This is a genomic window from Gimesia chilikensis (assembly GCF_007744075.1).
Taxonomy (GTDB): domain Bacteria; phylum Planctomycetota; class Planctomycetia; order Planctomycetales; family Planctomycetaceae; genus Gimesia; species Gimesia chilikensis_A.
Window position 1 is genome coordinate 1877742 of record NZ_CP036266.1, and the last position, 57671, is coordinate 1935412.

The 57671-nt window shown below is 55.1% G+C and carries 43 protein-coding genes (2 of these 43 cut by a window edge); 17 read left to right on the top strand and 26 right to left on the bottom strand.

All coding sequences use genetic code 11. The features are described from left to right. The 6 genes from HG66A1_RS07195 to HG66A1_RS07220 form a co-directional block, all read right to left on the bottom strand. A protein-coding gene (locus HG66A1_RS07195) for a PSD1 and planctomycete cytochrome C domain-containing protein (RefSeq protein ID WP_145181505.1) crosses the window boundary here: on the bottom strand, positions 1–352 show its 5' portion. It extends 2198 nt beyond the left edge of the window; 352 of the gene's 2550 nt are visible here — the first part of the coding sequence; it begins with the start codon at positions 350–352; its stop codon lies off the left edge, out of view. 35 nt (positions 353–387) lie between these two features. Then, on the bottom strand, positions 388–1326 hold the full coding sequence (locus tag HG66A1_RS07200) for a sugar phosphate isomerase/epimerase family protein (protein ID WP_145181506.1): 939 nt from the start codon (positions 1324–1326) through the stop codon (positions 388–390). 151 nt (positions 1327–1477) lie between these two features. Then, positions 1478–2548: a sialidase family protein gene (locus HG66A1_RS07205; RefSeq protein WP_145181507.1), complete on the bottom strand. Its 1071-nt coding sequence runs from the start codon at positions 2546–2548 to the stop codon at positions 1478–1480. Positions 2549–2579: 31 nt separating this feature from the next. Next, positions 2580–3002, bottom strand: coding sequence for a hypothetical protein (locus HG66A1_RS07210; RefSeq protein WP_145181508.1), 423 nt, complete (start codon positions 3000–3002; stop codon positions 2580–2582). Between the two features lie 88 nt (positions 3003–3090). After that, positions 3091–4002: a DUF1559 domain-containing protein gene (locus tag HG66A1_RS07215; RefSeq protein WP_145181509.1), complete on the bottom strand. Its 912-nt coding sequence runs from the start codon at positions 4000–4002 to the stop codon at positions 3091–3093. Positions 4003–4203: 201 nt separating this feature from the next. Next, entirely contained in the window at positions 4204–4944 is a 741-nt protein-coding gene (locus HG66A1_RS07220) for a FadR/GntR family transcriptional regulator (RefSeq protein ID WP_145181510.1), read from the bottom strand. Positions 4945–5265: 321 nt separating this feature from the next. Here HG66A1_RS07220 and HG66A1_RS07225 point away from each other — a divergent pair, with 321 nt between their 5' ends. Both HG66A1_RS07225 and HG66A1_RS07230 read left to right on the top strand, forming a co-directional pair. After that, the gene (locus tag HG66A1_RS07225) at positions 5266–6318 is read left to right on the top strand and encodes a pyridoxal-phosphate dependent enzyme (RefSeq protein WP_145181511.1); all 1053 of its coding nucleotides are present in this window, start codon (positions 5266–5268) and stop codon (positions 6316–6318) included. Between the two features lie 27 nt (positions 6319–6345). After that, positions 6346–7257: a dihydrodipicolinate synthase family protein gene (locus HG66A1_RS07230; RefSeq protein WP_145181512.1), complete on the top strand. Its 912-nt coding sequence runs from the start codon at positions 6346–6348 to the stop codon at positions 7255–7257. Between the two features lie 22 nt (positions 7258–7279). Here the strand turns inward: HG66A1_RS07230 and HG66A1_RS07235 are convergent, their stop codons facing one another. Further along, complete coding sequence (locus HG66A1_RS07235; RefSeq protein ID WP_145181513.1) at positions 7280–8677, bottom strand: neutral/alkaline non-lysosomal ceramidase N-terminal domain-containing protein; 1398 nt, start codon at positions 8675–8677, stop codon at positions 7280–7282. 186 nt (positions 8678–8863) lie between these two features. After that, the gene (locus HG66A1_RS07240) at positions 8864–10276 is read right to left on the bottom strand and encodes a response regulator (RefSeq protein ID WP_145181514.1); all 1413 of its coding nucleotides are present in this window, start codon (positions 10274–10276) and stop codon (positions 8864–8866) included. 757 nt (positions 10277–11033) lie between these two features. Here HG66A1_RS07240 and HG66A1_RS07245 point away from each other — a divergent pair. Both HG66A1_RS07245 and HG66A1_RS07250 read left to right on the top strand, forming a co-directional pair. Further along, positions 11034–12002, top strand: coding sequence for a DUF1559 domain-containing protein (locus HG66A1_RS07245; protein WP_145181515.1), 969 nt, complete (start codon positions 11034–11036; stop codon positions 12000–12002). A 92-nt stretch (positions 12003–12094) separates the two neighbouring features. Further along, on the top strand, positions 12095–12484 hold the full coding sequence (locus HG66A1_RS07250) for a hypothetical protein (protein WP_145181516.1): 390 nt from the start codon (positions 12095–12097) through the stop codon (positions 12482–12484). 82 nt (positions 12485–12566) lie between these two features. On the opposite strand, the gene HG66A1_RS07255 is transcribed toward HG66A1_RS07250, so the two are convergent. After that, the gene (locus HG66A1_RS07255) at positions 12567–13670 is read right to left on the bottom strand and encodes a hypothetical protein (RefSeq protein ID WP_145181517.1); all 1104 of its coding nucleotides are present in this window, start codon (positions 13668–13670) and stop codon (positions 12567–12569) included. A 308-nt stretch (positions 13671–13978) separates the two neighbouring features. Here HG66A1_RS07255 and HG66A1_RS07260 point away from each other — a divergent pair, with 308 nt between their 5' ends. Continuing rightward, positions 13979–15145, top strand: coding sequence for a hypothetical protein (locus HG66A1_RS07260; protein WP_145181518.1), 1167 nt, complete (start codon positions 13979–13981; stop codon positions 15143–15145). Positions 15146–15168: 23 nt separating this feature from the next. On the opposite strand, the gene HG66A1_RS07265 is transcribed toward HG66A1_RS07260, so the two are convergent. The 8 genes from HG66A1_RS07265 to HG66A1_RS07300 all read right to left on the bottom strand — a co-directional run bounded on the left by HG66A1_RS07265 (position 15169) and on the right by HG66A1_RS07300 (position 24974). Beyond that, positions 15169–18183: a PQQ-binding-like beta-propeller repeat protein gene (locus HG66A1_RS07265; protein ID WP_197997021.1), complete on the bottom strand. Its 3015-nt coding sequence runs from the start codon at positions 18181–18183 to the stop codon at positions 15169–15171. A 134-nt stretch (positions 18184–18317) separates the two neighbouring features. Next, positions 18318–19442 (bottom strand): sialidase family protein, encoded by a 1125-nt coding sequence (locus HG66A1_RS07270; protein WP_145181523.1) that lies wholly within the window; start codon positions 19440–19442, stop codon positions 18318–18320. A gap of 12 nt (positions 19443–19454) precedes the next feature. Further along, on the bottom strand, positions 19455–19868 hold the full coding sequence (locus HG66A1_RS07275; protein ID WP_145181525.1) for a hypothetical protein: 414 nt from the start codon (positions 19866–19868) through the stop codon (positions 19455–19457). 82 nt (positions 19869–19950) lie between these two features. After that, positions 19951–20856, bottom strand: coding sequence for a DUF1559 domain-containing protein (locus HG66A1_RS07280; protein ID WP_145181527.1), 906 nt, complete (start codon positions 20854–20856; stop codon positions 19951–19953). Between the two features lie 222 nt (positions 20857–21078). Beyond that, positions 21079–22239, bottom strand: coding sequence for a sialidase family protein (locus HG66A1_RS07285; protein WP_145181529.1), 1161 nt, complete (start codon positions 22237–22239; stop codon positions 21079–21081). Then, positions 22229–22948: a GntR family transcriptional regulator gene (locus HG66A1_RS07290; protein WP_145181531.1), complete on the bottom strand. Its 720-nt coding sequence runs from the start codon at positions 22946–22948 to the stop codon at positions 22229–22231. Before HG66A1_RS07290 ends, HG66A1_RS07285 begins: the two co-directional genes overlap by 11 nt. A gap of 215 nt (positions 22949–23163) precedes the next feature. Beyond that, complete coding sequence (locus tag HG66A1_RS07295) at positions 23164–24234, bottom strand: hypothetical protein (RefSeq protein ID WP_145181533.1); 1071 nt, start codon at positions 24232–24234, stop codon at positions 23164–23166. A 26-nt stretch (positions 24235–24260) separates the two neighbouring features. Beyond that, on the bottom strand, positions 24261–24974 hold the full coding sequence (locus tag HG66A1_RS07300) for a FadR/GntR family transcriptional regulator (protein ID WP_145181535.1): 714 nt from the start codon (positions 24972–24974) through the stop codon (positions 24261–24263). Between the two features lie 100 nt (positions 24975–25074). On the opposite strand from HG66A1_RS07300, the gene HG66A1_RS07305 reads away from it, so the two are divergent. After that, positions 25075–26955, top strand: a complete 1881-nt coding sequence (locus HG66A1_RS07305; protein ID WP_145181537.1) for an FAD-dependent oxidoreductase — start codon at positions 25075–25077, stop codon at positions 26953–26955. Between the two features lie 308 nt (positions 26956–27263). Here the strand turns inward: HG66A1_RS07305 and HG66A1_RS07310 are convergent, their stop codons facing one another. Continuing rightward, positions 27264–27926, bottom strand: a complete 663-nt coding sequence (locus HG66A1_RS07310; protein WP_145181539.1) for a hypothetical protein — start codon at positions 27924–27926, stop codon at positions 27264–27266. A 144-nt stretch (positions 27927–28070) separates the two neighbouring features. Here HG66A1_RS07310 and HG66A1_RS07315 point away from each other — a divergent pair, with 144 nt between their 5' ends. From HG66A1_RS07315 to HG66A1_RS07335, 5 genes are all read left to right on the top strand, one after another. Next, the gene (locus tag HG66A1_RS07315; RefSeq protein ID WP_145181541.1) at positions 28071–30380 is read left to right on the top strand and encodes an SGNH/GDSL hydrolase family protein; all 2310 of its coding nucleotides are present in this window, start codon (positions 28071–28073) and stop codon (positions 30378–30380) included. 658 nt (positions 30381–31038) lie between these two features. Beyond that, positions 31039–31569, top strand: coding sequence for a sigma-70 family RNA polymerase sigma factor (locus HG66A1_RS07320; protein WP_145181543.1), 531 nt, complete (start codon positions 31039–31041; stop codon positions 31567–31569). Then, complete coding sequence (locus HG66A1_RS07325; RefSeq protein WP_145181544.1) at positions 31566–33320, top strand: FecR domain-containing protein; 1755 nt, start codon at positions 31566–31568, stop codon at positions 33318–33320. The genes HG66A1_RS07320 and HG66A1_RS07325 overlap by 4 nt, the downstream gene beginning before the upstream one ends. Before the next feature lie 34 nt (positions 33321–33354). After that, the gene (locus HG66A1_RS07330) at positions 33355–36432 is read left to right on the top strand and encodes a PSD1 and planctomycete cytochrome C domain-containing protein (protein WP_145181547.1); all 3078 of its coding nucleotides are present in this window, start codon (positions 33355–33357) and stop codon (positions 36430–36432) included. Positions 36433–36446: 14 nt separating this feature from the next. Continuing rightward, positions 36447–37901, top strand: a complete 1455-nt coding sequence (locus HG66A1_RS07335) for a DUF1501 domain-containing protein (RefSeq protein ID WP_145181549.1) — start codon at positions 36447–36449, stop codon at positions 37899–37901. A gap of 340 nt (positions 37902–38241) precedes the next feature. Here the strand turns inward: HG66A1_RS07335 and HG66A1_RS07340 are convergent, their stop codons facing one another. The 3 genes from HG66A1_RS07340 to HG66A1_RS07350 all read right to left on the bottom strand — a co-directional run bounded on the left by HG66A1_RS07340 (position 38242) and on the right by HG66A1_RS07350 (position 41913). Further along, positions 38242–38739: a hypothetical protein gene (locus HG66A1_RS07340; protein WP_145181551.1), complete on the bottom strand. Its 498-nt coding sequence runs from the start codon at positions 38737–38739 to the stop codon at positions 38242–38244. A 503-nt stretch (positions 38740–39242) separates the two neighbouring features. Beyond that, positions 39243–40781 carry an aldehyde dehydrogenase family protein gene (locus HG66A1_RS07345; RefSeq protein WP_145181553.1) on the bottom strand — a complete coding sequence of 513 codons (1539 nt, stop codon included), beginning with the start codon at positions 40779–40781 and terminating at the stop codon, positions 39243–39245. A gap of 25 nt (positions 40782–40806) precedes the next feature. Then, a complete protein-coding gene (locus HG66A1_RS07350; RefSeq protein ID WP_145181555.1) occupies positions 40807–41913 on the bottom strand; it encodes a saccharopine dehydrogenase family protein in 1107 nt (368 codons plus the stop codon). A 187-nt stretch (positions 41914–42100) separates the two neighbouring features. On the opposite strand from HG66A1_RS07350, the gene HG66A1_RS07355 reads away from it, so the two are divergent. The 5 genes from HG66A1_RS07355 to HG66A1_RS07375 all read left to right on the top strand — a co-directional run bounded on the left by HG66A1_RS07355 (position 42101) and on the right by HG66A1_RS07375 (position 47189). Next, positions 42101–43465, top strand: a complete 1365-nt coding sequence (locus tag HG66A1_RS07355) for a hypothetical protein (RefSeq protein ID WP_145181557.1) — start codon at positions 42101–42103, stop codon at positions 43463–43465. A gap of 359 nt (positions 43466–43824) precedes the next feature. Further along, entirely contained in the window at positions 43825–44142 is a 318-nt protein-coding gene (locus tag HG66A1_RS07360; protein ID WP_197997022.1) for a DUF2089 family protein, read from the top strand. An 18-nt stretch (positions 44143–44160) separates the two neighbouring features. Beyond that, positions 44161–44520 carry a hypothetical protein gene (locus HG66A1_RS07365; RefSeq protein WP_145181562.1) on the top strand — a complete coding sequence of 120 codons (360 nt, stop codon included), beginning with the start codon at positions 44161–44163 and terminating at the stop codon, positions 44518–44520. Positions 44521–44537: 17 nt separating this feature from the next. Then, positions 44538–46088: a C25 family cysteine peptidase gene (locus HG66A1_RS07370; protein ID WP_145181564.1), complete on the top strand. Its 1551-nt coding sequence runs from the start codon at positions 44538–44540 to the stop codon at positions 46086–46088. 255 nt (positions 46089–46343) lie between these two features. Further along, a complete protein-coding gene (locus HG66A1_RS07375) occupies positions 46344–47189 on the top strand; it encodes a tetratricopeptide repeat protein (protein WP_145181566.1) in 846 nt (281 codons plus the stop codon). 125 nt (positions 47190–47314) lie between these two features. On the opposite strand, the gene HG66A1_RS07380 is transcribed toward HG66A1_RS07375, so the two are convergent. The 5 genes from HG66A1_RS07380 to HG66A1_RS07400 form a co-directional block, all read right to left on the bottom strand. Further along, entirely contained in the window at positions 47315–48163 is an 849-nt protein-coding gene (locus HG66A1_RS07380) for a hypothetical protein (protein WP_145181568.1), read from the bottom strand. Positions 48164–48306: 143 nt separating this feature from the next. Then, on the bottom strand, positions 48307–50022 hold the full coding sequence (locus HG66A1_RS07385) for a hypothetical protein (RefSeq protein WP_145181571.1): 1716 nt from the start codon (positions 50020–50022) through the stop codon (positions 48307–48309). Positions 50023–50625: 603 nt separating this feature from the next. Further along, the gene (locus HG66A1_RS07390; RefSeq protein ID WP_145181573.1) at positions 50626–51936 is read right to left on the bottom strand and encodes a Gfo/Idh/MocA family protein; all 1311 of its coding nucleotides are present in this window, start codon (positions 51934–51936) and stop codon (positions 50626–50628) included. 271 nt (positions 51937–52207) lie between these two features. Further along, complete coding sequence (locus HG66A1_RS07395) at positions 52208–52510, bottom strand: hypothetical protein (protein ID WP_145181576.1); 303 nt, start codon at positions 52508–52510, stop codon at positions 52208–52210. 933 nt (positions 52511–53443) lie between these two features. Further along, positions 53444–53590, bottom strand: coding sequence for a DUF3309 family protein (locus HG66A1_RS07400; RefSeq protein ID WP_145038113.1), 147 nt, complete (start codon positions 53588–53590; stop codon positions 53444–53446). Between the two features lie 1495 nt (positions 53591–55085). Between HG66A1_RS07400 and HG66A1_RS07405 the strand changes: the two genes are divergently transcribed. Further along, a protein-coding gene (locus HG66A1_RS07405) for a DUF1553 domain-containing protein (protein WP_197997023.1) crosses the window boundary here: on the top strand, positions 55086–57671 show its 5' portion. The gene runs 396 nt beyond the window's last position; 2586 of the gene's 2982 nt are visible here — the first part of the coding sequence; its start codon is at positions 55086–55088; its stop codon lies off the right edge, out of view.

Here is a 57671-nt window from a genome sequence, read left to right on the forward strand (position 1 = left end):
CATTGAGCCGCTCTTCCGCATCGGGAGGCATTTTCAGTTCTTTGTGGGTCCGCTGAATGGATTGAAAGAGCAGGCTGGCCTGTGGGTTACCGGGGACGATGGCGGGGCCGAAGTCGCCCCCTTTGAGTAGATCGCCGCGGGATTGCAGGGCGAGCGGGCTTTCCGCGTCTGCGCCGCCTGTATGGCAGTCGGCACATTTTTCGATCAGGACCGGGCGGATATGCAGTTCGAAGAATTCAAGCTGCTGGTCGCGGGAGGGGGCCGGTTCCGCTGCGGAGAGTGAGCTGCACAGCAGAAGTAAGGCTGCTATGGTCACGATCCTGGCAGTTTGAAGTCGATTCTGTTTCGTCATCGTCGAACCCTTCAAGGGATGGATTCAATATCTGATCAGCCGCGCTGGATGCCGGCTTTCTGGAAGGCAGGGGCGATATTCTGATAGCAGGTCTTCGCAGCCGCGACGGGATCGTAGCCGGGCTGTTTGAAGACCATGCCGCTGACTTCGCAGCAGATGTCTCCGCGGTAACCTCCCTCGACAGCGAGTTTGAGCAGGCGGACGTAATCGATGTCGCCGCTTTCGCCGGGGAGCACAAAGCGAGCTTTGTTGTCTTTGAGAACGGTGTCTTTAATCTGGATGAAGCTGGTGTAGGGGAGCATGGTTTTCAGCGAATCTTCGAGGGAAATGTCGCGGTGTGTGAAATGGCTAAAATCATAGTTGAGGCGAATCCAGGGGCTGTTGATCTGTTCGACGAGCCAGACGCCCTGTTCGGGGCGATCAACGACTCCGCCCCGGTGTGGCTTGACGGCGATGACGGTTTGTGTGCTCTCTGCGACCTGGGCCCAGCCTTGGAGGTTGTCGCGCATTTCCTCTTTGCGGTCTTCCCACTTGCCGCTGCCCGCGGTGGTTTCGATGAGCGGGGGCTGATCGGGTTTGAGGTCGTGCCCCAGCTGGGCGGCCCGTTTGAGACGTTCGAGGACCGGTTTCTGACTGGCAGGGGAGCCGGTGAGGTCACAGTGTTCCATCAAGGATGCGAGCTTGAGGCCGGTGTCGTCGAGCTTACTGGCGATTGCCTTTCTGCGCTGCGGATTGAGTTTGAGCGGTGTGGCGTCCCAGGCATCCATCAGACAGAGTTCGGTGGAGTCGTAGCCAATGTCTGCGACGGTCTGCAGGGCCTGTTCGGTCTGCATCTTTGGCATGCCGTAGAGGCTGAAGCCGAGGGTGAGCGTCGGCGGTGCGGTTTTACCGGCGAAGAGTGGCGACAGGCCCGGTAGTGCCAGGCAGGCGGCACTGGCGGAGGAGAGAAACTGACGACGGGACATAGACTGCATGCAAGCTGCTCCTGAGGCGGGGAGTGAGTTCTGACTGAGATCCGTAGTAGGTTTACATATAGGCGGATCTTTATCATAGCAGCAGACAGCTGGCTAAACCATCACTATTCCGCTTTCACACCAGACATTTTCAGGAAGCATATCGTCGCATTCAGGGGCTGAGGAAATCGGCCTCTTTGAATTTGAGACGGACGGGCCCCTGCATGGTGGTGACCCACAGATCGCCGGGATGGGCTTCGAAAACGTAGGGGTAGGAGACACGGTTTTCGCGTTTCTGTCCCGGGGGAGTCAGATCACGGGCGATGACAGTCGGCTTGCTCCAGGATTGACAATCATCGTCGGAGAAAGCGAGCGACAGTTCTTCGCGGCGACCTGTGCGTTTCTGGGGATCGCGGAAGCGGTTCCAGAGCATGACGATGCGTCCGCTCTCGAGTCGCTGCAGAATCGCGGGGGATGAACTGGCGGGAATTTCCGAGGGGCGAATGGTGCGCCAGGAAGCCCCTTCATCTTCAGAGAAGGCTTCCCAGAAGCGGCCGAATTTGGTGCGGATCAGCTGGTAGATGCGTCCGTCTTTGAGTTCGACGATGGTCCCCTCCATGGCGCCGTCGTGATCGCCGGAACCGCCGAGGTCGATCATATTGCTGTGTTTCCAGGTCTCGCCTTCATCGTCAGAGTAATAGGTATGCGAGACGTGCCTGCCGGGATTGGCGATGGACTGGGAGACGACGACGATGATGCGGCCCGACTTGGTCTGGATCATGCTGCGTACGGCACCGCACCAGCCGTGGTCCTGGAGGATCTGAGGTGTGAGCCATGTTTTTCCGTTATCGGTACTGCGGATGACATAGACGGGGAGGTAGCAGTCGGATTGCGGGCCTCCCAGTTTGTCGTTCCAGTTGAATTTGCGTTCGGCCAGATTCATGCAGACGAGGAGGATCGTCCCTTTGCGGGTCTGGATCAGTGCGCGTTCGTTGCTGGTGTGGAACTTTTCCGGTTCGGCATAGAGGGGCGTGGCCTGCCAGGTCTTCCCTTCATCCTCGCTGATCAGCGACTGTTTGGTGTCGGGAGCAAGGATGTTGCCATCCGTCAGACGGATGAAGGGACCGAGATGCTTGTGGGGGAGTTTGCTGGTCTGAGGGTGATTCCATTCCTCGGCTTTCGCTGATGAAAGGGAGAGCAGGAGCCCGGTGAGGAGCAGCGGGATGGTTGGTCTAAGTTGCATGTCTGATACCTGACTTATGAGGGAGCCTGTTTCAGTTTTTCAGATCAAAGTCGAGAACCAGGGGGTCGCCGCCCGCTTCAATGTCGGCTTCGAGTTCCGAATTTTTGTGGTACTTGTCGGGAACCGGGATGGCGGGTTTCGTGGCGGCGTCGATTTCTCCCAGTGACATACCGGCGGTATCGGCGGGGAGGATGGGCGCGCCTTTGATTTCGACACGCTGTTTACCAATGGGGACGCCCCCTTTGTTGGTAACTTCGTACTTGCCGTCCCGAATTTTTCCGGCAGCGATAGGTCCTTCGGGCAGCGGGCGAAAGCGGATCACGCCTCCTTCAAGGGGGGCGCCATCCAGGGTGACGGTACCAGTGACAACGCGGCGGTCGGGGGCATCGCTGATCCCCCCGCAGCCAACCAGCAGTAAGAGAGCCGGTAAGAGCAATAACCCTTTTGCGGGCATGGTAAACTCCTTGAAACAGTGCAGGCTGACGCGAAAGCCTGCACGAACATTATGAATGCACAATCATTGAATGAATCAGCGTCGAGAATTAATACTCGCCAACAACTTCACCACCGGCCCGGGTCGTGAGTGCTGTGAGCGTTCCCTGGTCAATGTTTTCGGAGAGGAAATGTACCGAACCATCGCCGAAGACAAAGTGACAGCCACCTACGTGATAGCTGGAGAAGCCCTGTGGCCGGAAAGCGAAGGTACCGCCGCCGGGAACGGTGTCAATACTGTTGATACCATTGCTGGTATCGAAGACATCGTAGCCGGTGTAGGAGTTTCCGTTGAGGCCACTCGAAGCGAGCGAACCTGTGATTTCACCCACCATGAGCGTGTTGCTGGAGCCATCGATGATGTCGCGCATTCTGACTTTCGAGATGGCGTAGAGGACCCCGTTACCGACCGAAGTGGGTCGCACGCCGGAGCCGCTGTTACATTTCCAGCTGACGGAGTCGGCAACGCCGCCCATGTCGGTGCGGGGCATGCCGTTTGGGAGTGCGCCTGCGAAAGCACCGTTTTTGTTGACGATGGTGTCAGGCTGTGGATTGCTGGGACAGAGGAACGGCACTACCGGGTTGAGGCAGGTCGTATTAGAGAAATTCGCGGGGACAAAGGGAGTCGGCCCGGAGAAGTTCAGGTTGTTGTAAATATTGGCCTGATCGAGGTAGGGCAGGATACGGGTGCCCCAGGAAAACATGTGCGCGCCTGAGTAGCCACTGCAGCCTCCACTGATGCCGGCCCCGATGGGAAAGACAGTGTAGGTGTCGTGATAGTTCTGCAGAGCGAGTCCAACCTGTTTGAAGTTGTTTTTGCAGGACGATCTGCGGGCCGCCTCACGAGCCTGCTGAACCGCGGGCAGGAGTAAAGCGATCAGGATGGCAATAATGGCAATCACGACCAGAAGTTCAATCAGCGTAAATCCACGAGCTCTCACCTTGGAATGGAAACGGAACATGGAAGCATCTCCCAACATAAACGCAAAAAAATAAATGCTATGATCACCCTGGCACACAGGTGCATAGATAACAGATTCAGGGATATAAATAAAAAACTGCTGCAGTCCCAGGGCTGACCGGAAAATGCCGGATCAGAACTGGTTCTGCTGCCAAATCGATTGTTCGAAATTCAAGTCATTTATGTTGTTCGCCTGAGGCGTTTAATTTGTCGTCGAATCTTTACTGGGCGCCTTTAACTGCGGCTTCAAGTGTTCTGTCAGGTATTTCGTAGCCAGGTCAACATTGCGGTCGGCGATGGCATTGGCAATCTGTTCGTGCTCACGCAGCCCGCTTTCCCGGGGCGGACATCCGTAGACATCGCCCGCGTGGAAGTAGTCGAGCAGGACGCCATGGAACTGTTGCACAAAGTTTCCATGCGAGGCACCCAGAATCGTTTCGTGGAACAGGCAGTCCAGTTCCTTGTAGGCTTTGCTGGTTCCCTGAGGATCTTCGTCCAGGTTCCGCATGACCCGTTTCATTTCTGCCACGATGGTCTGCAGGCGGATGATTTCTTCGGTGGAGATCAATTCAACGGCCAGGGCGATGGAGCCGATTTCAATCACGGCCCGCAACTGTTGCAATTCGCGCCAGCCGTCCGCACTGGCGACCTGGGGAACCAGGGCATTGCGGAGTACGGTGGAGAAGTTATCTGCTTCGCCGACACAGAGCCCGAGCCCCTGTCTGCCGACGACTACTCCCAGACCGCGGAGTGAGCCAACCGCCTCCCGGACGACGGTTCGTGAAACGCCGAATTCACTGGCCAGATCAGCTTCGGTTCCCAGACGGGTTCCGGGAGCCAGTCGATCATTGCGAATCCTGGCGCACAGCTGTTCTGCGAGCTCAGCACTTAAGGTTCGGGAGTCAGAACCGATGACCGGAGAATCACTCTGCAGTGTGTTCATGCAACGAATATCCTGTGAGCGCGACAATGAATGTCAGAAATGATGGCGTTTCAATGCGTGGCTCGAGCGGCCGTACACGAAGAACATCACAGATTTCCGTATGTCTGTCATGGCATCTGCCATAGACTAATGTAATATAAATATTTAGATTGTATGACAATCTGGTTTATTATCATATAACTCGATATTTACCCGTCAAGACAATTCTGATCTTTTGCTCAAGAATGCTCATGTTTACCAAGTGCCTCTGGTAAGGTACGCCTTTGTTACTGGGACTGTTATTTCAAGTGGAATCGAGACTGACTTACCAGGGAAATCGAAATGGATGTTGAGCGGTTTACGTTGGGCGAGGGGGAGACCCCGCTGGTGCGATCGCGGCGGATCGGACCAGCCGTGGGGCTGGAGCATTTATATTTCAAACTGGAGACGGTGAATCCGACCGGTTCTTATAAAGATCGTTTTGCGGCAGCCGCGATCAACGAGATGCTGTCACAGGGGAAGCGGCGGGTGGTGACCTGTTCGAGCGGCAATGCAGGTTCGGCCCTGGCAGCTTACAGTGCCGCTGCGGGACTGGAATGTGAGGTCGCGGTCTTCATAGGGGCTCCCGAGAATAAACTGAAACAGATGCTGGCCTACGGTGCTCGTGTCTGGAGGATTGAAGGCTTTGGTGCTGATCCGGAAATCAGCCGCGCCACGTTCAAATGTCTCAAACAGATCGGGGCTGCCGCTGATGCGGCGCTGCAGGTGAGCAGTTATCAGTTCAACCCGGTGGGCATGGCGGGAGTCGAAGTGATTGGACACGAACTGGTCACACAGACGGCTGCTTTCAATCGATCGATCGATCATGTTGTCTGCTGTGCAGGTGGTGGAGGTCTGCTGCTGGCGGTCTATCGTGGTTTAAAGACGGCGCTGGAAGGGAAGGAACAAGTCGATTTCCCGGCCATCCACTGCGTTCAGCCTGCGGGGAATAATACGATTGCCGGCCCGTTGCGAGAGGGAAGCAGTCTGGCCCGATCCTGTGAAAGCACGACCGCGGTAGGAGGTCTGCAGGTGGCGAATGTGCTGGATGGGCACGAAGTGATTCGCGTCTGCAGAGAGACCGGAGGCAACGGTTACCTGGTTGCCGATGATTACATATTTGAGGTACAGGCCCGCCTGGCGCGCGAGGAGGGCATTTTCTGTGAACCGGCGGCAGCCGTTTCGCTGGCAGGAGTATTACGAGCCGTGGCGCAGGGAGAAATCGCTGCGGATGAAACGGTGGTCTGTCTGATTACCGGTACCGGTTTCAAGGACCAGTGTGCCATTGATCGGATGCTGGCTGATACGAACTGTCCCGTGATCAGCCTGTCGGAATTCCAGAAGCAAAGTTTGTAAATTCTTAACAAGGGAAGCAGTTTCAATATGACCAGTTCGATCAAAATGATTACCGCTCTGGGGACTCCGTTGACTCCGGAAGAAGACCTGCACGTCGAAGGGCTGGAAGCCCATCTGCAGGATCAGCTGGACCACGGTATTAACGGTTTCCTGGTTGCAGGTACGATGGGGCTGATGCAGCTCTTGAAGGAGCGCACCTATCGCGATCTGGTTGCCCGGAGTGTGACATGTAACGCCGGACGTGCGGAACTGCTGGTGGGCGTCGGCGATACGAGCTATGTGCGGACGCTGGAGCGGATTCGGATGGTGGAAGAGTATGACATCGACGGCGTCGTGGCATTGGCTCCCTTTTTCATCAAGTACAGTCAATCTGACCTGATTGATTATTACCAGTCGCTGGCAGATGCGAGTTCCCGCCCCATGTTTCTGTATGACTTGCCTCAGACGACGGGAACCAAACTGGAAGTGGCGACCGTGCTGCAACTGGCCCAGCATCCGAACATCCACGGCATTAAGTGTTCCGATCACTTTGTGACAATCCGGCCGGTGCTGGATGCGATTGGTGATGAATTTCGCGTGATCGTCGCCCAGCCAACTCTGATGGATGTGCTGCTGCGTGCGGGTGTTCGCGAGCATCTGGACGGGATCTATGGCGTTGTGCCGGAGTGGATCGCGGCGATGGTGACCGCGACAGAAGCGGAAGACTGGGAGACCCTGGCGACAGTGCAGCAGGATCTTTCTGCCTTACTCACACTGCTGCAGACGTTTTCTGCGCCGCTGTTTTCCACGGTGACCGCATTACTGAACCGACGGGGAATTCCCGGTAATTTTGCGCCGCGGCCTATGCGTCCCATCACGGAGGTAGAAGAGGCAGCCCTGTTTGAACTGCCCCTGGTGAAAAAGATGTTTGCCGGTAAAACGGTCACCGCAGCGGAGTGAAAGCACGTCTGAGGAAGACAGGTCACTCGACCTGTTTGACGAGCTTGTGTACGGTTTCTGAAATGAGATCTTCCGTCTGTTCGGACCAGCGGTAAGCGGGACGGCCGTATTCATAGAGATTCGAGCCCCCCTCGTAACCTCCTTCGAGCCAGACCCGTTTGGATGGGATGTAGGAGATCATGTCGTCAGCATATCCGCAGACCCAGGTGCCCGGGCCGAACTCGCGTTTGAAACGGAGTGAATAATCGACGACGGTTTCGGCGCCCATGCCGATCATAAGGGTTTCCTTGCCCAGCCGCCAAGCGTGAATGGGATAGGGATAGGCGGAGGGGAAGGTCTCTCCCTGATCCAGTTTTTTCAGGAGCCGTTTGGCCCACCTTTGTTTGATGGCACTTCCGCTTTTGGTATCCGCTTCGAGGTCGGCGCGGGTGACGACTTTGAGGTAAGGAAGATCAACATAAGTGAAAGCGGTTTTTAAACCGGGGGAAACGTTCTGCAACGGCTGCTTTAAGGCTTCTTCGACGGCGACAGCCAGCATGTGTCCGTATTTTTCACAGAGTTCGACTTTCCGGCGGGGGAGCGGGTTCTGATCACCGCCGCAGGTGTTGACGAACATGGCCAGGGTGCCCGGATGATTTTTTTCGATCTCCAGTTGTGCGAAGCCGGGATAGTCGCCACAGATTTTTGTGAAGCTGAGTGTCGTGGGATGACAGGCATAGCCAAACAGGACAGCCGCCAGCTGGCCATCGGGGCGGGTGACGGTCAGGATGGGGACGTCGTGATCGACGGGGCCCACGAGTGCCTTCCCCGCTTTGAGCAGATTGGGAATGTCGGCTTCACGGTTGTTACGGCGATTGACGGCGAACGTGGTATGACCGTTGCCCTGCTTGAGTGTCGCGGGGGCGAGATTATCAAGTGCTTCGCCGATCATGGCGACGGTTTTTTCGACCATACGGTCCGTGTACTCGGCGACGGTTTTATCCTGCTCCGGCGTGGTGGGATAGTAATCGTAAAGGTCGTCTCCGAGCCGGGGCCCACAGTGATTATGCGAGAAGGTAAACATGATCTGGCGGCGTTCCAGATCATACTTCGTTTTGATTTTTTTGAAGACGCGATCGCTCATGCTTTTGGGGACGCCCTGGAAATCGCTGGTGATCAGGACAGCGCGTTCGCCACCTGGTGCTTCAAGTGCGAGGGCTTTCATCCAGATGTCATGCAGCTTGCCATCGGGGGCACGTTTGGATCCATAGCCAGCCAGCCAGACACCGGTTTCGGGAGTGATTTTGGCCTTGGCTAAACCGGCGTGCCACTGTTCTGCAGCCGCGAGACTTGTCGTGCCCAGGAGCAGAACACTGAAGGCGAGCAGAAACGAACGTCGGGGGAGGCGGAGTGTGTGGGAGAGCAAGGTGAGGCCGGGCATGTTGCTGCTTTCTGTGTGCGGGAAACAGGAGCTCTGAGTGAATCGGTTAAATTCTAATGTATGTTTATAAAATGGAAATCGCAAGGGGATTCGAAGGATCAGAGCGAATGAGGTCGCCAGAAGCATCTGTAAAGAAAATAATGCTGGGACTGGGAGGACGCGCGTTGAGAGGCGTGTGAGAGAACGTCAGCGCGTGACGGAGGTCGACTTGCGGGCGAGTCGCGCGGCGATCTGAGGAATCAGAACGTTGCGGTCGATGGGCTTGGTCAGGCAGTCATCAAAGCCGACGCTCAGGCAGCGTTCGAGTTCGCCCGTGAGTGCATGCGCGGTGAGTGCAACGATGGGACCTGTGTAACCTGCGGCGCGGAGGGCAATGGTTGCCTGGTAGCCGTCGAGGACGGGCATCTGCAGATCCATCAGGATCAGGTCGAAAGGGGATTCCGACTGCAGGGCCATATCGACACCCTGCTGTCCATTCGCGGCAATCATGATCTCGGCACCAGCGCGGTTGAGCAGGAAGCGGATCAACCGCTGATTGTCGAGATTGTCTTCCACTACCAGGATGCGCCCCTGCAGGCGACTGTTGGCGGAGAATGATCGGGGATCGGGTAGATCGAGTTCTCCAGCCTCTTGTGATGACAGCATGCGGACCTGATCCAAGGGGCCGGTCGCGATTGCAAAAGTGAATTCGCTGTGCTCTGAGGCGTCCTGTTCGAGGCGGATTTCGCCCTGCAGGAGTTCTGCAATGCGGCTGATGATCGTAAATCCTGAGCCGGCTTTTCCTCGCTTGTCTGTCGTCGTTGCGGCTGCCTGGCGAAAAGGTTGAAAGACGTGCTGACGCTGATCGGTGGGAATGCCCATGCCGGTATCGCTGACACGGAAGCAGAAGGCCTGCTGTGACGGCTCGCAGCTGAGTGTGAGTCGGATGTGTCCCTCGGTGGTCAGTTTGAGTGCATTGGTCAACAGGTTGACCAGCGCCTGTTTCAGGAGTGTGGGATCGGTTTGGATTGTTTCCGGAACGGTGCCTTCGATTTCCAGATGAATCGTATTATTCAACGCGCGGGCCTGTTCGGATAACTGGTCGACGACTTCGCGTCCGATCTGGATGGGATGGACCTGCAACTTTTCGATTTCGAGAAGTCCCGATTCCAGTCGGGAGAGTTCCAGGATTTCATTGATGACATCCAGCAGGTAGTTACTGTTACGCCGGATGGTTTTGACGGCTCGATTCTGATCTTCATCCGAAAGGGTTTTATTCTGCAACAGTTCCGTGAAACCCAGGATGGCGGTCATCGGTGTGCGGATTTCATGACTCATGTAAGCCAGGAATTCGCAGCGGGCGCGTGTTGCAGCAGCGGCGACGGCCTGTGCCTGCTTGAGTTCTTCGCGCGTTGCCTGCAGTTCCCGACGCAACCGGGCTGTCTCTGTTTCCTCGGTAGTGGATGTGTCCTGGTGAGGCTGTTGAGGGACGACTGGCAGACTGGAGGGCACGGGGTTGTTTTGAGGAGAGAACGCTTCGCGGAATGTCTCCCGCACCGACTCTTCGAGTCTGTTGAGAATCTGCGAAACTTGTGTGTGTGATAAATCGGGTCTGGGCATTCCCGCGTGACTCCACTGGTTAAGCGAGCGGGCCAGTACCGCTGCCGCATCACGTCTTCTGAAGTATGAGAACCTGATGCATGTCTTCTTAAAACGGCTTTCTATCTCAGGATTTCTTCGTTATCGGTCGCCGTTCGTCAGGCGCGAACCTGATTTTGTGGAGTCTGGGAGACACACGCGGATTTAAGGGAAACACCTGTTTCTTCAGTGAGTGGTTTCCAGCAGCCTGATCGCCGTGGCTGCCCTGACCGATTCTGGCTGCTTTTGATTGAAGGTGACTGAAAGTAGTGTCCGCATGGGGCGTTTTGGGCATCTTTAGAATGCAGATTCAGGGGATGTTTTCTGACTTTGATTTTCTGAATCGAATCGAAATCAACGTAATAAGTCTGCAGGAAATAGTCAGCGTGAGCAGGGAGGAGATTCAATTCAAACTGATTTCTGATTAGTAAAGGAAGTTGTTAATTGTCTGTAAGTGGTGAATGTGTGGTGAACATCGACTGTTTTTTATGAATTCCGGTTCGAATTAAAGGATGTATAGATTGCCCACGCGTCAAGTTTACATAAAATTCACATGGCTTTAACGAAGAATACGTTCTTCGAGATCTTCTGAGTGCGTCGGTTTTCCAACGATACCCGCCTCTTTCCGATCACGGTTCCTCCCCGGGTGAAGCGCTCATATCGAACCATTATTATTCTATCATTCCGTACTGCCCGGTACGGATTCATCACAATCTTAACAGTGTAAGGGGTCCAAACTATGCACTCAAAGATGAATGCAAAACGAGGTTTTACTTTGATTGAATTGCTGGTGGTCATTGCGATCATCGCGATTCTGATCGCACTCTTACTGCCCGCGGTGCAACAGGCACGCGAGGCTGCTCGCCGCAGTACCTGCAAGAATAATCTGAAGCAGCTCGGACTGGCGATGCACAACTATCACGATACGCACCGCACATTTCCTCCGGGAGCTGTCTGGTATGGTATCGGTTCCGCTCCGGAAGATGGACGTCACGCTGACTGGGGTACGACCTGGGTCGTACAGGTTCTGCCCTTTATGGATCAGGCCAACCTGTACAACAATTACAACATGTCTCTGAAGGCCCGCAGTGCGAATGCAAGCACTACTAACAGCGTGTTGCAGGCGAAGATTCCCAGCCTGATCTGTCCTTCTCAGCCCGGCGTTGATCGCAGTCTGCTGACACAGGATTTCACCGGGTTTTCCAGAATCACCTATGCGGCATCGGTAGGCGCTGGTTCAACCATGACACGTACTGACTTCAACAATCCGAACCGACGTGGTTTCTTCAGTGCGGTAGCTCAGAATGGCGCGAAAATCCGTGACGTCACTGATGGATCGTCCAACTCGATCATGCTGAGTGAAATCGTTGTCGGTCAGGTCACCTCTGATGACAAGGGGGCCTGGGGCTGGTGTACCGGGGCTCTGTTCGCAGGACGGAATAACAACGGGATTCTGACACCGAACGCGAAAGTTTATGACGCGACTCCCTATGCATCCAATAATACCACCGATAACAACTTTAACCGTCGGAATAACCCCGACCGAACCGGGACTCTTTCCGGCCAGGCGGCACGCAGTTTCCATGTTGGTGGCGTACATGCTACCATGGGTGACGGTGCTGTGCGTTTCCTTTCAGAAAACATTGATCAGAATACTTATCTGAATCTGCTGTCAATTTCTGATGGTAACGTAATTGGTGAATTCTAAACGATTCGCGATCACGAATTCGTAAACACAAACAGCTCCAATGAATTTAATTGGAGCTGTTTTTTTAATTCAGAAGACAAAGGCTTAGACAAATGAAAATCAGTATTGGTATCGGCAGACAACTGCTCTGCTGCCTGGCATTGTTTCTCTTCACTGTATCGCTCGCAGGCTGTGGTGGTCCGCCCTCTACGCCTCCTCCCAGCGATACGGAAAAAAGCGAAATGGTGCAGAAATCCATTGATGAATTCATTGCCTCTGCCAAAAAACAGCCCAAAGCGGCGGCACAGAAACTGTCGATTCTGATGGAATCACTGGAATCGTATGCTACCGAATTCGAAGGCCCTTATATCGAATTGCGGGATGAAGCAAAGAAACTGCAGGAGCTGTATCAGAGTTCTGCAGCGAAAGATAAGATCGAAGCCCAGTTGGAGGTGCTCAAGCAGAAGGCGAGCTCCCTCTCTGGTGGGGCAGCCGCTGAGTAGTCGGCATTCGATGTGAAATCAAACAGACAGATCCGCTGATCGCATTCTGGAGACAGAGATGTGATCAGCGGATTTTTTACGTCTATTTGATGGTCAGTGATTTAAGGCTGCCGTTCTGTGAAAAATCCGGTCCGAACTGGAGAGCTGCGGTAATCTGCAGATCGGGATAACCGGCGACGGTAATCCGTGGCGGCGTTGTATAGCCGGAGCCGGCGCGCGTGATTTTGAAACCAGTCACCTTACCATCTTTGATGACGGCGGTCGCTGAAGCGGGCGTTCGTTTCCAGACTTCTCCGTTGTGGGGCTGATAGCGGTAGTAGTTGGAGACTTCGTCCAGTCGTTCATTGGTGATGCCGTATTTGCCGAGGGCCGCCAGCAGGACTTCTTTGTTGGCGCGGGCCCGGGCTTCCGTGGGGGCACCGTTGCGGGCCGGCCGGACGTTGCTGAATGCATCTCGAAAGACCTGGGGCTCGACACCCAGGGCAGCAGCGATCAGGTTCACAGGGCGACCATGATCGCGGGGATCGGTTTCGTAGCCTCCCTCGATGATTACGGTGCCTGCGGGGACGTTCTCGGAAACAGCAGGGGGAAGTGGCGCGTCAATGTGATCACGATCGGGACGGGGCGGTCGCGGAGAATACTCGCGTGGGAAATTTTTTCGTGGGGAATTTTCTCTGGGCGGACCGTGGTGAGGGCGGCCTTCGTGATGGTTGCGATCGGAGGACGGACCCGGGCGACCTTGCTCGCGACGGTCACGTTCATGTCGATCGTGCCCGTGGCGCGGGCGTTCATGATGGGCGTCTGGTCGTTCGCCCCGCTGCGGGGGGCCATGATGTCCGGGACGTTCTGCATGTTGATGTCTGCCGCGCTCCATGGGGGGCGGTCCGTGACGATCATCGCGTCGATGTCCCTGATCTTCTAGAGGGCGGGGAGGACGGGGAAGTTCTTCCCGGGTCAGGCTGCCATTCTGATCACGGTCGAGATTCTTGAGGGCGACTGCGGACTGATCCATTTCGTTTGTGGAGATACGGCCATCCTGATCGGTATCGAACAGGACCATGAACGGATCGGGTGGCGGACCTCCCGGGCAATGACAGTCACGATCTCCTCTGCCACGTGGCTGTTGAGATGAGACGCCCGTCGTAATTAATCCCGCGACAGCAACAAACGCAATGAGGTATTTCATCAGCATGGCTCTCCCGTTATGAGTGAAGGGACTCAATTCAGCACGATTTCAGCAATCACTGCAACGGAATTGCATAGAAAACGGCCCGATGCAGGAATTAACGGAGCGGTGGGAAGATGACAACCGATTTTTTCGAAGGAAATGAAATTAATCGTTGGAGCGTGAACTTCCTGGCAGGTGGAGCCCTCTTGAAAGAGTGATTCAACTGACTGAGTTGATGATGTTACTGGAATGAAAGATACTGATCGCAGCACAGCAGTCCTGACTGAGATTTAAGTCGATCAAAATTTGAGTAGAAGCGTCCTGATATGGAAAAAGAACGTCTGAAATGGTTGAAACACGTCGAGGACTGGCTGTTGACGGAGGAAGCCGAATGTGGACAGGATGCGGTGGTCGAAAGAGAGAGATTGATTGTGGCGTTGAAAACCCTCAATTACGAGTGGGATTACCTGCTCGATGCTTACGGATCTGCAAGTGAAGTACCAGTCGTATTATTGAAGTTAACCAGTGATAATCCCGAGGTACGTGAGAGAGCCATTTTAACGCTCTATACGACCGTCTTTCATCAAGGGATGAGGACCCTGTCGGCAGTTTATGTTGTGTCTTTTCTGTTTCATTTATTGCTATCAGAGAAGGTTCACTCGAAAGAGGAGATCATTGATTATCTGGTCCACCTGGCGATTGGTTACCCGGAAGAGTCGCTGCCTGAGGGGGTGGAACCGGCTGCTATGCGGCAGGCTGCAGATGATGCTGAACAGGGTATGACTCGCGAGCAGCGTGGTGCCTATCTATATGAATATTACAGCCTACGGGTTGAAGTCCTATGTTATCAGGAGGTATTCAGGCAACTGGATATCCTGATGCCACTTACACACGATTCTGATCCCAAAATCAGGAAGAGCGCCATTTTTGCGCTGGCCTGGTTTCCGGAACAGGCTGAGCAGTCTCTCATCCATATTCTGGATCAACTGGAATCGGAAACGGAAGATGCTGCGGTTGCCAATGCAATTCTGGCTGCCGGGTTACTGATCTATCAGGCAGGGCTCAGCCCTGAGTTGTTGAAACTGGAGAAGTATCGAGGCGAAGCATTCGGTCCACTGGTGCGGATGGCCGTTGCCATTGTTCATGGGCGATTCTCTCTGAACAGGGAGTCTATCGATCTCCTCTTAGCTTCACTATGCGAAGCAGATCAGCTTAATCAATTTCATCGGGAAGACATCCAGTTTTATGATGGCTGGTTTGTAAGCTACGTCATCGAGATCCTGACCTGTGGTTCTGTTGAATCTCAGAAAGAGGTCGTCCTGTCGCTGTGTAATCGAATCGGTACATACCAGAAGATTGAATCAAGTTCAGTTCGGTATGCCATCCTCGATTTGTTGAATCAAGTACAGGATGACGTCTATTCTGAAAATATAAATCTCCTGGTGGCATGTGGCTTTCCCGAACAGAAAGCAGATCTGTTTAAATTAAACTGAACTGGTAGTAGTCCGGGCAAAATTCATTCACTGCCTTCCAGGGCGAACCAGGCCTGCATCTGGTAAGAACAGTTACACTGGGACGAGCCGTCGGGAACGAGGACCAGGCCGCCGGCCGGGATGGCGTTGATGTAACAGCCCAGGCGGATCCCGCCGAAGTTTTCGACGCCGGCTTTGCGGGTCAGGTCGACGTACCCGAGTGTGGCCGAGCGGAAGACCATCATGTGTTTGCTGGCAGAGATCTGGCCGCAGCCATAGGAGCGCTCGAAGGTGAAGGGGATTGGTTTCCCGGACTTCAGTTCCCAGGCGCCCCCCTGCGCAAAGATTTTGTCACCGTTGATGACCGGGTGCGATTGGTACTCGGCTGCGATATCCCAGATCCGTTTTCCTGTTTTGGCATCGACGGCGGCGAGTCGCCCGCCGACTTCAGAAGGGAGCCGGAAGAATTTGTGCCGGATGCCCTGATAGAACATCAGCAGGATGTTGTGGTCTGCGGAAAGTGCCAGTTGGGTGCCGAAGATTTCATGATTGTCTTCCCAGAGGTCAGCCCCGGTTTTGGCCTGGAAGGCTTTCAGCTTGCCTTTGCGGTGTGCGTCTTCCGGAGAGGGAGGGTTGGGGCGACCATTGCGGCGGGCCTGTTTGATGTGGTCGGCTTTGGCGATTTCCCGATCGACGAGAAAGACGCTGTTGTTGCCAATGGTGATTGCGTTGTTACGGATCGAGTACTCGGGCTGGTAGGTCCAGAGAATGTTCCCGGTTTTGGCGTCGGCGGCGAAAAACAGAACCGATTCATTGCGGAGGCTGATGCCTTGATAGCGGGGACTGGTGTGATGCGCGTCGTTACTGACGGTGCCATAGATCACGCCGTCATGGTACGCGAGATAGCCCCAGTTCTGGTTCGGATCGTCGCGACTGACGGGGGTGGAGATCTTGCGGACCAGCTTCCCGGTCTTCAGTTCGATCTGATGACAGAAGGTGTCTTTGCAGACGAAGGCATAGTCGCCCCCGAGACAGAAGTTGCTGCCGACCTCGGCCGTGCTCACATCGTGATGAATGCCGTTCATGTCGGTCAGGTTATTCCTGAGCTGATATTTCCAGAGCGTATGCCCGTTGTAGGCGTCGAGTCCACACAGACCGTGCAGTCCGCCGACAACCATGACGCCCCGATTCACGAGCGGGGCCGGACCCTGTCCGTGCCGGTTGGGAATCTGGAAGTCGACATCGCGATACCAGTACATGCGCAGCGGACCTTTGACGATTTCATCTTTGGAATTCACCGTATTCGTGGAATCAGAGTACTGGTGTGTCCAACTGCCGGCCCCTTTGAGATCGTCTTTGGTTTCCAGCTGCAGGTTATCGAGCGATCCCCAGCAGAACTGGCCGCCGAAGGGACGTTGAATCCGGCGGGCTTCTTTCAGGATTCCCGGAGAGACATCCTGATTCAGCGCAGCCGAGCAGATCACGAGGTTCGCAAAGTTCTTAGAATAAGGGACCTGTTTGGGATCAGCCAGATGCACGGCGACCCGCGAACCATAGAGGCCTGCTGTCGCGAGGCGTTCGCGTGCCTGCTGGGCTTGGTCGGGGTCCGCCATGACGACATAGATCTGAAAGTCGGACTGGCGGGCCAGTTCGAGGGCGAGGTCCGCGTTGGTGGCGCCCAGGTCGACACAAATCCCGGTGGAGACGTCGGTCTTCTCACAGATGGCTTTTGCAGCCTGCTGGTAGAGCGGGCTCGTGGAAACGGGCGATTGTGGCTGTGCCTCGACGGTTTCCGGTGGATGTGCGTTGGCGAAACAGCAGATGACTCCCTGGTCGGTGCTGGCAATGAGGCATTCATCAGAGGCTGCCAGGCCACGGACGGTGCCTTCGATTTCATGCGACCACCAGGTATTGGCCTGGCCTTTGAAGTCGACGCCGGTGACCTTGTTGTGCGAACCACAATAGGCGTCATTGCCGGCGATGATGACATCGGTGATCGTATAATCCAGGGGGATGAGCCGTTTTTCTTTGAGGCTTCTGATCGAGATCGGCTTGCCCTTGCGGTCATTGGTTTTCGTGTCGGTCCACGTGCTGTAAACCAGTGACTGCCCGCTGCCGCGGAGAATGCCCTGGGGAGTCGCCGCGATGGGGCCGGTTCCGGTCTGTTGTGACAGGTCGCCTGTCAGCTGGTCGAACAGGCAGCCCGCGTTCGCGAAGAACTGGTCGGCCAGCATAACTTCCGAGCCGCCGCGCTGCTGATTTTTCTGCAGATGGTAATAGCGAAATTCACCGGTCGTCCGATTAAAGGCGGCGGGGACGGCGCGGCCGGTGGGCATGAAGATCTGGTCCTGGCTGGCAGCGAGGTAGCCTTGTGAGGAGACACCGCTTTTGGCACTCGCACCGCCATGCGGCTGATTCATGAGGCGTTGTCCGGAGTTCTGATTGCTCCAGGCGACGTCTCCGGTTTCCGCGTCGAGGGCATACAGGTAAACGCCATCGGAAGGCCAGACCCCGGCTGCAAAGTAGACCTGATCACCGAGGACGACCGGGCCTCCTCGTGCGGGCCAGTGTGAGATCAGACGATCATTGCCCATGATGAATTTGCGTTCGGGGCCGCCCCGTTTTTTCCAGAGCAGCGCGCCGTCTGCGACATTCAATGCATACAGGCAGCCGTCATCGCTGGCGACAAAGATGCGATCTTTCCAGGCAACGGGAGCAAAACGGATCGGTCCTTCGGTAAAGAATTTCCATTTGAGCTGACCGGTCTTCAGATCGAGGGCGTACAGCTGGTCGTCTGTGGAACTGCCGAAGAGGACCGTCTGATTCACCACGATGGGCTGAAAGACTTCGTCAAAAGTAATGCGGGTATGCGTGGGCCAGGCAGGCGTCGGTTTATTCGGAGTCCGAAACGTCCATTGCAGCTCCATGCGATTGGGGAGCGGTTCCTCTGTCGATCCGCTGCGGGCGGCATCGCTGCGAAACTGGGGCCAGTCGGCGAGAATGAACTCAGGACTGCATGCAAAAATAAACAGAAACAGGAAAACCGGCGGGAATTTCATGAAGCGCCTCTGAGCGACTGGTTGGCGTGAATATCGGCGTGGGTTGATGTGTTTATGGTAAACCATCAAAGAGCCATTGTCACCGAAACGGTCACTCATTTGTCTGATTTCTCAGAAGGCGTAGCAGGTTACCCTCACTCCTGTGTGGCGGATTTCTGTTTTAGATCATGGTTTAAGATCTGCTGGAGTGGGATCGTTCGATAACGCAGTCCTCCCGGTCCATAATAGACCAGATGCAGGGTGTCATCACGGAAGTCCATGCTGGCATAACAGTAGGAGCCTTTGGAATTGTCTTCAATGTTGATCAGTTTTCCCCAGGTGGTGCCATCATCGTAGGACAGCCCGAGTGTGAGAGGCGTGCGCGGTCCCTGGTGGTCTGCTCCGGGGACGACCGCATTATTCCAGATCAGAATCAATGGTGCCTTTTCACCAGGAATCCGTTGTAACAGCATGGGGGCTTCGGGATGCACGATGTCGGTCTTCTCTGCCGGACTCCAGGTCTGTCCGCCATCCTGGCTGAATGAGCGGTACATGCGTGTGGTTTGAGTGCGAATCAGCATCAGAATCCGTCCGTCAGAGAGTTGTTCGATTTCCGGTTCCATTGCACCCCGGAGCGGACAGTCGACCTGGTTGTCAGAGCGATGCCAGGTCTGCCCTTCGTCATCAGAATAGTAACTGAAAGAAACAAAGTGCTCGTCTTTCTGCCAGGCACTGGGAGAACCATAGGCGGCCAGCAGGATGCGTCCTGATTTCAGCCGGATTGCGGCAGAATTCACCGCGAAGATCAGCCCCTGTTTACCATGCGAGAGTTGCTTCGGTTCGCTCCACGATGCTCCCAGGTCTGTCGATTCTTTGTACCAGAGATTGGCAAACCGATTGCTGTCGATACGGATATAGAGCAGCAGGATTTTGCCACTCGTCGTTTTGACAAGGCTGGCTGACATCACATTCATTTTGCCGATATTTTCCTGCACGGTTTGCGGGGGGGACCAGGTTTTGCCGCCGTCATCCGAATGAATCTCGACGAGGCGGGCAGGATCGTGGTCGTTGCCGGTCCCGTGATACCACTGCGTGTAAACCAGCAGCAGACGCCCGTTGTCGAGCGTCAGCAGACTGCCTTCCCCGTGTCGCGGGAGTTCTTTCGTCGCTTTGACAAGCAGTCGTGATTCGGCGCGGCTGAGGCTGCTGAACTGAATCTCTCCGCCGAGAATAAAGGCCAGGATCAGACAGAGTCCGTGAAGGGAAGTAGAACGAGGCATGAATCGCTTCTTTCAGTTAAAGTGATAATCCTGTTGAATTTCGCCATTGCCGGTTTGCACCTGCAGCACTTCGATTTCAGACTGCGTGTTGAATTGTTCCGGCAGAATCTGTTCCCGTTCCGGGGAGTCTGCGGTTTTATCTCCCGGCAGGCTGGAGCCACCACGATAAGCATAGATTTCCACCTGGTATGTCCCGGACTTGACTGCGTTACGTTCGGTGAACTGATAGCGTCCCGATTTAATTTGCGTGGTGCGGGCCGGTGCCTGGGTTCCAGTCGCAGGTGAGAGACGAATTACTCCGTCCAGAATCGGCTGTCCCTTGTAGGTGACTTCTCCGGCAACAGAAGTAAAATCCTGCCCGCCTGTCTTGCTTCCACAACTCGACAGCAGCAGGCAACAGACGCTTAAGATAAAAAAGTTCTGCATGGTCAGGCATCAAATCAATAACGAGAGGGTTAACAACGGATGGCGATGAATACGAGAAACGACCTGTGTTGAGCCGGGAAGATCAGAATTCTCCCACGACCTCACTTCCGGCCCGTGTGGTCAGGCTTTGTAACGTTCCCAGGTCAATATTTTCTGAAAGGAAGCGGACCGCGCCATCAGCCAGTAAAAAATGACAGCCTCCGGTGTGGTAACTCGCCGGGCCGGTGAAGTCATCGCCGTTCCAGTTCCAGCCGGAGAGCAGGGGAAAGTTGGCATTGATCCCGCTACGGACTCCGATGCCGCCTCCACCGTAGGCACCCCAGGTGAAAAGTTCGTGGGAACCGGGAGTATCGCCCACGGTTTCCGAGAACGCGAGGGTATTGCTGGATCCGTCGAGAATATCGCGGAACCTGGTTTTCGAGTTGCGGTAGAACATGCCGTCCTTATTGAAACCGACTGCATCCTGTCCATCCCGCGCGGGGTTCCCGTCTTTACCACTGTGTGCGACCGGTTGATAATGGCTGCCCCAGGAGTCGTTGGGGCCTCCGGCGCCGGTCCAGTTCTGTCCTTCATCCTGCGGGTTACTGGGACAGATGAAGACGTTGATTTTCTGCTGGGTAACAGGCGCATTTGCGGCTGAGTTGAAGGCAGACAGAAAATTAAACTGGTTGTAAACATTGGTCTGATCGAGGAAGGGAAGCAGCATGGTGGCACACATGTGCGAACCGAAGTTCTGGGGCGCCGAGTTGGAATTATCAGCAAAGCTGCGGCCGAAGGGGAACATGCTGTGCGAATCGTGGTAGTTATGCAGCGCCAGTCCGATCTGCTTCAGATTGTTTTTGCAGGTACTGCGGCGCGCCGATTCCCGGGCCTGCTGAACCGCAGGCAGGAGCAGGGCGATCAGAATGGCGATGATGGCTATTACCACCAGGAGTTCGATCAGCGTGAATCCGTCGCGTCGTATAGGGGAGTTTTTACTTGTTGACATCGGAAAATCTCCAGAAACAGATCAACAGGGACAGGAATGAGACGCTCTTGAGAATATACCCGGCAATAGAAGGTGGATATATTGTGATATATCATTGTGATGGTTCGATATATTTTCAATATCAAAATGAAAAAATGAGTCCGATTTCGGAAAATTGCTTCTCGAACGAGGCGCAGCAGGTTCCGGGAAAAGAGCATGGGGAAGTGAAACTTCCGAGGAGAATCAGCAGTGGGCAGTCGTCTGCTGTTCTCGCGGTATTTCTTGTGGAGACACCGAAAACCGGAACCAGCGAATGACGCTCACGCACTGTTCATAACACCAGAAGGTGACGAAGAGGTCTCCGTCGGGCAGCCGGCTGATGTGTGGCGCGCCGAACTTGAGAGCAGCAAACGTTTCCGACATATTTACGCTCGTGTGCGTCATGCCTTCCAGCAGATTGTGTCCCCAGAGCGGCTGCTGATCGAGATTGGTCCAGTGCCCCTGTTCGTCAATCCGGGACAGGCAGGCCCACAGGCCGGGGTGATCCATGCGGCGGTAAATATTCAGCAGACTGCCGTCCTCCAGCAGACAGGGGGTCAGTGTCTGGCCTGTCAGTTGCGTCGAAGCAGGAGACGACCAGGTCGCCCCCCCGTCATCACTGAGCGCGTACTGGTTAGGGAGATCCTGGCCGCTGGCTTCATCATAGCACCAGGCCACCGAGAGCAGTCTGTCGTCGGGGATTTCAATCACCTTCGATTCCCAGAAGATGAGGTTGTTCTGCGGACTGTGCATGATATCCAGGTAGTCACTCCAGTTTTCTCCCTGATCGTTGGAAACGAAGGCCAACTGTCGATTGCCGTTGGGTAGTTGTCCCTCCCAGTCGCGCCAGGTGGAGGTAGACCAGATCCAGCGGCCATCTCTGAGTTCTGTAATGGGGCTGCACATTTCAAATTCCGGACCCGCAAGCGGTGTAGAGACCGGCTCCGGATTGTTCCAGGTCTGCCCCTGATCGATGGAACGCATCAGGAGTAGCTCTGAGGGAACCATACCCAGGGTTTCGGGGTTGCAGAGACCTTCCTCAGTCCGTCCGGTCCGGTCAAACCGGACCAGGTTTGCGATGATTTCCCCGCTTTTTGTGATCGAAAGACGTCCGAATGTGGAAGTTTCATGCCCGGGGACGGCGGTCTCCAGTGGTCCCAGTTGTTCCCAGGTCGCGCCCTGATCCTGTGAGCGGGAGAGGTACGGCTGCAGGTTGACGGCTTCAAAGGCTTCCCCCAGCATGTACATGGCGAGCAGGGAACCGTCGGGCAGGACAACAACCGAGGGAAAATATGCGTGTACGCTGTGGACGTGCGGTTTGGGGTTTTTAAACAGCAGTCCGGTTTCGAGATGTTCAAGTTGCATGTTTTCCCCGTTCCTGTTTCCGCATGAATGCCAGTACGTCACGCCGACCGGCCTGAATCTGTTCGCTCATGATCTGCCGGGCCTGTTCCGGATTTCGCTTTTTTAACGCATCCAGAAGCTGTTCTTTTCCAAGACACGTCTCCTCGGCGCTGGCAGGTGTGATGATCTTGTGCTTCAACTGTCTCAGTGCATAAAAGACGTCGGTGATCGTCCGCTGGTCCTGGATGACTTTTTTCAGCAACCGATTGCGGGAGGCTTCGATCAGAATCTCATGGAATTCGGTCTCCAGATCGACCCAGCGGTTGAACTGGGCCGGTGTGGTATGTCTGGCCTGACGTTCCTGGAGGTCGGCGGTGATCTCGCGCAGATCATCGATGATGAACTGCAGGTCTTCCAGTTGCGACTGGGAGATGAACTGTGCTGCTTCGCCGGCAGCGAAGCTTTCCAGCAGGTCGCGGAGGACATAGAGTTCGTCGAGGTCTTCGCGGCTGATCTCTCGCACAAATGCCCCGGAGCCCTGAATGTGTTCGACGAGTCCTTCTGAAGCCAGACGGCAGATCGCTTCCCGCACTGGAATGGCACTCACGCCCAGTTCCTCCGCCAGTTTGCGGTTCACCAGACGGGTTCCGGGAGCGAGGACGTTCTGTTCCATCTGCTGCCTGATATACTGATAAGATTGTTCGGTCAGATTTTTAGAGACGTCTTCCATCGGGCGTTGGTATCTGCAGCTGTTGAGATCGGAAAAATGTAAAACGGGATGCTTTTAATATATCGTGATATATCGAAGGCGTCAAGTTTTGGTTTTTCCCCGGAAGCTGGGAGTCCCTGATCGACTTCAGGCAGGATGCGGACAGGGAAAGCGCGGACCGGCCGACACTTTCCCTGTTGTGCATTGTAACGCAGATAGATCTGGAGCATCAATAATTATTTCTTCAGCCACAGATCGGCCATGTAGATGGCGGTGATCGTTTTGCCGTTCTTGTCTTTTTCGTGGCTGGAGTACCAGGAAATCACGGCGTGATCCGGCGAGAGGACGAGTATACCCGGGTACGAGTTGTCGCCGCCACTGGGGAGCGTGGCGAATTCGTGCAGCTGATTGTCTTTGAACCAGTAGAGCGAAGTGACGTACTTGCCGTCCTTGCGCTGACGTCCGCCGACGACGTAGCGGTCGCCCCATTTGGCGAGCAGGGGGCCGCCGATATAGCGGTCGAGCTGTTTACGGTCCCAGTGGTCGAAGGGAGGTCGGGAACGCATGACCCAGGCGGGGTTGGATCCGCTGCGACCGATGGCCAGCAGGTCGCCGTTCTTTTCGAACAGGAAGGCGGTTTCGTCTCCCTGGCGTTCGTTGAACAGGCTGGCGGTTTTCCAGACGAGGCCGTCGTCACTTTCCAGGATGGCGGTTTCGATCAGTTCGCGTCCCTGGTCGTCTTTGGCGAAGTGACGGATGCGGCGCCCGCAGAGATAGGCTTTGCCGTCATAGGCGGCAGCACGCCAGATGTAATGGCCGTAGGTGCCTTCCAGCATGATCGGTTTCGACCACTCTTTACCGTCGGCCGACCAGACGGCGAAGCCCAGATGCTCGTTGATGGTGCGGGTTTTGGGAGCGGAGTCGCCGCAGTACCAGGTGCCGGTATAGACGAAGAGTTTGTCTTTGAAGATCAGGAAATGTGGATCGCGGACATCGCGTTTGGGGACCGAGAATTCATCGACCTGTTTCCAGGTTTTGGTATCGTCGCTCTGCATGATCAGAATGCGGGAGGTGGGAAACAGCATATGGCCGCCCGGGCAGGTGCGGAAGGTGAGGTAGTACTTGCCTTTGAATTCGATCATGTCGGTGAAGGCATTGTGTTCGCCGTTATCGAAGACCTGGCGGACATTGGTGACATCGACTGCGGGCAGATCATTATCACTGCCTGCAATCAATAATGCAGGAGAAGTCAGAAGACTGCCGAGCAGGGCCAGGACGGTCAGTAGGGAGGGGGCGAGTTGCTGCATGTTATCGAACCTCGTCAGAAAAAGTTTCAGGTGGTTTGCGGTGGTGTGAGTAACAGGTATTTCAGATGCGAACGCAGTACGGAGCGGGCCCGTTCGACGTCGCGGTCTTTGATGGCGTCGACCAGTTCAAAGTGCTGCCAGATGATGCGCTGGTTGGTTTCCTCGGCCAGGACAGGTGTTTCCCGGGCGGGGTAGGAATTTTCAAACAGGGTCGCCAGCAGTTTCTGCATGTCGGCAATGATCGGAGAGCCGGACATTTCCAGGATCAGGCCGTGGAACTGTCGCTCAACCTCGATGCGTCGGGGGCGGTCTTCAGGAGTGCCGGCGGTCTGCTGGAATTCTTCCGCGAGTGCCGCCAGTTGTGTGATCTGTTCCTCGCTGGCATTTTTGATGGCCAGTTCAATGGCACCCACTTCCAGGGCATAACGGAAGTGAGCGAGGTCGGCGAGTTTTTCCGGTGACCGCGCCAGCGAGGGGAGGCAGTTGGCCCAGACTTCGACCGGGTCGGGGTGGCGGACAATCAGCCCTTTGCGCTTGCGGCCTTCGAGCAGACCCAGGGCACAAAGCCGATTGACGGCTTCGCGGGCAATCCGCCGGGAGACGTTGTATTCTTCGGCCAGTTCGGCTTCCGTGAGAAAGAAATCGCCGTCGGTAAACTCGGCGGACTGGATGCGGTGCCGAATGCGTTCGGAGAGATCCAGGGCCAGCGAGTTGGGCGATTCTTTGTTGATAAGTGTCATTACAGCGTCTTGTTTTGGTGGAAAAATCTTGAATAATGACAATTCGCGATTATTATATGACATTTAATGGGTGTGTCAAATTCAAAGGATGAAATATTCGATGTCGATGCTGGAAGACCATTTCTTAGAGACTGAGATCCTTGTGGCCGGGGGCGGCATGGCGGGTTGCTGCTGTGCGATTGCCGCAGCGCGGTGCGGGGCGCGCGTGATTCTCTGCCAGGATCGCGGGGTGCTGGGCGGGAATGCTTCGAGTGAAGTGCGGATGCATATCGTCGGGGCGAACGGCACGGGGCACTTCGATCGGGGAGCGGAACTGGAGACCGAAGCCCGCGAAGGAGGAATCATCGAAGAGTTGCGGCTGGAGAACTGCGTGCGGAATCCGCAGCGGTCGCCCTCGATGTTTGACCTGATCCTGTATGAAAAGTGCCGGGCCGAACCGAATCTGACGTTGCTGCTGAATACCTGTGTGACCGGTGTGCGGCTGGAGGGGGAACGCATCACGCAGGCGATTGCCGAACGGCAGAGTACGGAAGACCGCTTTACAATTGAGGCGTCGGTTTTCATCGATTGTACCGGCGATGGTCGCCTGGCAGCGGAAGCCGGGGCGCTGTTCATGGAGGGCCGCGAAGGCCAGAACGATTACCGGGAAACGCTGGCTCCCGCCAGGGCGGACAACGAGCGGCTGGGATCGACCATTCTGATGCAGGCCCGCCGTCATGCGCGGCCGATGCCGTTTGTGGCTCCCGACTGGGCACGCCGATTCACCAAAGACGAACTCAAGCTGCGGCTTTACGCAACACCTGGTGAAGAGGAGCCGACGCACGAGTACGGATACTGGTGGGCCGAGTGGGGCGGCACGCTGGATACGATCAAGGAGAATGAAACGATCCGCGACGAACTGCTGGCGATTGTGCTGGGGATCTGGGATCACGTGAAGAACGGACCGCCGGGCACACCGGCGGGGGACGATCCTTTCGAGGCGGCTCACTGGGCGCTGGACTGGTTCGGTTTTCTACCGGGCAAGCGGGAGAGTCGGCGGTTCATCGGACAGCATGTGTTGACGGAGCAGGACCTGCTTGCGTTTCGTGACTTTCCGGATGCGATTGCCTATGGCGGCTGGTCACTGGATCTGCATCCTCCTGCGGGAATCGATGCGGCGGAGGAAGAGCCGTGCCGACAGCATCCGGTGCCGCATCTCTATAATGTGCCGCTGTCGGCCTGTGTTTCGGGGAACCGGAGTAACCTGATGTTTGCGGGTCGGAATCTTTCGGCGACGCACGTGGCGTTTTCGTCGACCCGCGTGATGGCGACCTGCGCGGTGATCGGGCAGGGAGTGGGGACCGCGGCGGCGTGCGCGGTGCAGCGGCGGTTGAGTCCCGCAGAGTTGAGTTCTCATATTGAGGTGATGGCGGAGATTCAGCAGCGGCTGTTACGCGATGATGCGTACCTGGTGGGGATTTGCAGTGCAGATGAGAATGACCTCGCACGGACGGCCCGGATTTCTGCCAGCAGTGAGCAGACGGGATTCGGGGCAACGGAAGTGGTTTCGGGGCAGACACGGAGCGTACAGGGGGAACGGGGCGCACCACCCGAGCGGGCTGTACCGGGCGGTCATCGCTGGATGTCGGATCCGGCTGCGGGACTTCCGGCGACGCTGCTGCTGGAGTGGGAGACGCCGATCGCGGTGCATGAAGTTCAGCTGATTTTTGATACGGGCCTGCATCGGCATCTGACGCTGAGTCAGCACGACGGGTATACGTCGCGGATGTTGTGGGGACAGGCGCAGCCGGAAACGGTGCGGGACTATGCGATTGAGGTGTTTGACGGGCATGGCTGGCAGACTGTGGTGACGGTGGAAGGGAACTGGCAGCGCCGCCGGGTGCATCAGGTGGAGGTGGCAGGAGTGTCTCAACTGCGGCTGTTGATAACGGGGACGAACGGTGTGGAGCAGGCACGGGTTTGTGAGATCAGGGTGTATTGAATTGGGAATTCGAGATACGATTTTTTTACTACCACGAAAGACACGAAAAGCACGAAATGGATCTTGTGTAAGTGCTGGCGAGATAAAGCAGGTACGAATTTAAGAAAATCGAACCGTGGGTGGTATCGAATGTAATCCGATATTGCCGCAGGCAACAGGAGGTCGCAGTGAATGCGATCTGTAGAGTGCGTGTTCCTCAAGCTCTTTTGATCAGTCAAGTGGTTACTCTGTTGTGAATTGATCTCGTGAGCTGGGACCTCCTGCTCGCTGCGCTCGGCCCGAATTATATTCGGGCCTACCCGTCATGTTTAAAAATCATCATCATCCCGTCTCAGGTTCCGGTTACGGTACCAGAGTCCGATAGCGAAGATTGCTATCACGATCACAAAGAAAAATTTGAGGAGGTTAGTGAAAAGCTTGTAGGGCTTTTTTCTGGTTTCGGGGATGGGCGGTTTATACGAAGACTCTGGCGTTTGTGATTCTCCAATGAATTCGAACGCGTCAAAGATCAGGTTGCGATTTTCTTTGTCGTCTAACTGATCACCGGGAAGGTTCAGGAACAGTGTGTAGATCTTTTGATGGGCGGCAAAAGTACGCGCAACAGTAAAGGAGTCCTCAGCCTTGATTTTTAGTAAATATTGATAACAGGGGACATCTTTAAAGACGATGAGTTTTCCACTCATCAATTTGACGGGATCTTCTTCCCGATAGGAATTGCGGATCTGAGCGATTGTGGAATCGTCGAGTTTTGCATCGTCCGGAGCATCCCGCGCTAAAAGCACCAGACTGATACCGGTGCCGTTCCTGCACTCAGCCAGAAAATTCGGAGGCAGTTCCTTCTCAGACCAGGTGAAAAAAGGATCTGGCAGCCTCAGACGACAGGAATAAGCGGGGAATTCTTTAACCCCAGACGTTGTGTCCGGCTCTAACTGAAGAAAAAAACAGGAGATTGCGGCGAGTGTATAGAGCATGATCTGCTTTCAGAGTTTTTTTTCTGATCCTACATAACTGGTTTTGAGTTCGAAACAGAAATCAGTGTAAGATAAGAGAAGTTTAATTGATTGAGTCATTCAAATTCAGTTCCAACCTTGTATCCCCTGCCTGTGAGTCCTGCCGTGAAAAAGACTGCTGTTTTATTTGCCATTGTGTTGCTCTGTCTCCCTCCTGTGCTGGCGGTGGCCGATAACGTTTTGCCGATGATTAATCTGTTGCAGAATCCCCAGTTTGGATTGCGGAATACTGCTGGCTCTGAACCGGGACGCTCGATTCTCTGCTGGAATACGGATCGCTGGGGGGATGTGATCGGCGGAAGCGGAGAGGGTAAATTCAATCTCAACACATCAGCGAAAGCGGTGGAGATTCTGCCGGGCAAACGGATCTGGCAGTTTGCGACGCTGCCGGAACTGGAGCTTAAGTCGGGCGATACTGTGAGTCTGTCGGTCAAGGGAGTACAGGAACAGAGCGGGGCACTCAAGGCGCGGCTTTGTCTGATGCTGATTGAAAGTGCCGACGGCGAGTGGTCGCCGGCGGACTTCGGAATGCCCGACAAGCGGACGTTTGCAAAACACGGACGGGGGGAACTCGTACGCTCGCCGCAGCAGGAGACTTCATCCCAGGTAACCGGGAAGGAATTTTCATTGCAGCTCAACGGGCTCAAGATCGACCCCCGGTTTAAAGAACAGCGTGAGTCGGATGCTGACTTTCGCAATGTGGTGGGCGTGCTGGTGGAATTCGTGAACGATTCTGACCAGCGGGTCTGGGTGAACTCGCCCGCACTGGTCAAAGGGGAAACTGCCGCGAAGACAGCACCGACCACGTCCCGCGCACTCCCCGAACTGTATCAGAAGATTCCCCGCACGATGGATAAGCTGACAACGGGACAGCCGATTTCGATTCTGACTCTGGGTTCGAGCATCGATCGGGGGAGTGCGAATCCGCGGCTCTACTTTTATGACGAAGATCCCGCCAGCCCACATTATAAGGAACCGCTGATCGAGGCCCGGCCGGGTAATCCCGAGGCGATGAAACGTCTGATCGCAGAACGTATGGGGCGGCCCGATCTGCAAGATTATGTGGGCTGGTCGCAGCACTATTTCATGTATACGGGACGGATGCGACGGGAGTTGCTGCGGAAGTTTCATTATCCGGTTGAGAAGATGCTGCTCAACGTGATGGCCTGCGATGGTTCTTCGATTGGCGAGTCACACAGCGGCTTCAAAGCTTATGCGGAACTGGAGCTGCCACCCAACCCGAATGAGAACGGCCACCCGACCGGGAAGTCCTGGCAGGAACTGTATCCCGCGCTGTTTGAGAACGGAAACAAGCCGGGGCCGGACCTGGTGATTTTCGGGCACGGGCATAACGAGCATATCGACCGGCCGGATGAAATCGCCGCCTATGAAGGGGCGATTCGCTGGTTTCAACGTCATTATCCCGGCGTCGAGTTTGTGTCGTGCATGTGGATTCGGGATAAGGGACAGCCGAATTCGATGACGGAGCCGATGCAGGAGCTGTGCGACTACTACGAAATACCATTCGCGGACATGGGGCAGCTGATCATCGATCTGAAAAAGACCAGCAATTATTTTGCGATGGCCCCCGATGGTGGGCATCCCGCCGCCGGCAGTCATTACCTGTGGTTCAAACAGCTGGAGCAGGTGTTCGAGATGCCGGCGGAAGCCACACTGCAGGGAGTGCCGCAAAAACAGTTGCCGCCGCGGATGAATGGGTATGCGCGGAACTGGGAAGGGACCATGGTCCGGTTTCAAAAAGACAGCCCGCGGCTTGTAGACGGGCGGATGATGATCCTGGAAGACGCCGCGTTCAATCTCTGGGCGGATAACAAACGGGAGATGATGCAACTGCTGATCGATGGTCAGCCGGCAGAGCATGCGGGGCATGGTCGCCACAGTTTCTCAGTTCCCAATCCGCGGAATTCGACGTTCGTGCATGGACGGCTGGCGCGCGGGGATCGGCATATCATCGAGATTCCGAATCCGAGTGCGCGGCTGAGTGCCGTGGATTGCAAGGTGGGATTGAAGCGTCGTTTCTATGGCGTGGAGGCGCAAGGCTGGCAGGGGAAGTCTGCGGTGAAAGCATTCGAGTCGAAGTGGGGGGCACCGTATGGAGAGCAGGCGTTCCTGTTGCAGCCGGGAGAGACGCTGGAGATTGAAGTGGAGGCGGATGAGCTGTCGATCGCCTGGCTGGATGATCCGGCTGGAGGGACGCTGGTCGCAGAAGTGGACGGCAAGCAGGCCTGGTCGCAGCCGACGAATCAACCGTTTACCGATTCGCAGGAGCGGAAGCATTTTATTGAGAACCGTCGCGGCATATTGGAGCTGCCTTTCGGGAAGCATCGGATTCGGTTGCAGGCGGAAGGGAAGCCGGTGCGGGTGCTCGGGGTGTTTGGTTATGACGGGCGGTAGGGACCACGAAGGGGGCGAAAAATACTACTGCGAAAGGCTTGGGATTTTTTCTACCACGAAAGGCGCGAAAGGCACGAAAGACACGAAAAGTGTTTCTGGCGGGAGTGCGTGTGAGAAAGTGGGTGGTACCGGATGTAATCCGGTATTGCCGCAGGCAACAGGAGGTCGCGGGGGATTGTAATGTGGTGAGGGGGCGTACCTTATTTTGGGGCAGTCGAGTTGGTGACTCTGTTGTGAATTGTTTTGGTGAGCTGCGACCTCTTGCTCGCTGCGCTCGGCACGGATTACATCCGTGCCCACCCTCTAAGATGCTTGACTGATCTGGTTCCATTGAGAGGGGAAATGAACTCGTTCGCCGTGAGGCGGGCGGGCACGTGGGCACCGCCCGTACGTTTGAGTTGAGGAGCGGTCTTTCTCAGTTGGGTGGTTTCTCTGTCAGTTTCCTGCTCGCTGCGATCGGCCCGAATTTTATTCGGGCTTACCCGTTACTGTTGCGTATGTTCAATCTCTGCAGTGCTTTATGTTTATTCTGCTCTTCTCGGTTTGATGAATAAATATCTTTTTATCAGAAACTGCGTTAGATTGGGGATGGTTGATCTAATGAACTGATACAGGATGTTTTGAATAGACCTGACTTGCGCGCGGAAGGGCCTTTGTTTTGACGAATCGTGATCTGGATGAGGAATATGTGGCGTTGATTGCCGGGAGCCAGCCTGTGTTGCGGGGGCTTTTGGTGGCGCTGATTCGTCGGGCGGCCGATGTGGATGATGTGCTGCAGGAGACGAATACCGTTCTGTGGCGGAAGCGGGATGAGTATGACCCGGAGCGGCCGTTTCTGCCGTGGGCGTGCCGGATCGCTCAGCTGCAGGCGCTGGCCTTTTTCAAACGGGTGCGGAACGACGGACAGGCGGTGCTGGAAGAACGGACGCTGGAGCAGATCGCGGCTGCGACAACGCGGCGGGCGATCGAGGCGAAATCGCATGCGGAGGCGTTGACGCACTGTATGGAAAAGCTGCCAAGTTCGCATCGACAACTGGTGGAGAGCCGGTATCGGGATGCGGTGCCTGTGAATCAGATCGCTGCGGATGAGGGGCGATCGGCAGATGCAGTTTCGATGACCCTGTATCGCATTCGTAAAACGCTGATGGAGTGCATCCAGAAGACGATGGCCCGGGAGGCGCAGACATGAATTCAACCGACAATGCTTTGCGGAATGAACTGGCGCAGCTGACCAGCCGATTGATGGCGGATGAGCTGACGATTGTCGAGGATGCGCGGCTGACCGAGATTCTCAATGCGCATCCCGAGTTGATCGACGAATACACGGACCAGCTGCACCTGGATCAGCTCTTGAGCACGAACCTGTATGCGGCGGTGCCGGACGGGATCAGCCTGGAGACGCTGCAAACGGATGCGGGGACTGAGGACGCACCTGTGGTGGTGAAAGCTACGGCTGCGGGAGCTGCGGGGAGTGGCTTCGGTTATCTGGCGCAGGTTTCTGTGGTCGTCGTGCTGCTGCTACTGGTGGGGAGCTTCGTCTGGTTCCGGGGAAACGGAGAGACGAACTTGCCTGAGGAGCCGGTGGCAGTCACTCCTGAACCGCTGATCGAACTGCCCCGTTATGTGGGGATGCTGCTGGATACGGAGGATGCTGTCTGGGAAGACGAGCAGCTGGGGGATGACATCGCTTATGGAACCCGGTTTGCCTCAGGGAAGCAGCTGTGGCTGAAATCGGGGATTGCCCGGATTCGCTTTGAAAGCGGGGCGGGCGTGGTGCTGGAAGGTCCCGCGCAGATTGAACTGAATTCGTCCATGAATGCGAAGTTGAACTATGGCAAGCTGGCCGCGTATGTACCTGACGAAGCACACGGATTTACCGTCGATACGCCGAAGATGGAGATTGTCGATCAGGGGACGCGGTTCGGGACGGTTGTCGATCCGCTCGGAAAAGCCGAAGTACATGTGTTTGAGGGGGAGGTCGATATCAAACCCAAGGCTCAGGCAGAGCAGCCCCGTATTCTGAAAGCGAGCCAGGCGGTGCTGTTCACACGCGGTAATGCACAGGGGGCCGACATCCGGGTGACGCCGACCAAGTTTGCAGATGTACCGACGCCCGAACAGCTGATCGCGGCGAAATCGGGAAACTATCCGCCGTTAGAAGAGGTACCCTTTGAAGCAGAAGCACCCTTCAATGAATTCGCGCTGCTGCATATTAACACTGCATTACCCAAAAATATTCTGGCAGGTGAAGCATTTGAGTACCGGGCGACTTCGTTGTCGGAACAGACCGGGGGTGTGGGCTTCGGTCATGAGGGCTGGTGGGCTGATGCGAATTTTACGCGGCTGATGGTTCCCGAACAGCGTCTGCAGTGGGGCGCACTGGAGGGGGGACCGATGGTATTGCAATCTCGCGGTCATCATCATGCTTATCCTTCGCTGGCACATCGCATGGCCCGCAAACTGGCAGAGCCACTCACCGAAGATTTCTATTTCAGTCTGCTGGTGAAGTACGAAGGGTTGGACAAGAACGATTTCTTTGCCCTCTGGTTTGACGATGTGGCGGGGGGCAAGGGGAGCAGCCATTCGCGGGTTCCGAACTTCGGCTTGAAAGAGAAACAGTTCTTTACCCGTTTCGAGGTGAACAAGGAAGGCTTTTCCAGGGAACTGATCGACGGAGAATGTTTTCTGCTGGTGGGGCGTGTGATGAAAGATCAGTCGTCTGATTTCAATCGCCTGGAATTCTGGGTGAATCCGGACGGTGATCGGAGCGCGTCTCCGGATGCCGTGGTGCAGCAGGAAACAGGGGCGAAGCCGTTGAAAGAGATCAACGTCGTGGGAATGCGGATTGGACAGTACACGGAAGTTTCTGATTCGCTGTTCGTGGATCGACTGGTACTGGGGAAGACTTTTGAATCAGTGACACAACCTGTAGAGAATTGAACATGGATTTTGGCTCAAGAGGATTGAAGGCAGGATGATACATCGGGCTCAGATATTGAATCGAGTATACACGCACCTGGTCACGACGCTGTTGGTGGGCGGGTTACTGTTCTGTTCCGCAAGAGCGTTTGCCGAGGAAACTCCGCGGCTGGCGCATGGGCTGGTCAACCCGCAGATCGATTCCGTGAAACGGGATCAGAAAGGGTTTGGCTGGAACGGGGGGTGGGTGCTTTCGAATCGTCACCCGGCGCTGTTTGTAGATGCGAAGCCGAAGCAGGCCTCCGGTTCCGCGATTCAGCATGAGGCGTTGATTCAGGGATCGGTAGAGCGGAACAACCCGTTGCGGCGGGAGTTGAAGGAGACGTACCAGGACCAGGAGCTGTTCCTGCGGTTTCGTTTCCGGTATGCGGCGGATCAGAAGCCGCGCGATGAAGGGGAGTTTTTCGTCTTCTGGCTGGATCGTTACGAGGGTTCGGACAAGGCCGTGCATGCGAATCATGTTCCGAATATCGGCGTACATATTGCCTCCAGCGGTCCCCAGAAGGGGAAGGTTGTTTTCATGGTGCGGATTGGCTCACAGCAGACGGCCTGGAGTTCGGTGGAACTGGAACGCGACCGGGATTACGTGGTTGTGGGTCGGCTGTCGAAGCCGGAGAAATCGTTGCGGGCTGGGTTCACGCGGTTTGATTTGTGGGTGGATCCCAAGCCGGGCGAACTGGGAGAACCAGTGGCTTCGACTGTGAATCCGCAGAGTGTGAATGCCGTGCGGTGGGTCGGTTTTGCAACTGGATTAAAGACGGAACTGGAAGACCGGATCTACGTGAGTGACCTGGTGCTGAGCCGGACGTGGAGCGATGTGCTGGATCTTTCACCGGGACAGATCCCGAAACTGGCGGGCAAGAAAAAGACGGCGTGGTCGAAGCCGGTGGATTTTGAAAAAGAGATCTACCCGCTGCTCAAGTCGCGGTGTTTCAACTGTCATGCGGGAATGAATCCGGATTCCGGGTATCGGCTGGATGTGCATGAGGAACTGCTGGGCTTCAGTACGGGAGAGACGCTGATTGTGCCGGGGGACAGCGAACAGAGCAAGCTGATCGAACTGGTCTCCACACAGGTGGCGGAAACGCGGATGCCTCCCGTCGATGCGGGCGCGGCTTTGAAGAAAGAAGAGATTGCGAAGCTGCGGGCGTGGATCGACCAGGGGGCGAAGTGGGATTATGCCTTGCTGCCGACACCGAAGACGGAATCGGATCACTGGGCGTTTCAGCCTGTGCAGCGTCCTGAGATACCGCAGGTGAAGAGCAGTAAGCCGATTCGGACGGCGGTTGACGCATTCCTGGCGCGGGCCTGGAATAAGGCGGGGATTAAGCCGGTTCCTGAAGCGGACCGGGGGACGTTGATCCGCCGGTTGTACCTGGATCTGACGGGGCTGCCGCCGAGTGCAGAGGAGATTGAGGCGTTTGAATATAATACCGATCCCCGGGCGTATGAGAAACTGGTGGAGCGACTGCTGGCTTCTCCCCATTATGGCGAACGCTGGGCGCGGTACTGGCTGGATCTGACGCGGTGGGCCGAGAGTCACGGGTATCAGCACGATCTGCCGCGACCATATGCGTGGCGGTATCGGGATTATGTGATCGAGAGTTTCAACACGGACAAACCTTATGATGTGTTTCTCAAGGAACAACTGGCGGGGGATGAGCTGACGCCTTACGCGGACGAGCATGTGATCGCGACTGGTTTTCTGGCTTCGGCCCGGATCAGCGGGAACAATATGGACAAGGCGGCGCAGCGGAACGATGTGCTGGTGGACATTGTGAATGTGACGAGCAGTGCGCTACTGGGGCTGACGCTGGAATGTGCCCAGTGCCACAATCATAAGTTCGATCCCTTGACGCAGCGGGACTATTATCGGCTGCAGGGGTTCTTCGTGAATGGACAGCTGGGGAATCTGTCGCTTAAAGGGGACGGGCTGCCGAACCCGACCGAAATGAATATCTGGATGCCGAAAGGGACGTATGATTTTTATGAGCGCGAGGCGAAGAAGCTGATCAACCGCAAGCGGTTCGAGCATACCAGGGAGCCGCATACCTGGGGGTATTATTCGCCGCTGACCGGACAGGAAGAGATCGAACGGCTGCCGGTCGTGAACCGGGATCCGATTCCGTATTCCGCGGAACAGTTGAAGCAGACGAAGTCGCAGATTCTGATTCGCGGGGATGTGCATAAGCGGGGTCCGGAAGTGGGTAAAGGCTGGCCGGCGGTACTGGGAGCTACGACGAGCGGTTCAGATCAACTGTCGCGGACGGCGCTGGCGGAGTGGCTGACGGATCGGAAGAATCCGCTGGCCTCGCGGGTCTGGGTGAACCGGTTGTGGCAGTATCATTTCGGACGGGGACTGGTGGCAACGCCCAGCGATTTCGGCGTGCAGGGGGAACCGCCTTCGCATCCCGAGCTGCTGGACTGGCTGGCCTCAGAGCTGATGGAACAGGGGTGGAGTACGAAGCAGATTCACCGGGAGATTGTGCTGTCTTCCGCGTATCGTCAGCAGAGGTCGTTCAACGAGGCGAACCTGAAACGGGACCCGGAGAACCGGCTGCTGTGGAGCTGGCCGCGACGTCGACTGGAAGCGGAAGTGATCCGGGATTCGATTCTGTGTGCGACGGGAGAACTGAAACGGGAAGTCGGGGGACCGAGTGTGCCCCAGGAGCGGGAGGAGCAGAATCTGCGGCGGACGATTTACCTGTTCCAGCGGCGGAGCGAAATGCCGTCGGTGATGGCAATGTTCGATGCACCGGACAGTGTGACCAGCTGTTCGCGGCGGCAGGTTTCGACGGTGGCACTGCAGCCGCTGTTTATGTTGAACAGTCAGTTCATGGATCGACGGGCGCAGGTACTGGCGGAGAAGATCACAGAGGATGTGGGCGAAGATCACGGGCAGCAGGTGACGCAGGCGTTTGTGCGTGTGCTGGGACGTAAGCCGAATGCGCAGGAGCGGGAACGGTCACTGGTCTTTTTCCAGGGTGAAGAATCTGCCGAATCGAAAACACGGCGGCTGTCGATGTTGTGCCATGCGTTAATGAATCTCAACGAGTTTATGTATATTCCCTGAAGGCGAGGGCTTTGATGTTGTTTGATCCGCAGAATGTGAGTCATGGTTTTTCTACGTCGCCTGTGAGCCGACGGGCGATGCTGGAGCAGAGCGTGCTGGGCATGGGTGCGGTCGGTCTGGCGGCGCTGCTGGCCGACGAGGGACTGCTTGAGGCGGCTGAGGGAAAACAGGCGGTGACCGGACAGAGTCATTTTCCGGCGACGGCGAAGAGCGTGATCTTTCTGTTCATGTCGGGGGCGCCGAGCCAGGTGGATACGTTCGATCCGAAGCCGCTGCTGACGAAGCTGGAAGGAGAGCCGGTGCCGGCGAGCATCGCGGCCCGGGTGCCCAACATTCCGCGGGCGGGGCTGGGTTCGAAGCTGATGGCGTCGCCCTTCACGTTTAAGAACTACGGGGAGAGCGGGATTCCCGTATCGAACATGTTCCCCGAGACGGCGAAGATGATTGATGAGATCTGCGTGCTGCGGTCGGTGAATCATCGGGTGCCCGTGCATGGTCCCGGGGAATGTATTGCGCTGACCGGGTCGGCAGTGGGGGACCGGCCCAGCCTGGGAGCATGGATGACGTACGGCCTGGGGAGTGAGAGCCGCGATCTGCCTGGATTTATTTCGATGCTCTCGAACAGCACCGGGCCGGCACCTCAGACGCCGGGCTGGGGGAACGGGTTTCTGCCTTCGCGTTACCAGGGGACCCTGGTGGACGGCAAGCGGGGGATTCCCTATACGAAGATGCCCGCCGGTTATTCGCATGCCAACCGGCGCGAGCAGCTGGATTTCATCAAATGGATGAACGAAGCGCATCTGCAGCAGCTGGGGCAGGATTCGGAACTGGAGGCGCGGATTGCCTCGTACGAGCTGGGTTTCCGGCTGCAGACATCGGCGCCGGAGGTATTCGATCTGAAGAGTGAATCGGCAGAGACTGCGGAGCTGTATGGCCTGGATGACAAGGAGACGGCGGAGTTCGGCCGGCACTGTCTGATTGCACGGCGACTCGTGGAGCGGGGCGTGCGGGTGGTGCAGTTGCGGAATGGAGGCTGGGACGCGCATGGGGCGATCAAGGCGAATCACACGAAACGCTCCAAAGCGACGGACCGGCCGGTGGCGGCACTACTAAAAGATTTGAAACAGCGGGGGCTGCTGGATGAGACTTTGGTGGTGTGGGGAGGTGAGTTTGGTCGGACGCCGACGACGGAAGGGAATACGAAAGGAGACCGGCGGGGCCGCGACCATCTGCCGACGACGTATTGCATGTGGATGGCTGGCGGCGGCGTGAAGGGGGGCCAGATTATCGGTCAGACGGATGAGCTGGGTTATACGCCGGTGGAACGGCCGATGTCGCCCGCGGACCTGCATGCGACGCTGTTGCATGCGTTGGGGCTGGATCAGCATAAGCTTGTCTATAGGCATAATAACCGGAAGGAGATTGCGACGGTGCTGGGTGGGGAAGTGGTGAGCGAGGTGTTTGGGTAGACTACGAACAATTCGAAATTTTTCTACCACGAAAAGCACTAAAGACACGAAAATTTGCTGACGCAGGTTGGTTGCGTTACGGGAGCGGATGTGGGTGGTACCGGATGTAATCCGGTATTGCCGGAGGCAACAGGAGGTTGCAGGGCAGGCGATGTAAAGAGTACACGTTCCTCAAACTAAATTAATTTGGTTGGTGTCTCTGTTGTTTAATGCTCTGGTGAGCTGTAACCTCTTGCTCGCTGCGCTCGGCCCGAATTGCATTCGGGCTTACCCCTGATGAGGGATCTCAATTTGACTGTCGGACAAGCCGGCAGATGGTACCCGGCGTGGAGTTGTTTGACTAGGTGTCGATCTCTTGTTGCTCGTTTTGCGTCAGGTATTCTACCAGTGCTGAATCGGGGCTGGCCAGTTCGGAAACCAGAGTTCGGAAACGCTTCATATCCGCAAGGAACATGGGTAGCCAAATCTTGTTTGAACGGCTGTGAAGTATCGCCATTTTAAGACCAGGCAGATAGTTGAGCGGTCGCACATTCTCTGTTTCACTCCATTTTTGCTCTCGATAGAACCCCCAAAAGTCATGGCCTCCAATTCGATCCTGATACACGCTGACCTTAAAGTATGCGACTACAAGGGTTAATAGAGCTGCTGCAGCGACTGCCATTCCAATAATAATCACCAGAATTGCGATCAGAGTACCAGCAAAATGCATGTTTTCAACACCGCAATCCACTGCATCTGCAATCACAATCAATAGAAATCCCAGAAGATCCCAGGCCATCACCACAAGGTACATACGCTTGAATGATAATTTGAATCTGGCGATGGGTTTCTCTTTCATCGGCCCTTTTCCCAAGAGATGTCTCGATTTTCCGAGACTTGATGGTCAGTATATACTTTAGCCATGCCTCATCGCTCAAGCAAGAAAAACGCAAACTGGGGAAGTGGTGAGTGAGTTGTTTGGGGAGACTGTGAATCGCTCGAAAATTTCTACCTCGAAAGAGACGAAAGTTTTGCTACCACGAAATTCACGAAAGACACGACAATTATACTGACGCAGGTTGGTGGCGTTACGGGAGCGGATGTGGGGGGTACCGGATGTAATCCGGTATTGCCGGAGGCAACAGGAGGTTGCAGGGCAGACGATGTAAAGAGTACACGTTCCTCAAACTAAATTAATTTGGTTGGTGTCTCTGTCGTGAATTGTTCTGGTGAGCTGGGTCCTCTTGCTCGCTGCGCTCGGCCCGAATTGCATTCGGGCCCACCCCTGGTTTAACTTTGATTGGTTTCTGGGGAATCTTTAGATCTTCGAAACCGGCGTCTAGCGCCTTGCCGCTCATTTTTTTATAGATCGAATTTGATGCCCTGGGCTAAGGGGAGTTCGGTGGAGTAGTTGATGGTGTTGGTGGCGCGGCGCATGTAGGCTTTCCAGGCGTCGGAGCCGGATTCGCGACCGCCGCCGGTTTCTTTTTCGCCTCCGAATGCGCCGCCGATTTCTGCACCGCTGGGGCCGACGTTGACATTCGCGATGCCGCAATCGGAGCCGGCGGGAGTGAGGAACTGTTCCGCCTGGCGGATGTCGTTGGTCATGATGGAGGAAGAGAGTCCCTGGGGCACGCCGTTATGCAGGGCGATGGCTTCGTCCAGCTCTGTGTAGCGGATGACGTACAGAATGGGGGCGAAGGTTTCCTGTTGTACGATTTCGGTCTGGCCGGGCATCTCGACGATGGCGGGGTGGACGTAACAGCCTCCCGCGGGGACATCTTGCATAATCGGATTGCCGAAATGGACGGTGCCTCCCTGTTCCTCGGCGGTACGTAGGGCTGTTTGCATCGCGTCGAGCGAACGCTGATCGATGAGCGGGCCGACGAGCGTTCCCTCATCGAGGGGGTTGCCGATTGGTAATTTCTCATAAGCTTTCTTGAGTGACGTGAGGAGTTTGTCGGCGATGCTGTCGTGGACGATCAGGCGACGGAGTGACGTGCAGCGCTGGCCGCAGGTCCCCACGGCGGAGAAGAGGGCGGAGCGGACCGTCATTTCGAGGTCGGCGGATTCGGTGACAATCATCGCGTTATTGCCGCCCAGTTCGAGCAGACTCAATCCCAGCCGACCGGCAACCGTGGAGGCGACAGCGCGTCCCATGGGTACCGAGCCGGTGGCTGAGATCAACGGGAGATCGGGGTGTGCGGCGAGCGCCTGTCCGACGTCGGCACCGCCAATGAGCAGGCTGGAGATGCCGTCGGGGGCTTCGGGGAAGTCGCGGGCGACGTTGTTGACGATCTGCTGGCAGGCGATGGCGCAGAGCGGCGTTTTTTCCGAGGGCTTCCAGACGACCGGGTCGCCGCAGACGAAGGCGAGCATCGCATTCCAGGACCAGACGGCGACCGGGAAGTTGAAGGCGCTGATCACGCCGACCGGTCCGAGCGGGTGCCACTGTTCCATCAGGCGATGGCCAGGGCGTTCGCTGGCGATGGTTTTACCGTAGAGCTGACGGCTCTGCCCGACGGCGAAGTCGCAGATGTCGATCATTTCCTGTACTTCGCCGAGGGCTTCCTGCGTGATTTTGCCGGCTTCCCAGCTGACGATGGCGGCGAGGTCGGCCTTGTGTTCGCGGAGGGCGTTGCCGATCAGCCGGACGAATTCGCCGCGGCGGGGAGCGGGGACGTTGCGCCATGTTTGGAAAGCGGACCGGGCGGTGGCGACCACCGTGTCGACGTCGCTCGGCGTGGCCTGGGTGAGTGTAACGAGCGTCGACCCGTCGATGGGGGACTTACCCGTCAGTGCTTCACCGGCGCCTGCCTGCCACGTATTTCCGACGGCAACGGCGACGGGATGATCGTTGACGCCGATCCGCTGTAACACTTCCTGTATCGGATGAGTCATTTTTGAGCCTCACTTGCTGTATGAATTAGTCCAGGGCAAAGGTTTCGGTTTCGTAAAACTGTCCGAAACGGTTCTGGATGAACTGTTCGAAGGGGATCTGTTCCTGACGGATCAGGCCGGTACCTTCCAACTGTTTCTGTTGAATCAGATCGATGACGGCACAGACGCCGGCACCGGTGGTGAGCTGAATGGCGCTCCAGATTTCGCCGTTGATTTCCTGAGCGTACATCTTACGCAGGTCACTCTTCTCGACGAACTGTCCGTTGCGGTGGCCGCGGACAGTGCAGAAGACGATGACCACATCCTGGAAGGTGACGGGAATCGAGTGTTCCATGACGTCCTTGAGCAGATCGCGGCGTTCATTGAGTCTCAGGTCCTGCAGGAGGAACTTCATGAGTTCGCGATGGCCGGGGTAACGAATGGTTTTGTAATTCAATTCACGGACCTTGCCATCCATCGTATCGCAGAGCGTACCCAACCCACCTGACGTGTTGAAGGCTTCGTAGACGTTGCCATCAAGTGTGAACTGCTCCAGCCCTTCGAGGGGGAGGTGATTTTTAATCTTGCGATTGTGAATCACTTCGCAGGTGTTGCAGTACTCGTTGATCAGGCCGTCGGTGGACCAGGTCAGGTTATAGGCGAGTGCGTTGGTGGGCCGCTGGGGGAGGGCACCGACGCGCATGCGGACGGTATCGATTTCGTCGAACCAGTCCATCACGTGTTTGGTGACGATGGTGACGAAGCCGGGGGCCAGGCCGGACTGGGGGAGAAAGACCTGACCCTCGGCGGCACCGTCGGCAATTTCTTTAACAGCGGCCGTTGTCTGACGATCTTCGGTGAGATCGAAATAATTGATGCCCGCTTCGAGTGCAGCGCGGGCGACATAGGGATTTTCCCGGAAGCTGAGCGCCGAGATGACTGCAGTGCAGCCCTGCATCAGGTGCACCAGTTCCTCGTGCGACTCAGCGTTGAGAACGCGTGTTTCGACTGAGGGAATTCGTTTCTGTATATGGTCTAAAGCGGCGGGAACGCGGTCGGCGATGCGTACATGATAGTCGCCGGATCTGCTGAGCAGAGTGGCGATCACGCGGCCGATCTTTCCCGCGCCGATGAGCAGGATTGTTTGAGACATCGCAGGTCCTCCTGTGTAGAATTCATGATGTGAGAAGTGATGTGAAAGACCTCACTATGATTATATACGTGGAAAACCTGTTTTCTGATTGAGTTTCTGTTTTCGCAGGTTTTGACGTATTAATTCATAGAGACGCCACTTGACTTTGAGCGAGTGGAAACGGTTATAAAAATAGAGGAGATAAGGCATGTCCAGCGAACAACTTACAGTTTATGACTGGAAACGGTATCCGGAAACGGCCCGCTTTATCGATGAGCGGATAAATGTGTTTTGTCAGAAGTCAGCCGACATTCAACAGTTTGCCCATGATCTCCAGACCCGCACAGGAACCCGGCTCAGGGACTGGGTGGATCACTTGGAAGTGGAGTGGTCTGATGCGCTGGCGAGCGAGCTGGTTGAATTGGGATATGAGCCGGTGATGGATGCGGATCGTCCGTTGTATCATCATCCTGCGGCGATGTTTCCTGCGGTGAAAGTGGCTGCGTCGGCGGTCGAGCGTTTGTTTGTCCGCGTGGACAGTGTGGCCGACTTTCTACTGGTACACCAGCGCGATATGGACACGTCGATTGAAGGTGACGTGGGGTCCGCGGTGCGACAGCGGATCGCATTTGCCGGCGAGGGGGTTGAGTTGCATGTGATCGAGCGGCATGGTTGCCCGGTGACGTGCACGACACCTCCGGCGACTCCAGATCTGAAGAAGCTGGCCGCCCATGCGGAAGCGCTGCGGTTGCGGAAACGGGACTTCGCGGAAGCGAGTGCGGGGTTCGCGCATGCGGCTTCGCTGATTAAGTCGTCAATTGCGGATCTGGGTGTGAACCGGACCTGCGATCTGTTCTTTGCCGGCGAGCGGGATTACTGGCAGCAGCGGAATCTGGCGGCTCGGATTCAGAAGGCCCGCCAGGATGCCATGGGTATGGGCTGGGCGAATCACGATCACCATACGTATCGTTCAAGCCGCAAGCATTTCCAGAGCCTGATTGGGATCTTTGAGCTGCTGGGCTTCCAGTTGCGTGAGCGGTTCTATGCAGGCAAGGAAGCGGGCTGGGGCGCACAGGTGATTGAGCAACCCCATGCGCGGATCACGATTTTCGCGGATGTGGATCTCTCGGCTGAAGAGGTTTCGCAGGACTTTGCACACGAGGCATTTCAGCAACGGAATGAGCTGGGGACGGTGGGGCTGTGGTGCCGACTGCATGGGGAAGCGTTCCTGCAGGCGGGCATGCATCACCTGGAATGCCAGTTCGACTTCGACGCCGCACGTGACCAGCTGGCGGAAGAGGGGGACGTGAAAACGATGAAGCCCTTTACCGATCTGCCACATTTGCGTCAGGCGTTTACGGCGGGGGAAATCTGGCCGGTGCAAGAGAGCCGGATTCAGTCGTTGCTGAATGACGGACTGATCTCGGCTGAAGAAGCGGACAAGTTCCGCGAGAAAGGGGCCATCGGTTCGCACCTCGAAATTCTGCAGCGGGAAGAGGGGTTTAAAGGATTTAACCAGACCGGGATTAACGACATTATTCTGGAGACGAACCCGTTGAAGCAGCAGGTGTGATAGACCACGAATTGCACGAATTTTTTGCTACCACGGCCAGCACGAAAGACACGAAAAAATTTGCTGACGCAGGTTGGTTGCTTTGTTGTGTATTGTGCTGGTGAGCTGGGACTTCCTGCTCGCTGCGCTCGGCCCGAATTGCATTCGGGCTTACCCGGGGTTGGGGGATTTTTCTGGTTTGTTGAGAGCCTGATTCTGATTTGTTTTTCGCCAGGCGGGCGGGGAGAGGGACCTGCCCCTGCTTTGTGGGTTTGAATAATTATTCAATAATTTTGATATTGTTATTTACAATGTTGGTGTATTGTTGAATAATGTTAAATATGAATGATGTCGAGCAAACTGAATCTGTGAAGCAAAAGATGGCCCCGGCGTCGCTGGTGCCCCGTTCAACTCAACGTCCCGAGCATCCGTTGCTGGCTCTGGATCAGGAGAATCTGGAGTTCGTGCTGCAGCTGGTGCTGGCGTCCGGATCTCTGAAACAGGTGGCCCGTTATTACGGCATCAGCTACCCGACAGTCCGCGCACGACTGGATAAATTAATCGTGCGGCTGGAATTGCTGGTCGAAAATCGTGAGCGCGATGAAATGGCGAATCTGCTGGCCAATCTCGTTGATGCAGGTCAGCTCACTGGAGCAGGGGCGCAAAGTATTCTCGACTTACATCGATCTACTCACTGAAGGTAGAAGGATTCTATTATGGAAGCACCCTGGTTTGATCCAAATACATTCGGTGCCTGGTTCGGGATGATCGTCGGCGGTGGCGGAGGCACATTGTGCGGCATCTGGGGAGCACTGTGTGGGTTTCTGTGTCCGCGCGGCAAGGGACGCAAAGTCATCCTCGGCGGGATGTTCGTTTTCGTCGTCCTCGGACTGATTCTGTGCGGTATCGGCCTGTATGCGTTCTTCAGCGGACAACCTTATGGGATCTGGTATCCCGTGTCGATGACGGGTTTCTTATTTGCCGTTATCCCTGGTGCTTTAATTCCTGTGATTCGCAAGAATTACCAGCAGGCGGAAAATCGACGCATCGCTGCCGAATCAATTCGCGTGGGCTAAGTGGCGGGGGACTCAATATGGGCAATCAGTCACCAAAACGCCGGGCATTGATCTGGACCTTGAGTGTGGTCGGCATTGCTGTCTCCAGTTTGGTGGTGCTGTTTGCCTGTCAGCCGTTCGCATTTTCTAAACCACGTCCACCGCTGGCCGTGCGCATGGACTCGTCTGGACCATATGTGATTCTGGCGAGCAAAGCTGCTGATCGCGATTACCTTCAGGCGATAGAGACAGCAGAGGCCCTGCATCCGAATGCCAGCCGATTGACGTTTTCCCCGGAGAATGTGGAAGCGCTGCTGGAGTCGCTGCGAACGATCCAGCCGCGGTATGCACTCATTTTTATCAAGCCGGATGAACTCGATGTGAACTTTGCCTGGAAATGGCTGACATTGTCGACGCGGATTGATGACGATCCGCTGGTTGATGTGAGCACGGGCTTCATCACCGGTGTGAGTTCAGAAGCGGTCGCTTCGTTGATGGAGCGGACGGCCAAAGCCGTTCGTGGCGAATCTGCATTACCGGGCAAGCTCATCGATAATTTCGGTCCCAACCCGCAGGCGCCTCCGAACCACTTTCAACAGCAGGCGGGTTGTTTCATGATTCCTGTTTTTCAGGAGCGAACTGCACTGGCGAGTATTTCCCACGGCGCAGACGGGTTTACTGACAGTCGATTGAATACAATGCAGGGCGCGGGGCTGATTCATCTGGGCGGGCACGGTGATCCGGACGGAGTGATCGACGGGGTGCAGGGGCAGCAGGCGAAGCAGCTGAACCTTTCTCCCTGTGTTGTGTTCAACGGTGCCTGTTATACGGGGGTGACCGGTCGCTGGTTTCAGCAATGGACGGCACAGGGAAAGGTTGAGAGTAAGACGGTTTCTGCGGAAAAATGTTTTTGTCTGAACCTGCTCGGTAACAGTACTATCGCTTACCTGGCCGCCCTGCATCCCGATCACGGGATTCCCGTTTACCAGGAAATGGAGTATCTGGCTTACAGCGGACGTTCGCTGGGTGATGTCATGCGGCACACGCACAATGGCGTAATTTTAGGAAATGGAGGAAAGCTGCCTGAGTTCACGTCGTTCGAGGATCAGATGCCTTCTCCGAGATGGACTGCCAGCGAAGTAATGTTGAAGGGGACCGCGGCGCGGGTTCTGTTTGGTGATCCCGCGCTGATGGTATCAGAGGCGTTCACGAAGCCGCCGTTTGAAATCACGACGACGCGGAGCGGTTCCGATCAGTTGCAAATCCGTGCCGAGTTGGTGAATCCGCAGTTAAAGAGTGAATTTACCGATACTTATCATGCTGATCTGGCTTCGAACAAACAGCAGTTCAATGATCGGGCGCTGCTGATTGTTGAACTGCCGGAAGGATGGCAGAAGATACGTGCGGTCAAGGTCAACAATGTCCGGGCGGCAGGGCAGGATATTCCAAACCGACTGCTGGGGTATGCTCTGGAATCGGAGGGAGACCGGCGGCGATTGCATGTCCAGGTTGATCTGCCTGCCAGCGGGTACATGCAATCTTTGTTTCGGCAAACAGGGGCGACGGTTGTGCTGACGGTTGATCGTTGAGGTGACTACGAAGGGGGTGAAAGGTTTGCTGCCTCGAAAAGCACGTAAGACACGAAAATATTGCTGACTTAGGTTGGTTGCCCTGTTGTGAATTGATCGCGTGAGCTGCAACCTCCTGCTCGCTGTGCCGATGGCTAATTCTGCGTCCTCGTTGATTTCATATCGTTACACTGTATCATGGTCATCTGTATCTGCTGGCACTGCGAAACCAGTTTCTGCTTGATCTTCTCTGCTATCACAGGAAGGGTGTGAATAATGCGATGGCCAAAAACTTTCGATTCCTCGGATGCATCTGATATGGATCCGGGTTTTCCTCCTAATCTGGCTTATGTATCCGTTGACATGGATGTCTACGGCGGGGGCGATGAAGTCGGTCTTTACTGGCCCATCGGGAAAGAAAAACGGGAACCGATTGTGGTCCGCACTTTTCATGATACTTTCGAACTGGGGCCTTTCTTCTCGACTTATCAGAAATATCTGCGCTGGCAGAGTCAAGACGAGGAAAACTTAGATCTGCCCATGGGGCCCGATGCGAAGATTGATCCCGTTTCCCCCGAAGCACTATATAATCAGGGGAATGATCTGCTAAAGGCCAAAGATGTTGACGGGGCGGTGAATGCCTGGCAGCAGGCACTGGATCGACTGCCTGAGTTCACCTTGGTTTCTTCACAGCTGGCGAAACAGCATCGCCGACTCAAAAATCTGGACCAGGCCAGGGAATGCGCTTTGAAATCGCTGATCTCTCCTCCCACGTTTGGCCGATTCGATGCTTCGCTGCTCAAGTGGCTGGGTAGAGAGACTGAGCCGCCGGAAGCCTATGCCGAGAATCCGATCTGGAAGAACCGCCGAAAATTACAATGGGCATTTCGAACGGGGAAGAATGATTATGGAATTATCCAGGATGCTATCGACGGTTTCTTTGAGACCAAACAGCCTGTGCTGGGGGTGACACTGATGCAGACGTATCTCGAGTTCATGTATTGGGAAACGGTCTCAGAAAAAAAACGTTGGAAATTCGATCAGGATGAATGGATGCAACGACAGGACGACCTGTGCGTGAAATATCTTAAGTCGTCGCGCAGGGCGGTTGAGAAAAAGTAGTCGGGAACCAACTTCGCGATGCACCCCGGATCGGGGGGCAGATGTAATTTGGGATTGCCATAAGCACCAGGAGATGACACGGGCAAAATCGTTACCGGGGCAGAGTGTGAAATCTTGTTGTTCGATTATTCTTCAAAGTTAACCGGTGTGACCATATACAGGGTTACGGTCTCTGCCTGGTCTTTCGTGTTCGAGACCGTTTTCACCACCAGCGTTTCCCCGAGATTCATTTCTGCCCTGGTGTTGACGCGTCGCACTGTGAGGCCGGGGACCGTGGTGCCGTTGACCTGGACCGCGTGCGCAAAGTCCTGTTCTGAGATCTCAGGAGAGAAACGGAGCAGGACTTTACCATTCTCGAGCAGATCCGGTTCGACTTTGCAGATGATGCCAAATTCTCTCCATTCGACTGAGGACTGCCTGTCGTCGGCCGGGATCGGGATCGGAAATTCGCCGCCACTTTTAAAGGTGGCTGGTTTCCCCGGCCGGGTCACAATCTGCGGACTGGCGTGGACCAGCTTGATTTTTCCCTCCCGTTTCAGCTTCGCGAAGACCGTTTCGGCGTTGCTGTAAATTGCGACTCCTGATTGAACCTGCTTCACCGGCTTCGCAGCTGCGGCAAATTCTTCTGCAGCGTCCGGGGTGAGTTCCAGAATACAACAGCGGCACAGAATCTGAGCCGGCGTTCCCACCAGCTGTTGCAGTTGGTTTGCCTGTGTTTCCAATTCCGCCTGTTTCTGACGAATGCGTTGTTTGATCTGCAGGGAGAGTTCCCGCAATTTCTCTGCTTCTGTTTTCAGGCCCGCTGCCTGCAGTTGTGCTGTTGCCAGGCGAAGATGATCGAGGGCTGCTGGCCGCTGCTTGGTTTCAGGGGTGACCTGTTTCAGCAGACCCGGACGTTCCTGCGGATCGGCAGCCAGGCAAACCGTACCAAAGCAGAATAAACAGGCAAAAACAATGCGACCAAGAACCGGCATCCTGAACCTCCTTGATATTGGACGAGCAACGGGAGACCGGATGCTATCAGTTCGGTACAAATTGTGTCAATGTGATCTGGAACTGGTCTGGTGGGAGTTTTATTTGCTACCACGAAAGGCACGAAAGACACGAAAAAATAAATTTAGTCTATGGTGCGATGTATTAAAACCGGCATGGAATCGCTGTCACAGTCCCATTTTGAGCTGAGGAGATACAGCTGATTGAGCCCCCGGTCGTGTGATTGTTCTTTCTTTTTAAACAGATCCGCTACAGCGTTCCGAATTTTCTCTTTCTCTGTTTCATCATTTGTACCGAGACACAGTTTTTTTAATCGATCCAGTTCAGAGAAATTTGGACTGCTTCTCCAGGTAATCACTTTGACCTGAGGAATGACTTTCCATTTCGTGGCTTGGTATCTAAAACAAGTATGGCACGATTCTGTTATCAATTCAGTTTGTGTGGCCAGTCTATTTTCTCGTGGGAGCCAGTACAGTAATTCATCCCGGATCGCGTTGCTGGTATAGACTACTGTGTGTAATCGCTCGCCTGATTCTTCATCAGTTTGTTTATTGGTCAGTTTCCAAAAACGGTTCCAGTCGGGTTGGAATTCGGATTCCCAGAGCGCATGGCCACGTGAAGTGACTATAGCTTCGGTGTGTTTCAGAAATTCTTCGTCATCCAGTCTGGGGTCATCTGCTGGAATTGTATCTGCGTTGAGAAATCGAGAATCCTCCAGCCATGAGTCTGGATAGACACTAATTAAGCCTTCCTCAATACAGTGACGTAACTTGCTGATTCTAGTTTTGGGATTTACCTGAAAAGCGGGACCTTCCGGGAATTTCCAGGTTCCCCATGAATGACGGTGGATTTCGTGTGTGAGAAAAGATGTTCGATCTCGCATGGCAACAATGCAATTCAGTAACCAGAGCCTCACCCAGTCGATACAGTCTACTTCCGTTTTATTGATGGTTGATGTGTGGTATTGTTCTGTGAGCAGAATGGAATCAAGTTCGTACTGGTCATCTTCGTTACAATAGCAAGAAATGGGAGTCGATTTTTCTGAGGTGGGCAGGTCGGAATAATTCCACTTTCGGCTCAATCGTGACAGCACCTGCAGGGCCTGTTGCTGGGATCGATCAGCTATTAATTCACCAGATTGAAAGCGAGTCAAAAGATGTGGAGATTCTGAGCCAATTTCTGTTTCTGTTCTGGATAAGAGTTGATTGACAAATAACGGATCGTCAATTTTACCTTTCCAAGTGATGACTTTAACTTGTGACAGAATTTTCCAGTTGGTGACCTGAGATCGAAAATAGACATGGCACCCCTCTTTTTTTAGACCGTATTGAGTATTAAGTTTAAGGAGTTCGGGTAACCACTTCAGCAAATCTTCCAAGATGTTGTTACTGGCATATTCCACGTAGAATGTGAGTGTATTGGCTGAGTTATGTTGATAAACGCAGTCCATCCGCCAATAACGCTGCCAGTCAGGCTGAAACTCTGTTTCCCACAGAGTATGGCCTTTCTGGGTGGCGACAGCCCGGGAATGCCGCAGAAATACTTCATCCTCCAGTCGAGGATCATTGGCAGCAATAGCACCTTCCGTCCGGACCTTGTCATCGTGCAGCCAGTGGTCTGAATACACCTCGATCAGTTCATGTTCGATACATTGCCGCAGGGTGGAAAGTCTTAAATCTACCCCGGCTTGAACCGCAGGACCAGTGGGGAAGTTCCAATAGCCGGCACTGTCATGATTGAGGTCATGAATCAGGCAACTGGTTCGGCAGGAGGAGGTGATAGTGCAATTAAGAAAGTAGAGACGGGGCCAGTCAAGATCGGTCATAAACAGTGTTGACACTGATGATTCAGTGTTGAAGCTCTGGATTGAAAAGTGTGGCTGCTATTCCACAAATTGAATACTCGGTGAATAGTATCACCTGAGACTTATATACTTTAAAGAAAATCAAGATTCTGACAACTCCTTAGAGGTTATTAGTTCACACTTGGAAGAGGGTTTCAAAGGATATAACCAGACGGGGATTAATGGCATTATTCTGGAGACGAACCCTTTGAAACAGCAGGCTTGAGGATACCACGAATCGCACAAATATTTTGCTACCACGAAATGCACGAAAGACACGAAATGAAATGGTGGTGAGTGTGCAGTAAAGAAAGAGGGTGGTACCGGATGTAATCCGGTATTGCCGGAGGCAACAGGAAATTGTCAGAGCAAAGGTACGATCTGGTATTTCTGTTTCCGACCTCAGTTAAGATGGAATTGTGAGCAAACATGCTGTTTCTTGCTTGAACGCAACACTGTCAGTTTCTTGCTCGCTGCGCTCGGCCCGAATTGCATTCGGGCTTACCTGGGGTTGGGGAGGATATTTCTGATGCTTTGGGTAGTGTGATTCTGATTTGTTATTCGCCAGGCGGGCGGGCACGTGGGCCTGCCCCTGCTTTTTTAGACTTCGGGCAGGACCCAGGGTTTGCGCCATTCTTCTCGGCCGCGGAGCTGGTTGGCGGCGTCGTCGTTTTTGAAGGTTTCGGTCTGGGGATCGAGGTTCAGGGTGCGGCCGACGCGGGCGGCGATGTTGCCTGCGTGGCAGAGAATGGAGGCGGGGTGTCCCACCGTTTCCAGATCGCAGGCCGGTTTGCTGCGAGTCTTGATGCAGTCGAGGAAGTTGGCCACGTGCGGGGCGGCGTCGCTGTCCCCTTTGACTTCCTTGATCAGCTTGCCGCGCTCGCCGTAAACGCGCCAGCGGCTGTTGCCGATGGTCATGTGGGCTTTGTCACCGTAGATGACGGCGCCTTCTGATTCGCCATGATAATGGTAGGGGGCCCAGATCCGCATTTCGTAGGTCAGGATCTTGGGCGTATCGCTCTGGTATTCGTAGGTGACCTGCAGAGTGTCGGGCCATTCCTGCATGTCGTCGAAGTACCATTTGCCGCCGGTCGCGGAAATTTTTGAGGGGAGCGAAATCGTGGCGTCGCCTTGTGCTTCACAAGCGGCATTGAGCGCGGCGAAGGCCATGTCGAGGCGATGCACGCCGTCGTTGCCCAGGTCGCCGGTGCCGTAATCGTGGAACCAGCGCCAGCGGCCGTGAAAGCGGTTTTTATTGAAGGGGCGTTTTTTCGCGGGGCCGAGCCACATGTCGTAATCGACGGTGTCAGGGGGCGTGCTGTCAGGCGGGTAGCCGATGTTTCCCTGCCGGGTGCTTTCCCAGGCTTTGGCGACGAGGCAGCGACCGAGGGCGCCGCTGCGGATGTAGGCGAGGGCGGACTTCAGGCGTTCGGTAGAACGGTGCTGCGAGCCCAATTGCACGACGCAGTTGTGTTTTTTCATGGCGGCGACCATCCGCTGGCCTTCGACGATGTTATGTCCGTCCGGCTTTTCAACGTAGACATCTTTGCCGGCCTGGCAGGCGAGGATGGTGGGGATGGCGTGCCAGTGATCGGGAGTGCCGACCACGATGGCGTCGAGGCTGTTGTCGTCGAGCAGGTGGCGGAAATCGCGGATGACCTCTGGTTGTTTGCCTTGCAGTCTGGTGACGGTGTCCACGGTGTTGCCGAGGCGGGCGGAGTCGATCTCGGCGATGGTGACGATTTCGGCCTGGGGGTTTTCCGCGAAGTGACGGTTGAGGGCGGCAGCGCGACCGCCGGCCCCGATCATGCCGACGCGGATGCGTTCGCTGGCGGCGGCTTTGGCAACCTGATCCAGGGAGAGAGTGGCCAGCCCGGCGGCTGAACCCTGTAGAAACGTCCTGCGGTCCATGGTTGGTGTGCTCCAGTGTGGTGGGGGGATATATCAACGAACTTTTATTATAGGATGCAGGGATTCGAGAGCAAAAGAAAACTTGGAGATAGGTTTTTTTCTACCACGAAAGACACGAAAGGCACGAATAGAATAGGGTTAGTTTGCTGGAGCGAGAACAAGCGGCTCAAATTGCGTTCGGGTTCACGCAGCTGCATCGAAGGTAAACATAGAAAGATTGTATCGGATATTTGTCTGTCAGCTGATTCCAGGGCCCGAGAACAGAATTCGTTTAATCATCCCCAAGTTCCTGGTTTCGATCTTCCTCTTCCATGATTTCGACCATTTGTTCTAACGCCGGCAGTATGAACTTCTCCTGGTATTCTGATAAAGATTTGGCACCAGTTTCATGGCACATTATTATTTCCTTCGCTTCGTACAGGGAGAGGCCATACACTTTCCTTAACATTCTGATGGGCACAAGGTTTGGGAGCCCATTTTCTACTGATTTGAGATATGCGGTTTTCGCATCAGCTCCATTTTCTTTCATTTGCTTATATTCTTTAAACTCGTCTGCATCAGGATCTTCAATCATTATGACCTCCTTATGGACCTGATAATGATCTAAATGATAGCGTGTTTTGAGAACTTGATCCAAGAAACTTTCGGGAAAAGATTGGACTTGCAGTGTCAGTGATCGACACCCAAGATTAATGCAAAGATGATCTCACCAGTGAAGGATCTTCATCCATGGATATCGAAGAGTTCAGTCAAAGTGATCTGTGCAGCTCAGTTGATCTGCTGAAGGCTCTGTTATGAATTGATCTGGTGAGCTGGGACCTCCTGCTCGCTGCGCTCGGCACGGATTTCATCCGCGCCCACCCGGTTTGATCGTGGAATACGTGAAATTTATTTACTACCACGAAAGACACGAAAGACACGAAAAAATGCTAATGCAGGTTGGTTGTGTTATGGGAGCGGATGTGGGTGGTACCGGATGTAATCCGGTATTGCCGGAGGCAACAGGAGGTCGCAGGACAAGCGATGTGAAGAGTACGCGTTCCTCAAGGTAAGTTAATTTAGTTCATGGCTCTGTAGTGAATTGATCTGGTGAGCTGGGACCTCCTGCTCGCTGCGCTCGGCACGGATTACATCCGCGCCCACCCGGTTTGATCGTGGAATACGTGAAAGTTTTACTACCACGAAAGACACGAAAGGCACGAAAAAATGCTAATGCAGGTTGGTTGTGTTATGGGAGCGGATGTGGGTGGTACCGGATGTAATCCGGTATTGCTGGAGGCAACAGGAGGTCGCAGGGCAAACGATGTGAAGAGTATGCGTTCCTCAAGGTAAATTAATTTATTTCATGGCTCTGTTATGAAGTGATCTCATGAGTTGGGGCATCCTGCTCGCTGCGCTTGGTCTTACCCGCCTGCTGGAGGATCTCGATTTCATTGTCGGGCAAGCCGGCAGATGGCACCCGACGTTACCGCGAACCTGCTGCGGTCGTCGGGTGGAGTTGATTCGATCATAAGAGTACCAGCAGCAGGATAATCAGCAGGATCAGGCCCAGTCCGCCGCTGGGTCCGTAACCCCAGCTACGACTGTATCCCCAGGTGGGGAGTGCACCGATGATAAACAGAATCAGAACGATCAGAAGTATGGTCTCCAACATGATGTGGTTCCTTTGCTAAACGCACCACAGCCTTCAACGGTCAATTGGCTGTTTTCTTGAACGGCTTCGATTTGCTGTGAATGAAATAAGGCAGCTTGCGTGCCGAGGTAGGAAAAATGAGCCGAGAATATTGAAACGGGACGGGAAACCGTTGGCACAACGGGAGATCCGACGGGGCTTTTTTTGAGATTTCCATTTGTAGTGATGCGTAGTGTGCGGGGAAACGGTGTTTGTCTGCGGGCTGGTGAACCCGACTGATCGGCGAACCGCCAGTGGAGGATTGCTGGCTCAGTTGGAGAAGATGTGTTCCCCAGGGAATCGGAATAGAGTTGGTTGCTCAGTTGTGAATTGATCTCGTGAACTGGGACCTCCTGCTCGCTGTGCTCGGCACGGATTTCATCCGCGCCCACCCGGTTTGATCGTGGAATACGTGAAATTTATTTCTACCACGAAAGCCACGAAAGGCACGAAATTCTTTCTGATGTCGATTGGCATTGGTGGTTGTTTCTCTACCTTACTGCTGCTGAGCCGATGAGTATGATTGTCAGATTCGGATTCAGTGGTCCGTTTGAAATGAGTTTGTAAGTCGCGAGGCGGGCGGGCACGTGGGCACCGCCCCTGCGTTTATAGTGAGGAGCGGTTTTTCTATTAGGGTGGTTGCTCATTCCGTTTCCTGCTCGCTGCGCTCGGTCCGAATGGCATTCGGGTTTATCCTTGATTTGGGGACTCTGGTTTTGGTTGTGGTTTATTGTGTTGATGATTTTGTGGAATGGCGTGTGGGGGTCAAGGGGGAATCGTGGATTGAGTGTGGGGTGAGATGTGTTGAGTTTACAGTGAGTCTGTGTCGAACTGTGTTGAGTGTGCTGCGAGATGATTTGAAAATGGACGGGACATTGCGAACCTGTGATTTTTGTTCTGGTGAAAAACTGGAAAATTCGACGCTGATTCAGGTGCATCTGAGTCAGTTGTGGTCTGTGTTCCAGTGCACGCATCATCCGCCTCGCGCGCGAAGCACAATTGCACAAGAATACGATTCGGAGAGTGGCGATCAAGTCCAGTTTATGCAGCAAGTACATCTGGTCTTCAGTGGTGGGCAAGCTGAACTGAGAACATGGTCAGCAGGAGACAATGCAGACCATTGAAGCGTTGAAAATGGAATTCGATTCTGGTGAGTTTTTTGAAGTCTTGTTTATTTATTTCGTTAATAAAATAGGCGGCTGTGGATGTGCAGGGAATGGGAAGTTGTGTGGGTGAAATTCCGGTCTGGAAGGGGGATGAAATGGATTTTTCGGGGGGAATACGAGTAAAAGTATCAAAATGCGTTGTTATTTTAGTTCATCGAGTGCCTGTGTGGGTTTATAATCGACGATGATTGAAATTCAGGCCATTTTAACGTCTCTCCATCCCTCCCGGTCTGAATCATTCCATCAGAGTCTGCTTTCCCAAAGCGTATTGAGTGCGTTCATCATTAAAAGCTTCGAGAAGGAGAACTCCCTTGCGTTCTTTCCTGATTTCCTCCTGCCTGACACTCCTCGTTTCTTCCGCAGTGCTGGTGACGGATTCCCGCGCCGCTGACAAGGTGTCTGCAACGAAGGTTTCACCACAGGCGGGCATTGAATTTTTTGAAAACAAAATCCGCCCGGTACTTGTGGAGCACTGCTACGATTGCCATTCGGGGGAACCTGATCCCGAGAGTGCGTCGTTTGTGCTGGACAGTCGCGCGGGGATGTTGCAGGGGGGCGATTCCGGGAAAGCGGTGGTGCCTGGCAATGTCAAGCAGAGTCTGATTCTGCAGGCGCTGGAACACGATCCCGATTTCTATGCGATGCCGCCGGATGAGAAGTTGCCTGCAGCAGTGATCGCCGACTTCCGGAAATGGATTCAGATGGGGGCACCCGATCCGCGAAAGGGAGATGTGCCTGCCCGTGCGAAGGTCACCTCTGATGAGGGATTTGATTTTGATAAGGAGCGCGAGTTCTGGTCGTTTCGTCCGTTGACTCGTCCGGAGGTTCCCAAAGTCAAACAACAGGAGTGGCCGCGAAATGATGTGGACCGGTTTATTCTGAATCGGCTGGAAGCGAAGTCGATGCAGCCGGCAGCGGCAGCGGACCGACGTACGCTGGTGCGGCGGGTTTATTTTGATCTGACCGGACTACCTCCGACTCCGCAACAGATTCAGGAGTTTGTGAACGATCCATCGCCGCAGGCGTACGAGCATCTGGTCGATCGGCTGCTGGATTCACCCCGTTTCGGGGAGACATGGGGGCGTCACTGGCTGGACCTGGCCCGCTATGCGGATTCGAACGGGTTGGATATTAACCTCACGTTTTACAATGCGTGGCGGTACCGGGATTACGTCATCCAGGCGTTCAACGAGGATAAGCCGTACGATGAGTTCATCCGCGAGCAGATTGCCGGGGATCTGCTGCCTTATGAAAACGATGCAGAGCGGACGAGGAATATTGTGGCGACTGGTTTCCTGGTGATGGGCGCGAAAATGCTCAGCGAGCGGGACAAAGAGAAGCTGCGGATGGATGTGGTCGATGAGCAGATCGATGTGACGGGCCGGGCGTTTATGGGGATGACGCTGGGATGTGCCCGCTGTCACGATCATAAGTTCGATCCGATTCCGATGACCGATTATTACGCTTTGGCGGGGATCTTCCGCAGTACGGAGACGGTGCATGGCAATCGTCTGAATAACCAGTTCGTCTCGGGCTGGATGACGCGGCCATTGCCGATCAAGCCGGAACATGCGGCTGCGATCAAGAAATACGAAGCCGACCTGGCGCAGCTGGAAACCGAGTTGAAGGACGATGCGGAAGCCTTGAAGAAACTGCAGGGTGGAACCCCACAGCAGACCAGGCTGGAAGCACTGGCGGGGATTGTCGTCGATGATGCCCAGGCGCAGAAAACCGGGGCCTGGAAGGAATCGACCTATTCGAAGAATTACCTGGGTGTCGGTTATGTGCACGACTTGAATGAAGGGCAGGGAAAGAAGTCGATTCGATTCACTCCTGATCTGCCGGCCGCCGGGAAGTATGAAGTCCGCTTTGCCTTTCCAGCAAACCGAGGTCGCGCGAAACGGACGCCGGTCACGATTCATTCGTTACAAGGATCGAAGACGGTTTACGTCGATCAGACGAAACAAGGGCCGATCGACGGGATCTTCACTTCACTGGGGACCTTTGAGTTTGCGGCCGGGGAAGCCGGTTACGTCGAGGTCACCAACAAAGATACGTACGGCTACGTGATTGTCGATGCCATGCAGTTCCTGCCACAGTTCAAGTTGCCGAAGCAGCGAGAGGTGCTGGTGGCGCAGAAGCCAACTGGCGGGGCTGCTGCAGCGGCACATGATCAAAAAGTTGAAGCCCTGCAGGCGCGTGTGCAGAAGTTGAAGGCGGACCTTAAGAAGTTGAAAGAGAACGCACCGCCGCCCGCACCGATGGCGCTGGCAGTGGGTGAGCAGCCAGACCCTGCGGATTATCGGATTGCCCGGCGGGGAAATATTCATCAGCTGGGTGACAAAGTCGATCGGGGCTTCCTGACGATTGCGACTTTGAAAGAGCAGCCTGCGGTGAGTCCGAAACAGAGTGGACGTCTGGAACTGGCGGAGTGGCTGAGCCGCTCGCAGAATCCGCTGACGAGCCGGGTGATGGTGAACCGGATCTGGAAGCATCTGTTTGGCAACGGCCTGGTGCGGAGCGTTGATAACTTCGGTCACCTGGGCGAGCAGCCAACGCATCCGGAACTGCTGGACTACCTCGCGCAGCGGTTTGTCTCGGAAGGCTGGTCGATGAAGACGCTGATTCGCGAGATTATGGTGAGCAGTGCTTACCGAATGAGTTCGGACTTCAGTGCAGACCAGTATCAGAAAGATCCGGGTAACCACCTGGTGTGGCGGATGAACCGCAGACGGTTGTCAGCCGAGAGCATTCGTGATTCGGTACTGACGGTTTCCGGGAAACTGGATTTGACGATGGGCGGTTCGGTGGTCTCCGATTATCCAGAGCAGGCGATCAACCCGAACAGTAATAAGAAGCTGGGGTCGAATCCGAGCGAGTTTCGCCGAAGCGTTTAT

Bases quoted from the DNA above. Each gene is read 5' to 3' on its own strand.
- HG66A1_RS07200 (WP_145181506.1), bottom strand. From the start codon at position 1,326: ATGCAGTCTATGTCCCGTCGTCAGTTTCTCTCCTCCGCCAGTGCCGCC.
- HG66A1_RS07275 (WP_145181525.1), bottom strand. From the start codon at position 19,868: ATGCAGAACTTTTTTATCTTAAGCGTCTGTTGCCTGCTGCTGTCGAGT.
- HG66A1_RS07290 (WP_145181531.1), bottom strand. From the start codon at position 22,948: ATGGAAGACGTCTCTAAAAATCTGACCGAACAATCTTATCAGTATATC.
- HG66A1_RS07230 (WP_145181512.1), top strand. From the start codon at position 6,346: ATGACCAGTTCGATCAAAATGATTACCGCTCTGGGGACTCCGTTGACT.
- HG66A1_RS07285 (WP_145181529.1), bottom strand. From the start codon at position 22,239: ATGCAACTTGAACATCTCGAAACCGGACTGCTGTTTAAAAACCCCAAA.
- HG66A1_RS07245 (WP_145181515.1), top strand. From the start codon at position 11,034: ATGCACTCAAAGATGAATGCAAAACGAGGTTTTACTTTGATTGAATTG.
- HG66A1_RS07325 (WP_145181544.1), top strand. From the start codon at position 31,566: ATGAATTCAACCGACAATGCTTTGCGGAATGAACTGGCGCAGCTGACC.
- HG66A1_RS07280 (WP_145181527.1), bottom strand. From the start codon at position 20,856: ATGTCAACAAGTAAAAACTCCCCTATACGACGCGACGGATTCACGCTG.
- HG66A1_RS07310 (WP_145181539.1), bottom strand. From the start codon at position 27,926: ATGCTCTATACACTCGCCGCAATCTCCTGTTTTTTTCTTCAGTTAGAG.
- HG66A1_RS07350 (WP_145181555.1), bottom strand. From the start codon at position 41,913: ATGTCTCAAACAATCCTGCTCATCGGCGCGGGAAAGATCGGCCGCGTG.
- HG66A1_RS07330 (WP_145181547.1), top strand. From the start codon at position 33,355: ATGATACATCGGGCTCAGATATTGAATCGAGTATACACGCACCTGGTC.
- HG66A1_RS07370 (WP_145181564.1), top strand. From the start codon at position 44,538: ATGGGCAATCAGTCACCAAAACGCCGGGCATTGATCTGGACCTTGAGT.
- HG66A1_RS07360 (WP_197997022.1), top strand. From the start codon at position 43,825: ATGGCCCCGGCGTCGCTGGTGCCCCGTTCAACTCAACGTCCCGAGCAT.
- HG66A1_RS07365 (WP_145181562.1), top strand. From the start codon at position 44,161: ATGGAAGCACCCTGGTTTGATCCAAATACATTCGGTGCCTGGTTCGGG.
- HG66A1_RS07335 (WP_145181549.1), top strand. From the start codon at position 36,447: ATGTTGTTTGATCCGCAGAATGTGAGTCATGGTTTTTCTACGTCGCCT.
- HG66A1_RS07215 (WP_145181509.1), bottom strand. From the start codon at position 4,002: ATGTTCCGTTTCCATTCCAAGGTGAGAGCTCGTGGATTTACGCTGATT.
- HG66A1_RS07395 (WP_145181576.1), bottom strand. From the start codon at position 52,510: ATGATTGAAGATCCTGATGCAGACGAGTTTAAAGAATATAAGCAAATG.
- HG66A1_RS07255 (WP_145181517.1), bottom strand. From the start codon at position 13,670: ATGAAATACCTCATTGCGTTTGTTGCTGTCGCGGGATTAATTACGACG.
- HG66A1_RS07250 (WP_145181516.1), top strand. From the start codon at position 12,095: ATGAAAATCAGTATTGGTATCGGCAGACAACTGCTCTGCTGCCTGGCA.
- HG66A1_RS07345 (WP_145181553.1), bottom strand. From the start codon at position 40,781: ATGACTCATCCGATACAGGAAGTGTTACAGCGGATCGGCGTCAACGAT.
- HG66A1_RS07235 (WP_145181513.1), bottom strand. From the start codon at position 8,677: ATGCCCGGCCTCACCTTGCTCTCCCACACACTCCGCCTCCCCCGACGT.
- HG66A1_RS07265 (WP_197997021.1), bottom strand. From the start codon at position 18,183: ATGAAATTCCCGCCGGTTTTCCTGTTTCTGTTTATTTTTGCATGCAGT.
- HG66A1_RS07295 (WP_145181533.1), bottom strand. From the start codon at position 24,234: ATGCAGCAACTCGCCCCCTCCCTACTGACCGTCCTGGCCCTGCTCGGC.
- HG66A1_RS07220 (WP_145181510.1), bottom strand. From the start codon at position 4,944: ATGAACACACTGCAGAGTGATTCTCCGGTCATCGGTTCTGACTCCCGA.
- HG66A1_RS07300 (WP_145181535.1), bottom strand. From the start codon at position 24,974: ATGACACTTATCAACAAAGAATCGCCCAACTCGCTGGCCCTGGATCTC.
- HG66A1_RS07375 (WP_145181566.1), top strand. From the start codon at position 46,344: ATGCGATGGCCAAAAACTTTCGATTCCTCGGATGCATCTGATATGGAT.
- HG66A1_RS07340 (WP_145181551.1), bottom strand. From the start codon at position 38,739: ATGAAAGAGAAACCCATCGCCAGATTCAAATTATCATTCAAGCGTATG.
- HG66A1_RS07380 (WP_145181568.1), bottom strand. From the start codon at position 48,163: ATGCCGGTTCTTGGTCGCATTGTTTTTGCCTGTTTATTCTGCTTTGGT.
- HG66A1_RS07270 (WP_145181523.1), bottom strand. From the start codon at position 19,442: ATGCCTCGTTCTACTTCCCTTCACGGACTCTGTCTGATCCTGGCCTTT.
- HG66A1_RS07210 (WP_145181508.1), bottom strand. From the start codon at position 3,002: ATGCCCGCAAAAGGGTTATTGCTCTTACCGGCTCTCTTACTGCTGGTT.
- HG66A1_RS07390 (WP_145181573.1), bottom strand. From the start codon at position 51,936: ATGGACCGCAGGACGTTTCTACAGGGTTCAGCCGCCGGGCTGGCCACT.
- HG66A1_RS07400 (WP_145038113.1), bottom strand. From the start codon at position 53,590: ATGTTGGAGACCATACTTCTGATCGTTCTGATTCTGTTTATCATCGGT.
- HG66A1_RS07205 (WP_145181507.1), bottom strand. From the start codon at position 2,548: ATGCAACTTAGACCAACCATCCCGCTGCTCCTCACCGGGCTCCTGCTC.
- HG66A1_RS07355 (WP_145181557.1), top strand. From the start codon at position 42,101: ATGTCCAGCGAACAACTTACAGTTTATGACTGGAAACGGTATCCGGAA.
- HG66A1_RS07305 (WP_145181537.1), top strand. From the start codon at position 25,075: ATGTCGATGCTGGAAGACCATTTCTTAGAGACTGAGATCCTTGTGGCC.
- HG66A1_RS07240 (WP_145181514.1), bottom strand. From the start codon at position 10,276: ATGCCCAGACCCGATTTATCACACACACAAGTTTCGCAGATTCTCAAC.
- HG66A1_RS07225 (WP_145181511.1), top strand. From the start codon at position 5,266: ATGGATGTTGAGCGGTTTACGTTGGGCGAGGGGGAGACCCCGCTGGTG.
- HG66A1_RS07260 (WP_145181518.1), top strand. From the start codon at position 13,979: ATGGAAAAAGAACGTCTGAAATGGTTGAAACACGTCGAGGACTGGCTG.